This is a genomic window from Nonomuraea sp. NPDC001636, from assembly GCF_040298265.1.
In the GTDB taxonomy this organism is placed as follows: domain Bacteria; phylum Actinomycetota; class Actinomycetes; order Streptosporangiales; family Streptosporangiaceae; genus Nonomuraea.
Genome location: NZ_JBEOZT010000046.1, coordinates 1 through 50,845, shown reverse-complemented (window position 1 = coordinate 50,845; position 50,845 = coordinate 1). Strand labels below are relative to the sequence as shown.

At 63.7% G+C, this 50,845-nt stretch carries 47 protein-coding genes and 1 pseudogene; 31 read left to right on the top strand and 17 right to left on the bottom strand.

The genetic code is table 11. The features are described from left to right. Positions 1-288: 288 nt before the first annotated feature. The 5 genes and pseudogenes from ABT158_RS47475 to ABT158_RS47455 all read left to right on the top strand — a co-directional run. A pseudogene (locus ABT158_RS47475) lies at positions 289-633 on the top strand (phosphorothioated DNA-binding restriction endonuclease family protein); the annotation flags it as partial. A 328-nt stretch (positions 634-961) separates the two neighbouring features. Continuing rightward, complete coding sequence (locus ABT158_RS47470; protein ID WP_352365453.1) at positions 962-1,696, top strand: NUDIX hydrolase; 735 nt, start codon at positions 962-964, stop codon at positions 1,694-1,696. Beyond that, positions 1,693-2,811 (top strand): 5'-methylthioadenosine/S-adenosylhomocysteine nucleosidase, encoded by a 1,119-nt coding sequence (locus ABT158_RS47465; protein WP_352365451.1) that lies wholly within the window; start codon positions 1,693-1,695, stop codon positions 2,809-2,811. The genes ABT158_RS47470 and ABT158_RS47465 overlap by 4 nt, the downstream gene beginning before the upstream one ends. Positions 2,812-2,876: 65 nt before the next feature. Then, the gene (locus ABT158_RS47460; RefSeq protein ID WP_352365449.1) at positions 2,877-4,772 is read left to right on the top strand and encodes a hypothetical protein; all 1,896 of its coding nucleotides are present in this window, start codon (positions 2,877-2,879) and stop codon (positions 4,770-4,772) included. A 339-nt stretch (positions 4,773-5,111) separates the two neighbouring features. Beyond that, entirely contained in the window at positions 5,112-5,675 is a 564-nt protein-coding gene (locus ABT158_RS47455; RefSeq protein WP_352365447.1) for a hypothetical protein, read from the top strand. Between the two features lie 137 nt (positions 5,676-5,812). On the opposite strand, the gene ABT158_RS47450 is transcribed toward ABT158_RS47455, so the two are convergent. Then, complete coding sequence (locus tag ABT158_RS47450) at positions 5,813-6,835, bottom strand: TolB family protein (protein ID WP_352365445.1); 1,023 nt, start codon at positions 6,833-6,835, stop codon at positions 5,813-5,815. Here ABT158_RS47450 and ABT158_RS47445 point away from each other — a divergent pair. The 3 genes from ABT158_RS47445 to ABT158_RS47435 are packed head-to-tail and all read left to right on the top strand — an operon-like array spanning position 6,816 to position 9,221. After that, positions 6,816-7,859, top strand: coding sequence for an MFS transporter (locus tag ABT158_RS47445; RefSeq protein ID WP_352365443.1), 1,044 nt, complete (start codon positions 6,816-6,818; stop codon positions 7,857-7,859). The two genes, ABT158_RS47450 and ABT158_RS47445, sit on opposite strands and share 20 nt — an antisense overlap. Before the next feature lie 60 nt (positions 7,860-7,919). After that, entirely contained in the window at positions 7,920-8,294 is a 375-nt protein-coding gene (locus ABT158_RS47440; RefSeq protein WP_352365441.1) for a nuclear transport factor 2 family protein, read from the top strand. Positions 8,295-8,339: 45 nt separating this feature from the next. Further along, positions 8,340-9,221, top strand: coding sequence for an SDR family NAD(P)-dependent oxidoreductase (locus ABT158_RS47435; RefSeq protein WP_352365439.1), 882 nt, complete (start codon positions 8,340-8,342; stop codon positions 9,219-9,221). A gap of 1,301 nt (positions 9,222-10,522) precedes the next feature. Here the strand turns inward: ABT158_RS47435 and ABT158_RS47430 are convergent. After that, on the bottom strand, positions 10,523-11,530 hold the full coding sequence (locus tag ABT158_RS47430) for a S8/S53 family peptidase (protein WP_352365437.1): 1,008 nt from the start codon (positions 11,528-11,530) through the stop codon (positions 10,523-10,525). Between the two features lie 560 nt (positions 11,531-12,090). On the opposite strand from ABT158_RS47430, the gene ABT158_RS47425 reads away from it, so the two are divergent. After that, positions 12,091-12,543 (top strand): hypothetical protein, encoded by a 453-nt coding sequence (locus tag ABT158_RS47425; RefSeq protein WP_352365435.1) that lies wholly within the window; start codon positions 12,091-12,093, stop codon positions 12,541-12,543. On the opposite strand, the gene ABT158_RS47420 is transcribed toward ABT158_RS47425, so the two are convergent. Beyond that, positions 12,503-13,237 (bottom strand): hypothetical protein, encoded by a 735-nt coding sequence (locus tag ABT158_RS47420; RefSeq protein ID WP_352365433.1) that lies wholly within the window; start codon positions 13,235-13,237, stop codon positions 12,503-12,505. The two genes, ABT158_RS47425 and ABT158_RS47420, sit on opposite strands and share 41 nt — an antisense overlap. On the opposite strand from ABT158_RS47420, the gene ABT158_RS47415 reads away from it, so the two are divergent. The 4 genes from ABT158_RS47415 (at position 13,236) to ABT158_RS47400 (ending at position 20,627) form a co-directional block, all read left to right on the top strand. Next, on the top strand, positions 13,236-13,817 hold the full coding sequence (locus tag ABT158_RS47415) for a transposase (RefSeq protein WP_352365431.1): 582 nt from the start codon (positions 13,236-13,238) through the stop codon (positions 13,815-13,817). The genes ABT158_RS47420 and ABT158_RS47415 overlap by 2 nt on opposite strands. 808 nt (positions 13,818-14,625) lie before the next feature. Beyond that, on the top strand, positions 14,626-15,819 hold the full coding sequence (locus ABT158_RS47410) for a sigma-70 family RNA polymerase sigma factor (RefSeq protein ID WP_352365429.1): 1,194 nt from the start codon (positions 14,626-14,628) through the stop codon (positions 15,817-15,819). Continuing rightward, positions 15,806-18,844 (top strand): DEAD/DEAH box helicase, encoded by a 3,039-nt coding sequence (locus ABT158_RS47405; protein WP_352365427.1) that lies wholly within the window; start codon positions 15,806-15,808, stop codon positions 18,842-18,844. Before ABT158_RS47410 ends, ABT158_RS47405 begins: the two co-directional genes overlap by 14 nt. A 16-nt stretch (positions 18,845-18,860) precedes the next feature. Beyond that, a complete protein-coding gene (locus ABT158_RS47400; protein ID WP_352365425.1) occupies positions 18,861-20,627 on the top strand; it encodes a DUF8724 domain-containing protein in 1,767 nt (588 codons plus the stop codon). Positions 20,628-20,648: 21 nt separating this feature from the next. Here ABT158_RS47400 and ABT158_RS47395 read toward each other — a convergent pair whose 3' ends face one another. Next, positions 20,649-21,365, bottom strand: coding sequence for an Eco29kI family restriction endonuclease (locus ABT158_RS47395; RefSeq protein ID WP_352365423.1), 717 nt, complete (start codon positions 21,363-21,365; stop codon positions 20,649-20,651). Between the two features lie 102 nt (positions 21,366-21,467). Further along, entirely contained in the window at positions 21,468-22,082 is a 615-nt protein-coding gene (locus ABT158_RS47390; protein WP_352365421.1) for an Eco29kI family restriction endonuclease, read from the bottom strand. A gap of 130 nt (positions 22,083-22,212) precedes the next feature. Here ABT158_RS47390 and ABT158_RS47385 point away from each other — a divergent pair, with 130 nt between their 5' ends. Further along, entirely contained in the window at positions 22,213-23,496 is a 1,284-nt protein-coding gene (locus ABT158_RS47385; RefSeq protein ID WP_352365419.1) for a DNA cytosine methyltransferase, read from the top strand. Beyond that, a complete protein-coding gene (locus ABT158_RS47380; protein WP_352365417.1) occupies positions 23,493-24,293 on the top strand; it encodes a very short patch repair endonuclease in 801 nt (266 codons plus the stop codon). The genes ABT158_RS47385 and ABT158_RS47380 overlap by 4 nt, the downstream gene beginning before the upstream one ends. Before the next feature lie 31 nt (positions 24,294-24,324). On the opposite strand, the gene ABT158_RS47375 is transcribed toward ABT158_RS47380, so the two are convergent. The 7 genes from ABT158_RS47375 to ABT158_RS47345 all read right to left on the bottom strand — a co-directional run bounded on the left by ABT158_RS47375 (position 24,325) and on the right by ABT158_RS47345 (position 34,133). Continuing rightward, positions 24,325-24,933, bottom strand: a complete 609-nt coding sequence (locus ABT158_RS47375; RefSeq protein WP_352365415.1) for a hypothetical protein — start codon at positions 24,931-24,933, stop codon at positions 24,325-24,327. 2 nt (positions 24,934-24,935) lie between these two features. Further along, positions 24,936-26,609: a DEAD/DEAH box helicase family protein gene (locus ABT158_RS47370; RefSeq protein ID WP_352365413.1), complete on the bottom strand. Its 1,674-nt coding sequence runs from the start codon at positions 26,607-26,609 to the stop codon at positions 24,936-24,938. Then, the gene (locus tag ABT158_RS47365; RefSeq protein ID WP_352365411.1) at positions 26,606-29,032 is read right to left on the bottom strand and encodes an ATP-binding protein; all 2,427 of its coding nucleotides are present in this window, start codon (positions 29,030-29,032) and stop codon (positions 26,606-26,608) included. The genes ABT158_RS47370 and ABT158_RS47365 overlap by 4 nt, the downstream gene beginning before the upstream one ends. A gap of 337 nt (positions 29,033-29,369) precedes the next feature. Next, positions 29,370-30,353, bottom strand: a complete 984-nt coding sequence (locus ABT158_RS47360; RefSeq protein ID WP_352365409.1) for an HNH endonuclease — start codon at positions 30,351-30,353, stop codon at positions 29,370-29,372. A gap of 342 nt (positions 30,354-30,695) precedes the next feature. After that, positions 30,696-32,294, bottom strand: a complete 1,599-nt coding sequence (locus ABT158_RS47355) for an AAA family ATPase (protein ID WP_352365407.1) — start codon at positions 32,292-32,294, stop codon at positions 30,696-30,698. Continuing rightward, positions 32,291-32,977: a hypothetical protein gene (locus ABT158_RS47350; RefSeq protein ID WP_352365405.1), complete on the bottom strand. Its 687-nt coding sequence runs from the start codon at positions 32,975-32,977 to the stop codon at positions 32,291-32,293. The genes ABT158_RS47355 and ABT158_RS47350 overlap by 4 nt, the downstream gene beginning before the upstream one ends. A gap of 421 nt (positions 32,978-33,398) precedes the next feature. After that, entirely contained in the window at positions 33,399-34,133 is a 735-nt protein-coding gene (locus tag ABT158_RS47345; protein ID WP_352365403.1) for an XRE family transcriptional regulator, read from the bottom strand. A 142-nt stretch (positions 34,134-34,275) separates the two neighbouring features. On the opposite strand from ABT158_RS47345, the gene ABT158_RS47340 reads away from it, so the two are divergent. From ABT158_RS47340 to ABT158_RS47330, 3 genes are all read left to right on the top strand, one after another. Further along, positions 34,276-34,620, top strand: coding sequence for a hypothetical protein (locus ABT158_RS47340; RefSeq protein ID WP_352365401.1), 345 nt, complete (start codon positions 34,276-34,278; stop codon positions 34,618-34,620). A gap of 12 nt (positions 34,621-34,632) precedes the next feature. Next, complete coding sequence (locus ABT158_RS47335) at positions 34,633-35,085, top strand: GntR family transcriptional regulator (RefSeq protein ID WP_352365399.1); 453 nt, start codon at positions 34,633-34,635, stop codon at positions 35,083-35,085. 68 nt (positions 35,086-35,153) lie between these two features. After that, entirely contained in the window at positions 35,154-35,720 is a 567-nt protein-coding gene (locus ABT158_RS47330) for an HD domain-containing protein (RefSeq protein WP_352365397.1), read from the top strand. Here the strand turns inward: ABT158_RS47330 and ABT158_RS47325 are convergent. Both ABT158_RS47325 and ABT158_RS47320 read right to left on the bottom strand, forming a co-directional pair. Next, the gene (locus ABT158_RS47325) at positions 35,688-36,164 is read right to left on the bottom strand and encodes an NUDIX hydrolase (RefSeq protein WP_352365395.1); all 477 of its coding nucleotides are present in this window, start codon (positions 36,162-36,164) and stop codon (positions 35,688-35,690) included. The genes ABT158_RS47330 and ABT158_RS47325 overlap by 33 nt on opposite strands. A 3-nt stretch (positions 36,165-36,167) precedes the next feature. Further along, complete coding sequence (locus tag ABT158_RS47320) at positions 36,168-36,908, bottom strand: DUF5919 domain-containing protein (RefSeq protein WP_352365393.1); 741 nt, start codon at positions 36,906-36,908, stop codon at positions 36,168-36,170. Between the two features lie 142 nt (positions 36,909-37,050). Between ABT158_RS47320 and ABT158_RS47315 the strand changes: the two genes are divergently transcribed. Beyond that, on the top strand, positions 37,051-37,266 hold the full coding sequence (locus ABT158_RS47315) for a hypothetical protein (protein ID WP_502911627.1): 216 nt from the start codon (positions 37,051-37,053) through the stop codon (positions 37,264-37,266). 141 nt (positions 37,267-37,407) lie between these two features. On the opposite strand, the gene ABT158_RS47310 is transcribed toward ABT158_RS47315, so the two are convergent. Next, positions 37,408-37,776 (bottom strand): GntR family transcriptional regulator, encoded by a 369-nt coding sequence (locus ABT158_RS47310; protein ID WP_352365391.1) that lies wholly within the window; start codon positions 37,774-37,776, stop codon positions 37,408-37,410. 108 nt (positions 37,777-37,884) lie between these two features. Between ABT158_RS47310 and ABT158_RS47305 the strand changes: the two genes are divergently transcribed. From ABT158_RS47305 to ABT158_RS47270, 8 genes are all read left to right on the top strand, one after another. After that, on the top strand, positions 37,885-38,214 hold the full coding sequence (locus tag ABT158_RS47305; RefSeq protein ID WP_352365389.1) for an SCO3933 family regulatory protein: 330 nt from the start codon (positions 37,885-37,887) through the stop codon (positions 38,212-38,214). Further along, positions 38,207-39,526, top strand: a complete 1,320-nt coding sequence (locus tag ABT158_RS47300; protein ID WP_352365387.1) for an FtsK/SpoIIIE domain-containing protein — start codon at positions 38,207-38,209, stop codon at positions 39,524-39,526. The genes ABT158_RS47305 and ABT158_RS47300 overlap by 8 nt, the downstream gene beginning before the upstream one ends. Positions 39,527-39,548: 22 nt before the next feature. Continuing rightward, positions 39,549-40,181 carry a DUF2637 domain-containing protein gene (locus ABT158_RS47295; protein WP_352365385.1) on the top strand — a complete coding sequence of 211 codons (633 nt, stop codon included), beginning with the start codon at positions 39,549-39,551 and terminating at the stop codon, positions 40,179-40,181. An 18-nt stretch (positions 40,182-40,199) separates the two neighbouring features. After that, entirely contained in the window at positions 40,200-40,535 is a 336-nt protein-coding gene (locus ABT158_RS47290; protein WP_352365383.1) for a hypothetical protein, read from the top strand. Positions 40,536-40,552: 17 nt separating this feature from the next. After that, positions 40,553-40,714 (top strand): hypothetical protein, encoded by a 162-nt coding sequence (locus ABT158_RS47285; RefSeq protein WP_352365381.1) that lies wholly within the window; start codon positions 40,553-40,555, stop codon positions 40,712-40,714. A 216-nt stretch (positions 40,715-40,930) separates the two neighbouring features. Continuing rightward, positions 40,931-42,310, top strand: coding sequence for a replication initiator (locus tag ABT158_RS47280; RefSeq protein ID WP_352365379.1), 1,380 nt, complete (start codon positions 40,931-40,933; stop codon positions 42,308-42,310). Continuing rightward, a complete protein-coding gene (locus tag ABT158_RS47275; RefSeq protein ID WP_352365377.1) occupies positions 42,310-42,501 on the top strand; it encodes a helix-turn-helix transcriptional regulator in 192 nt (63 codons plus the stop codon). The genes ABT158_RS47280 and ABT158_RS47275 overlap by 1 nt, the downstream gene beginning before the upstream one ends. Continuing rightward, entirely contained in the window at positions 42,498-43,862 is a 1,365-nt protein-coding gene (locus ABT158_RS47270; RefSeq protein WP_352365375.1) for a tyrosine-type recombinase/integrase, read from the top strand. Before ABT158_RS47275 ends, ABT158_RS47270 begins: the two co-directional genes overlap by 4 nt. 153 nt (positions 43,863-44,015) lie before the next feature. On the opposite strand, the gene ABT158_RS47265 is transcribed toward ABT158_RS47270, so the two are convergent. After that, positions 44,016-45,653, bottom strand: coding sequence for a DNA/RNA helicase domain-containing protein (locus tag ABT158_RS47265; RefSeq protein ID WP_352365373.1), 1,638 nt, complete (start codon positions 45,651-45,653; stop codon positions 44,016-44,018). A gap of 592 nt (positions 45,654-46,245) precedes the next feature. Between ABT158_RS47265 and ABT158_RS47260 the strand changes: the two genes are divergently transcribed. The 3 genes from ABT158_RS47260 to ABT158_RS47250 all read left to right on the top strand — a co-directional run bounded on the left by ABT158_RS47260 (position 46,246) and on the right by ABT158_RS47250 (position 49,061). Further along, entirely contained in the window at positions 46,246-48,171 is a 1,926-nt protein-coding gene (locus ABT158_RS47260) for a hypothetical protein (RefSeq protein WP_352365371.1), read from the top strand. Between the two features lie 319 nt (positions 48,172-48,490). Further along, entirely contained in the window at positions 48,491-48,757 is a 267-nt protein-coding gene (locus tag ABT158_RS47255) for a hypothetical protein (protein WP_352365369.1), read from the top strand. 4 nt (positions 48,758-48,761) lie between these two features. Continuing rightward, entirely contained in the window at positions 48,762-49,061 is a 300-nt protein-coding gene (locus tag ABT158_RS47250) for a hypothetical protein (RefSeq protein ID WP_352365367.1), read from the top strand. Between the two features lie 122 nt (positions 49,062-49,183). Here ABT158_RS47250 and ABT158_RS47245 read toward each other — a convergent pair whose 3' ends face one another. Beyond that, complete coding sequence (locus ABT158_RS47245; protein ID WP_352365365.1) at positions 49,184-49,546, bottom strand: nucleoside triphosphate pyrophosphohydrolase; 363 nt, start codon at positions 49,544-49,546, stop codon at positions 49,184-49,186. A gap of 13 nt (positions 49,547-49,559) precedes the next feature. Between ABT158_RS47245 and ABT158_RS47240 the strand changes: the two genes are divergently transcribed. Continuing rightward, positions 49,560-50,576, top strand: a complete 1,017-nt coding sequence (locus ABT158_RS47240; protein ID WP_352365363.1) for an HNH endonuclease — start codon at positions 49,560-49,562, stop codon at positions 50,574-50,576. The last annotated feature ends 269 nt before the right edge of the window (positions 50,577-50,845 follow it).

Below are 50,845 nucleotides of genomic sequence, written 5' to 3'. Positions count from 1 at the left end.
AGCCCGTCCAAGGCCGGCCACCTGTGCAAGGCCATCGCCGTCCTGCAAAATCACCGAGTCGCGCAGGCGGCGCGAGGATGAAAAACGTTCACTGGGGGCGTACGGACGTGGTGCGTGCTCCTGCTAATAGTGAAACCTGCGGAAAACAAGATATGAGCGCATTCTCGCCATAGGCGATGCCGGGGAACGCCGGGCGACCAGGTGGCGATCGGACACCGCACGCAGCAGGCCATCCAGCTCACGACCGCACCGGAAAGATGGTTCTATACTGGCTGGCTGTGGACTGCCATCCCGTTCAGCGCCGCCGAGGCGGAACTTGAGAACTGCTCAAGGAGTACGGTCCGCCCGCGACACCAGCCCCGGTTGCCCCTTTCGCCACCTCACGAACGACGGCCTCTGGCTGGTCAACACCCACCACGGCCTTGGCAGCCCGGGCTCCGAACGAGGCCGCCTTCGTGAGAGCCCCTATACCTACTCGATTCCCACGTCGCCACGTCCCTGCCTTCGGACCTGTGCCTGCTGGCGGGCCTGGACCTGGAGACCTTCGAAACCGCCGCAGAGACCGAGAAGCTGCCTGCCGTACGCAGCGACCCGGGCTTCCGCCAACGTGTGCTCGTGGCGTACGAGTACTGCACATCGCTGTCTCGGCCAGGTTCGTCGGCCGCTCGCAGCACGGCCTGGAGGAAGTGCGACAGGACCACATCTGGGATCTGTGAGCACCGCCGGCCCGGCGCACTCCCAGGCCCTGCCAGCCGAACTCCGACACGGCTGACCCCGAAATTGTCGGAAGGGCGGCGTACTGTCACCGGCGTGCCGCTCCTGGGGCGCGGCACGCGCGGCGGGACGCAGACGAACTCCTGCGGCACGGGGGGAGATGTAACAGCCCCATCCTTCGCCAGGGATGGCTGAGCTAACCGCGACGCTACTTTTTGTCAGACTGACAAAAACATAAGGTCGGGCCATGAGCGACGATCAATGGGAGCCGCCCGCCATCTTGCTCGCCGTTGACTTGGTGATCCTCACATTGCGTGATTCGCGCCTGCATGTGCTGCTCATCGAGCGCGGTATCGAGCCGTACAGCGGCGCCCAGGCGTTACCGGGCGGCTTTCTGCAGCACCGCCAAGAAAGCCTCCTCGCCGCCGCCCATAGGGAACTGGCGGAGGAGGCCGACCTGGACGTCGAGACACTCCGGCTGGAACAGCTCGGCGTCTACGACGACCCAGGCCGCGACCCGCGAGGTCGCGTGGTGAGCGTCGCCTTCCTGGCCATCGCCCCAAGGCTGCCCGAACCGACCGCCGGCACCGACGCCGCCGACGCCGGCTGGCAGCCCACCGACCGGGTGCTCTCCGGCGATCTGCGGCTCGCCTTCGACCATCGCCGCATTGTCACGGACGGCGTCGAGCGCGCCCGATCCAAGCTTGAGCACTCCGCGCTCGCCACGGCCTTCTGCGGGCCGACGTTCACAATCACCGATCTTCAGGACGTGTACGAGGCGGTGTGGGGGATGCCGCTCGACCCGCGGAACTTCTACCGGAAGATCAAGAAAACGCATGGATTCATCGTTCCGGCCGGTTCGGCGCGCAAGGCCACGACCGGACGACCGGCCCGCCTGTTCAGAGCCGGCTCCCAAGAGGTCCTCCATCCCCCGATGATCCGTCCCGTCGACTCGCCGAACGGAAAGGAGCAGGTGCAGTGAGCCCAGTTGTGATCCTCACCGCCCTAGACCTGGAATACCAGGCGATCAGAGAGAAGCTGGCCGGCCTGCGCCTGCACCGGCACTCGCAGGGCACCCTCTTCGAGGTGGGCCGCCTGGCGGACGGGCGATGCGAGGTGGCGCTGGCGCAGGTCGGCAAGGGTAACCACTCCGCTGCGGTACTCGCTGAACGTGCCATTGCCGAATTCCAACCCGCAGCTCTCCTCTTCGTGGGCGTGGCCGGCGCGCTGCAGACGCACATCGCGCTCGGAGACGTTGTGGTGGCCACGCATATCTACGCCTTTCACGGCGGCACCAGTGAGGACGAGGGCTTCAAGAGCCGCCCTCGCGTCTGGCCGACCTCGCATGCTGCCGAGCAGATCGCCCAGCACCTGTACCGCAGCAGCTCCTGGGCCAAGGGTCTGGACCCTCGCCCGAACGTGCACTTCGGGGCGATCGCCGCCGGGGAGGTGGTCCTGAACTCCCGGCTTTCCGAGCACGCCCGCTGGATCCGTGACCACTACAACGACGCACGGGCGATCGAGATGGAAGGCGCCGGCGTGGCACAGGCCGGGCACCTGAACAGGGCGCTGCCCGTCGTCGTGATCCGCGGAATCAGTGACCGGGCCGACGGCACCAAGGAAGCCACGGACCGCGAACAGTGGCAGCCGCGGGCCGCCGCCAACGCGGCCGCGTTCGCCGCGGCTCTGGCCGAGGAGTTGTTTACCGACGAACCCACGACAAGGAGCTCAGCCATGCCCGAGTCGGTCACGAACATCGCCAAGGGGAATGCCCATGTGGGCGTGCAGGCAGGCATCGTGCACGGCGGCATCCGGATCACCCCGGAGAGGTCCCGGCCGGCGGACCTGCCCGAGGCGCTGGCCGGGTTCCGTACCCGGCTCTGGCAGGCATGGGCGGATGGGCGCCTGGACGAGTCGACGTACAAGGCCGCCGAGACGGAACTGGTCGCGGCCGACCAGGCGATGGAGACAAAGACGCCAGACCGCAAGAACACGCTGACCCTGGCACTCAAGAAGCTCCGCGGGCTCGTCGGGGACGTCGCCGACCTGGCCGCCGAGCTGGCCGTCATCATCGCCCTGGTGCAGTCCCTGTCATGACGGATCCAGGGCACCGCGTCGAGAACGCGGCCACAGATTCCCACGTCGGAGTGCAGGCAGGGACAGTGCACGGCGACGTCATCTACATGACGAGCCCGCAGGACCCGCCCGAGAAGAAGTTCCAGGACGGCGTCTCCTTTCTGAAAGGCCGTATGCCAGGACCTGCTCGGCAGCTCATCAACGAGGCCAGGGTCGACTACGCCACCAACGAGGTCTACTTCTACTGGTTGCTCGCCATGGTGAGCGGCCGGACGCGGCACGAGCTGACCAAGGAGGAGATCGCCCAACTGCGTGACCGGCGCGTCATCATGCGGCTCTCGGGCGATGACCCGTGGCGGGACGGCGTCCGCATCATCGACCGGCTCCTGGAGTCGGCGGGAAAGGCCGAGGAGGACATCCGGGTCGTCGTCAAAGACCTTGACGCGCTCCGCGAGCCGCAACGCAGCCTGATCCTGGATCACCTGGAGCTGTACCTCGACGGCCCGATCGAAGACCATCTGTGGCACCTCGCGCTGACGAAGGCCAAGTCGGAACAGACGGCCGACGACCGAAAGGACCGGATCTGGAAGTTCTTCCACCCGGCGCCGAAAGAGCCAGAGCGCCGGGTCCCGAAGCCCCCCGACATATCGTTCGCCACCCGGGCCCAGGCCCTGACCGCGATGGTCGTGCTCGTCATGGCCACGGCTCACCTGGGCTACCTGATCCTGCAGAGCGGCCGCATTCTTCCGATGGTCGCCTACCTGCTGGGCCTCGGGGGCACCTATGTCGGTGCGCCGAACGTCGCGGACTGGTGCTTTCGAGTCGTACGCCGTCGCGTCAAGGACAGGGAGTTCCTAGGGCTCACGAGCGAAACCGTGCTCGGCAGCTTCGCCAAGAAGGCAGAGAACCGCATCGACCACTACTTCGCCGTCTACCTACCGCCAGGTCTGGACCGTGACAACTGGATGGCCCGCACAACGGGAATCCGCCGTAGCCTGCGCGATGAGATCGTGTCGGTTTACGGAGGAATGCGGATCGGGGTCGAGCGCCTCGCCTGGCTCATCCGGCACCGGGCGAGCGAGGCCGGCGCTCGCCATCGACGAGGCACACTGTGGAGCTACCGACAGGAACTCGCCACGCCCGGACGAACTAAAACTCAGGCGATACTCGGACTTCTCGCCCTCGCAGGTGGAGGCGGCTGGGCAGCGGTCAGCGCCGTACCGATCGAGCCCTTGCGGGCAATCGGCACGATCTTCCTCCTGCTGATCTCCGGGTGGATCGGTTCCCGCGCGTGGCTCCACATCACCCTTGAGCGCCGCCGCCACGCCGCCGACGAGAGCGAGAGCGAGCAGGCGTACAAGTGCGACCTGGACGCCCTGGACCGGTGGCGCGCGAAGATGTCGGACAAGCCTCGCGACGAGGAGATGGCCGGCTGGCTGGACTGCGACCGGAAAGCGCTCCTCAATGAGGCGTTGCGGCACTACAGGCTGACCATGAGCCATGTCATCGCGCACGCCTTCATCGAGGCTCCCGCCCGATCGAGTGCACGCGCTCGCGTACGAGGTGGTCCATGGCGCTACAAGAAGTACCAGCTCCTGGTCTTCCTCATCACCCAGGAAGGCGTCCGCCAGCTCACCGTCACGCTCGACTTCATGAACGGCACCTTCCACGACCGGCAGCGGCTCAACTACCGCTTCGAGACGGTCGCCGCCGTACGGGTCAGCCAGTCGGACAACGACGAACGTGTCTTCCAGCTCTCACTCGTCAACGGCGAGGAGATCAGCGTCGAGGTGAGCTCGGGGATGGAGGAGCTGCAGCAGGGAGAGGTTCCCGGCGCGGTGTCCAAGGTGTCGCTGGACGCCGCAGGACTGCCCCACACCCTCCACGTTCTGGAAGGAATCGCCGCCGAGGGAAAGAGATGGGTCGAACAGCAGGAGCTACGCACGGGAAACCTCGCGGCCGCCCTCAATGACGCCGAATGAGAGCCCGCGGGGACAGTGCCCGGCGGAGGCGCCGGCATTTCCGCGCGCCATCAACGTCAGCAGTTCTCGGGATGGCGTGGCAGGTTCAGCCGAGTGTCTCGTGGGTCTGCCAGCCAGCGCTGTAGGTTGCGTCCGTGGGCGTGGTGTACGAGCTGGCCCTGCTACGGCATCACCCCGGGCGGCTGAGCCCGCGCCCTCCGTCAGGGAAGGAGCTGCGGTTGTGGCCGTTCGGTCGGGGGCCGTGGCTGGAGTGCAGTCGGCGTCGGGGATGTCTGCGGATCAAGAACATCTGCGGGAGTCGTCCTGGACCGAGTGCGGCGGCTCGGCCACCATCAGAACATGACCGGAAGCGGATCAGCGGGGGCGGGCTCGCGCCTGAACTGGACGGCAGTGAGCGCTCTGGCGGGTTCGATCGCAGCCGCGGTCGCGCTCTTCGCCTACCTGATGCCGCCCAAGATCCCGCCCGGCACAGTGGTTTCCAGTCCGTCCCCATCGGGTCAGGTCGTCACTCGGCGCTCACCATCGCCGGTGGGCTCATCGACTGAGTCCAGCACGTCCCAACCACCGAGCCGTACGCAAGCCGTCCAGGAATCCCCTCCACCGCTGGGGAAGATCCGGTCCGTCGGCTGCGACGAGACGGCGGCGGCCCTGACCGCCTACCGCAGGGATGCCGGAACCAGCCCGAGTGGCCAGGCGGCCGCGGCTCAGCAGACGTACAGCGACTTGATGGGCGCAGCCCTCAACGCGCAGGGCGCGGTGGGAGCGAAGATCAGGAGGCTGGCCGCGGAGTTCCAGGAACTGAGCTTCCGCCTGACGGGCATGACCGGCGGCGACCCCAACCAGGTGATCGCGGACATCAATGCGGACGTCGCGGAGTTCAACAGGTTGTGCGCCGCCGGCTGATCGCACGACAGGGGTCGCTCCACCGCAACGGCACACGGACATGGAGCGTTGGCACCTTGACGGAGGACATCAGGATCGCGTGATGGCCCGCGGCGGGATGCTTCGACGGTCGCAGGACGGCATCAGCGGAAGAGTGGTCAGTGAATGGCAGTGAGGTCGACGACCACGAACTTGTCGCCGCGGCCGAAGAGGGCGATGTTGCTGCCGGCCGGGGCGCGGTAGCGGGTCCGGGTGTCGATGCCGCGGATCTCGGCGGACACGCCTGACTGCACGTCATGGACGATCGCACGATCGGGCAGTTGGGCGGACAGGAACCGGTCCTGCTGGAGAGGCTGTGATGCGACTCCCGTCACGTCCATCTCGTGCCGTGGTCGCCCGTCCCGGCCCTGGATCTGCGCCGCCGCGGAACGGTCGGGGTGTGTGACGCAGAGGGTGATGCCGCAGGCCACCGGGCTGCCTGGCGGCAAGGCGGTCCGGGCGCGCTTCTCGCCGGTCTCGATGTTCATGACGGACTGGAAGGGGGCTTCGTTGCCGCCGAACGTCCCGGGTGATCCGACCCAGGGCCAGTTCAGGATGTGCTGTCCCTGTGTGCCGTCCACGCGCTGCGGTTGCCCGCCGTTGACATCGACGGTGAAGACGCCCTCGTTCCCGGCTGACCAGGCGAGGCGGTCAGGGGTGATGGCGATCCCGGTGACGAAGCCGGCCGATGAGGCGGGCGGCAGGGGAGCGGAGGTGACGAGCTGCGGCTTGCCGCCGGTCGTCGGGACGGTCCAGATGTCGGCGGTTCGCTTGTCGTCGGAGCCACGTGCGGTCCACCAGGCGATCCGGCCCTGGCCTGCGGTGAAGCCGTCGGGGAAGAGGATGGTGCCGACGGGGAGGGTGATGTCGGCGAGCTTGGCCACCTCGCCGCTGTTCACATCGTAGGTGTAGAGGCCGTTCGCCTTCTCGAAGCCGGCTTCGGCGGTCAGGAGCACTTTGGTGGCGTCCACCATCAGTCGCGGCCGGACTTTTCTGCCGTCGGGTAATTTGGCCGGCACTTCGTGCACTGCTGCGGGCCACAGTTTCTCGATGGGTTCAGGTGCCGAGGCTCGTGCTGAGCTGACGGAAGCGGTTCCGCTGCCGGCCGAGAAGGTTTCCGGCTTGGACAGAACAGAGCCCATCGCCGCGATCGCGCTGGGCCGCCTGGACCGCCGCACCGTGCTGCTGGTGGGCCTGGCGCTGATGACGCTGGGCGGAGCCGCCGCCGCGATAGCGCCCGACTTCACCGCCCTGGCCGCCGCGCGGGTGGCCGCCGGGCTGGGCGCGGCGATCTTCGGACCGGCCGCCTCGGCCACCGGCTCCATGATCGTGCCCGACGCGCAGCGGCCCCGTGCGCTGGCGGTGGTGTTCGGCGGGATGACCGCCGCCACCGTGCTGGGCGTGCCGCTGGCCTCGGCCGCGGGCACCGCGATCGGCTGGCGCGCCACCATGGCCGCCGTGGTCGCCCTGACCCTGGTGGCGGGCGCGCTGCTGGCGGTGCTGCTGCCACCGGTGGCGCCGGGCCCGGCCCCCACCGCCCGCGTCTTTGCCGCCGCGCTGCGAGCCCGGGGCGCCACGCTGATGATCGCCACCACACTGCTGGTGCTGACCGCCCAGTTCACCGTCTACGGCGTCGCCGGGGCCTACCTGACCACTCGTTTCGGTGCCGGACCGGGGCTGGTGTCGCTGACGCTGCTGGTGTTCGGCGCGCTGGGCCTGGTCGGCAACGCCGCCGCCTCCCGCGTCTACGCCCGCCTGGGCGGCGGCCGCACCATCGCCGTCGCGCTGGCCGGGCTGACCCTGGCCTTCCTGGCCCTGGCCGGCGCCCCCGCCGTACCGGCGGCCGGGGTCGCGGTGTTCGCCTTCTGGGCCGTCTTCAACACCTTGTTCATGGCCCCGCAACAGGCCCGGCTGGTGGAGCTGCTGCCCGAGCAGCGTGGGGTCCTGCTGGCTCTCAACGCCTCGGCCCTGTACTTGGGCATGAGCCTGGGCAGCCTGCTGGGCGCCGATCTGCTGCCCGCCCTGGGCGGCCACTGGCTCCCGGCGCTGGCGCTGCTGCCGCTGGCCGCGGCCGTCACCGCCCACGCCGCCTCCACCCGGCCGCGCCCGCCCCGCCCGGCAATCCCGGACATCCCGGTCTCCGCGTCCACTCCGGCTCACCGCTGACCTGCTCTTCCTTTCCGACCCTCCCTTCTGTTCGTCACCTCAGCCTCACAGGAGAACACCATGTCCCAGCCCGCCGCCCAGCTCGTGCGCGACTACTTCGAGCAGATCTGGAACCAGGGCCGCACCCAGCTGGCCGACCGGTTCCTGGCCGCGGACCTGATCCAGCACAACCCCAATCTGCCCGACGGCCGCCGGCCGCTGACCGAGTTCATCGACGGGATGCGCGCCCAGCTCCCCGACGCCCGCTTCGAGATCCGCCGCATGGCCGTCGACGGCGACCTGGTGTTCACCCACAGCCTGTTCACCGCCCAGCCCGGCCACTCCGGCATCGCGGTGGTGGACATCTTCCGCATCACCGACGGCCTGATCGCCGAACACTGGGACCTGCGCGAGGACGTCCCCGCCACCACCGTCAGCGGCCACCCGATCGTCTGACCCGACCAGCACCAGCACCCGCATCGAACGCCGAGGTCAACTCCCGTGACCACCCCCACCACCCGCCCACTGCGCGACCGGACCATCCTGATCACCGGCGCCACCGACGGCCTGGGCCGCGCCCTGGCCCACCGCCTGGCCGCCGACGGCGCCACCCTGATCCTGCACGGCCGCAACCCGGCCAAGGGCCGGCAACTGCTGACCGACCTACGCGACCGGACCGGCAACGACCGGCTCACCTTCGAACTGGCCGACTTCGCCCACCTGGACCAGATCCACGCCCTGGCCGACCGCCTGGCCACCCGCGACCGCCTGGACGTACTGGTCAACAACGCCGGCATCGGCGTGGAGACCGCCCCCCAGCGCAGCGCCGACGGCCTGGAGCTGACCTTCCAGGTCGACTACCTGGCCACCTACATGCTCAGCAGTCTGCTCACCCCGCTCCTGGCTCGCACCGCCGCCCGCTCAACCGCTGCCGGCGCCGGCCCGGCGCGGATCGTCAACGTCGCCTCCGCCGGACAGGCGCCCCTGGACTTCGACGACGTGCTCCTGGAACGCCACTGGGACGGGGTGCAGGCTTACTGCCAGGCCAAACTCGCCCAGATCATGCTCACCCTCGACCACGCCGAACTGCTACGCGACCACGGCGTCACCGTCAATGCCCTGCACCCGGCCTCTTACATGCCCACCAAGATCGTCACCCACCTATTCACCGTGCAGAGCACCCTGGACGAAGGCGTCACCCACACCGCCCGCCTGATCACCGACCCCGCCCTGGACAACGTCACCGGCACCTACGTCAACCGCTCCAGTCCCGCCCGCGCCCACCACCAGGCGTACGACACCGACGCCCGCGCCCGCCTACGGGGGATCAGCCAGGAACTCACCGGCGTGCCCTTCCCCACCGCACCTCTTCCAGCCGCCTGATCCACAGCATCAGTGCTGTCGGTGCCGCGCTCCCCGGGGGGAGTGCGGCACCGATCGCAACGCTCCGCGTTTCCCCAGGTCAGCCGCGACAGCGCCGACTGTAGCGGCTGAGCCACGCCTGCCCGTTGATCAACTCTGCTGGCTCCTGCAGCCGCCCCAGCTGGCATGATCACCAGCACACGCCTCGACGGGCCCCGGGGCGTAGACCATGGCGCTGATCCACGCACTGGTGTACCCGGTCTGGGTCAGCCCGTAGGGCTCGTTCACCCACTCGCCGCGCACGGACGAGCCGTCGCCTATGCGCCGGACATCTATCCAGGCTCGGCCCTCGTAGCCCGTGGAGACGATACGGGTCCAGTTGGTCTGGCAGCGGGGCGACCACCACAGCTGCACCTGAACTCCGGCAGGCGCCCCTCCTCCAGGAGGGGAATCGAAACTCCGGGTCGCTCAAGTCGCGGGCTCAGACGATCAAGGCGGCGGTTGGCCCCCACGGGCGGCCGACCATCGAAACATGTACAGGCGGACGGTGTCCTCGACGGACTCGCCCGTGGCGGGCGCCCCACGGGCGGCCGAGCGTCGAAACCACACGGTGCCCGCCCCGGTGTCGGACCTGCAGCGTGGCGGTCGCCCCTCGCGCGGCCCAGCATCGAAACCTGCCCAGCCGCTGCTGAACCTGCAGCTCACCGGCGGCAGCAGCCCTAGGACAGAACATCAAATCATGCAGGTTCTAGCAAAATCCACGCAGAACCGCGGTCATGCTCGCAGCGGCAAGTTCTGCCTGATCCACTTGTGATCCCACATTGGGCGGCGTGGGAAGGGATTGGGAGAAGTTAGCCGCAGACACTCGATCACAGTCGTACAGCGTCGGACGTGGGACGAGGCCCTTGACTGGCATTGTTGCCGGTCAAGGGCGCTTTGCTGCTGGTGGAGCCTGGTGCCCCCGGCAGGCTTCGAACCTGCGGCACCCGCTTTAGGAGAGCGGAGGCGACTTCGCCTGTTCTAGTGGTTTGACCTGCATAGATGGCCTATCCTGCGTGTCTGCCGCACAAGATCATCCCCGGTATGTCCCAGCTCAGAGAACAATACGCCATCCGTTTGTCAGGCCGCATAGGCCGACACCTACGGCTAACTGCAATCCATTCCGGCGCCCCCAGGGAGCAGAATGTCCAGCATCCAGGACACCGCGTACACATCTATCGAGAGTGATCTGAGGTTGCGTCCACGTTCCCTCAGGGCGATTACCTGCTCGCGTGCCTCAACATCCCCCTGCGATTCAGGGTCACTTACGGCGCTGCTGCAGCCTAGCGAACGAGCGCGGCTGCGATGAGCGCCGCAGCGTACGAGGTTCCATAGAGGATCTCTATGGCGCTATCCGCCTTGGCCATGGCACCTATTCCGTCCTGGGGCTCCCCGCCGTACGCATACACGATGCGAACCTGGTGACCCGATGCAGCCTTGCAGTTGTAGTCAGCCTTCTCTCCATCCCAGCAAAGAGCAGCGGCAACTAGCGATCCTGGGACGGTAGCCGGAAAGTCGATCTCGACTGGCCCGCCCTTCGTAACATTTCCAGCCGCGCACACTAGCAGGACTGGTTGTCTGCGTCTTTGGAGCATCCGTACAGTCACCGCCCTACCCCTCATATCTCTGGGGGGCAATATGGCACGGTAGGGGACAACGATAATGGAATAACCTGACTGCTCGGCGGTCAGCTCTGTGAGCGCGGCCAGCAGCAAGCTGCTGTCCACCTCGACCTCGTTAGCATCTAGGACACGGAAGCTGTCGACCTGGGCATGAGGCGCGACGAGCCGGATCAGGCTCCCGACGCTGGTGCCGTGGCCCGTATTGTCGAACGGCGTCTCGTAGTCGCTGTCGTACGCGTCGTAGCCCACCTGCATACTGGCGCCCTCGTCCCCGCTGTCCACCAGTGCGACAGGGCTATGGAAGGAGGGCGGCAGAGCTCCGATGGGTGGCTTTCGCAGGTCATCGCGGTGCGTTGACGTCCACGTGATCGCCCACCGGTTACCGACCACATCACGTTGGCTGGCTGGCCTGAGATAGAACCCCTCGTCGATCGAGAGGTCGCTAATGCCGAAGCGGCTCGCGTGCCTTTGGAGTACGGAGATCAGGATCGGTGCAACTCCTGGCGGGTGCTTGATCACGATCACGCGAAGTGGACGAAGGTTACGCTCACGCGCGAAGGCGGACAACGAAATCATGTGGGGAGCGCCGATGTCGGGGAGTCCGATGATCGCCGCGATTTCGTCCCAGCGCGCGAGCAGTAGATCCAAGTCCGCCTTTTCGCCGATCACGGTGGAGAAGCCTGCTCTCCTGGTGCCTGCGGAGACTGCGGTCCCACTCCTGGCTGGCGACCTCGTTCCCTGTTGCGCCACGACATCGTGCTTGAGTCGCGCCATTGTTACCTCCGAGAGACCTGGATAGCACACCGTAGATCTGCTACGGAGGGAGGGAAAGGTTCGCGCAAGTGCCACACGCCCACCATTCGGTCAGAATTCATAGCACCGGAGGACACATGGACACGCAGCCGACTACTACCTACGCTGACGAGTTTGTTCACGTAGAGGACGCCTACATCGCCTCATGGCACGTTCACACATCCCCGGAGCGGCGACTCCCGACCCTTGAGGGGAAATGCCCTAAATGTCATCATAACTGTGATTACCCAGTCCCTGAAGAGGTTCTTCAAGGCGCCACTGCCAGCGCAGCCAAGAACGAACGGCCGCCCCAACTGACCCGTCTCGTCATATGCAATTGCCGCAACGCTCACTCACGGCCAGCAGGGGTAAAGCTGGGATGTGGCCGTTACTGGCTCGCTCGACTAACTAAAGCAGGTGGCACCTATACCCTATCGGTGCAGCGCGATCTGGGCATGCTGCCTGCCGCATCCGCTCTCGCCGACAGCCTGGAGTCCCAGGACGCCCGAATGCAGAAGACGGCAGAGAAATGGCTCGGCGGAATCACTGCGCTCTTCGGTCTGTTCTCACTTACTGGGGTAGCTACAGGGAAGGATGCTGTGCTGGGACTTTCGCAAGGCCACCGATGGCTGGTCGCGACCTTCATGATCACTGCTGTGGTCGCGGCAGTCTACGCAATCGTGATGGGTTATCTAGCTGCGTACGACTGGGTACGGCTAATTCGTCTCGACCAGAATGACGAGCAGCTGACCCGGTTCGAGCAGTATAAGAGCGGATATGCCGCACGGACAGCAGGACGCCTGCAGCATGCCGTATACGCGGCGTTCGGCGCACTGAGCGCGATCACGGTCATGATGCTTCTGGTCTGGTTCCTGCCTCGCGTGGCATGACAACCCTGACCGTGATACGAGGATTCGTGACATCTCGCAGAGCGTAGGTTCTGGTCCCACCACCCGGTGGAAGAAGATACATGTCCTCAAGCCCCTGTGCGATCAGTCCAGCGTCTTCTTGAAGAAGACCGAAACGAAGCTGATCCCGTTTCGATGCCGCTCCCTGCAACTCGGAGACCAAGGGCAGGAGGAGATGGCCTTCGCCAAGAAGCACGAACGCTTCAGCCATCTGATCGGCCGCGTGATCGCACTCAATGCGCTCGACGAGGTCCTGATCTCTGCCCGGATCCTGATGCTGATCTTCCAATACACGCAGCTGACGTGCGACAACCTCTGCTCTAAACCCTGTTTCGCCACTTCCGTAGAACGGTGCGTCGTAGTGGTGTAGACGGTTGTGCATCTCGATCGCCGCCGCTATGTATTCACCACTTCTCCACGCTCGGCTTCCGGTCAGCACCTCGAACTCGATGTCATGGTGCATCTGCTGGATGTACCTAGTCGCTGTGGCAGCTCCCGGAAGTGTTGTGGCCCTGTCAACGTAGGACTTGATCACCTGTTGCATCGTGGCACGTAAGGGAAGCTCCTCACCGGGCCAGCGCCGGCCGTCATAGGCACGCTTCAGCTGTCGGAAGAAGCCGACGACCTCCAGGGCTTGGTGAACCTCTTCGGGCAGCCCAGCATCGTGAGAGTGCATGGTGCTCCGCAGAAAGTTAGGTTTGCAGTTTACGACTGGATCCCATGATTCCGAGGCCTGGTATGCCACAGGACCGCTCTACCAGGAACTCAGCGAACGCGGTTACCGCGGCGCTCCCACCACCGTGCGCCAATACCTGCAGTCCTGGCGCTCGGACGCCATCAAACGACCTCCGGTTCCGTCCGCGCCCACGGTGCGGCAAGCCACCGGTTGGCTGCTGCGCATCCCTGCCACCCTCACTGTTGACGAGCAGCGGCACCTGGACGCACTTGCCACCGCCTGCCCACCCCTGGCCAGGCTCTACGACCACGTCCGCGCCTTCGCCGACATGATGGTCAACCGGCACGGCCATCATCTTGAACGCTGGATGGTCGCAGCTGATGCCGACGAACTGCCCGACCTGCGCTCCTTCATCACGGGCCTGCGCCGCGATCTCGAGGCAGCCCGCGCGGGTCTGACCTTGCCCTACAGCTCTGGCCCGGTCGAGGGGCACGTCAACCGCATCAAGATGCTCAAGCGACAGATGTATGGACGCGCCAACCCCGACCTGCTGCGCAAACGCGTCCTACTCGCCGATTGAGCCCACCCCTTCACGGAATTCGTGCCAGACCCTGAATTCGGCCGTCGTTGACAGGATCTGGTGGGGCGCATTGGACATGTGGGGGACAGGGGACTACGTCGACTTGACGTGCCGCCAGCTTCGGCGAGCTGGATCTTGATTGGCGGAGTGTTGAGTACCTGAACCTGGGCGACGACTTACCCCCTCCACCGTGGCCCACTCCAGCCGCACTCCCCGCAGAGTGTCAGCCGTACCGCCGTAACCTGGCCCGGGTTCGGTCCGCCGCCACCGTGCGACCTTCAGGGGCTGGACACCGTGCGGCTAAGCGAGCGCTTACGAGGCTTCTTGGCGCGCTTGGGCCTGCCGGCGCGCTGCATACCCGGGGCGACAGCGTGCTAAGTCCAATAGCTGTGGCCCTTGGGCGGTCTCGTGCCCTAGCCACTGCGGGCACCGGACTCTGCTTCACACCGACAGTCCGAAGCGCCAGAGATCACGAATGAACATCCAGTAGTCGAGCGAGCGTGGTTACAAAGGGGCTAAGGCGTTCTCGACATCTAAGCCTTCCCGGGGGGCCGATACTGCCTGGTATGGCGGCCAGCTGGAATCTCCTTTGCTTGCGCTGGAGCCTAGCAACTGAATTTCGAGCCGTCAACGAAACGTACAAAGAGGATGTTGTTGTCCTCTTATTAGCATCAATATACTTTCCCGCGCATTCCTGGCTCTGGCTTGACTCCCCCTTTCCTCGCGAATAGCGTGCATGCCTATCAGGACAGGGGTGCATCGCTGCTCGGCTGGATCGAATGGCCGTGCGGGTTGAGAGGAGCCTCAGATGAAGGTCAACGAGCGGGTCGAGCGTGCTTGCCGTGCCTTGCTGGAGGATGTTGAACGCCTTGGCCCTCTATCGCGAGGTCATGTTGTTGAGGTGGCCAGCCGGCGAGACCTGAGCGCTGAGGAAACAGCCCTTCTTCTGGAGCTGTTGCTAAGCGCCGAGGCTCTCGATCGATCGACCCATCTCGTCGCTGAATTGTCCCCCGTTGCTTCTGAGGCTCCGCACGTGCTTGCAGGAGCACCCAATGCTGACGAGACATCGGATATTAAGATTCGGCATGAGATGCCGGGTAAGCTCGGTAAGCATCCGATCATGCGCGCCCACCAAGAAGTCGAGCTCGGACGGCGAATTCAGATGGGGCTCAAGGCTAAGGAGGCCGTCCAGCGTGGTGAGGATTCTGCCGAACTCAGGGCATTAGCTAAGGACGGTGATGTCGCCCGGCAGGTGATGATCGTTAACAACTGCAGGCTTGTATACGACGTGGCCAAGCGCTTTATATCCCAGTCTGGCGATCTGGAACTCGATGACCTTGTACAAGAGGGAATGCGCGGGTTGAATCGTGCGGCGGAGAAGTACGACCCAAGCCTAGGCTACAAGTTCTCCACCTACGCGACGTGGTGGATTAGGCAATCTATCTCACGCGCTATCGCTGACACGGGCACAACGGTACGGCTGCCCGTGCATGTCTGGGAGCAGTGGCGGCAGATCGTCCGCTACCGCGGGGACTTCGAAACCCGAAACGGCCGACTGCCGAGTCTGGTCGAGGTCTCGGAGGCGTTGGGAAAAGATCCGGGCACTGTTAAGGCGATCACCGACTTCGCGTCGCCTCTCGTGCACCTCGACGCAGTGGTGGCCGAAGATCCGGATGGTGCCACTCTCGGTTCGCTCCTTCTGCATCAGCTGGGGCCGTCGGTGGAGCATGAAGTCCTTGACGCAGTGGTATTACGAGCGATCGAAACCCGAGTCGAGGAGATCGCCGCGAACTACGATCGACGATTCATACGGATCCTCGAAGGACGCGCTGGTCTTCATGGTAATGAGCAGATGACTTTGGAGCAGCTCGGCGCGGAGTTCGAGATCACCAGAGAGCGCGTCCGTCAGCTCGAAAAGCGAGTGCTGACGATCATCCGGGAGGACCCCATTCTCACCACCCTCGTCCGTGATTATTTGGAGGACTGCCATGGAGCCGCATGAGGCTGCGGAACGATTCGTCGCCTGGTTGGACGGCCGGGTGACCGCCGAGGGCCGCGGTGATGAGAGGGGCGACCTCGACGCAAACCCAGTCGGCGTCTTCTGGCTTGGCCGCCTTGCTCCCGAAAGCGAAGCTGCCAAGTCAGTAAGGCGTGAGCGCCGAATGGACCCATGCGCGATCGGAATGCGCCTAAGGCCTGAGACAGACGGCATGTGGTCGTTTAGCGCCACTATCAAGGCGGTTGCGTGGAACCAGGTGGCGGAGGATAAGTGGCACAAGACCGATGCGATTCTAGTTAGGGTTCCCGTTCATGTGAGAGCCGGCGATGAGTCCCGAGCCTTCGGAGGCGATGCCATCGCGGATGCTTTCGCGAGTGTCGGGGCACCTGGTCTGGCCGCTCAGCTTCGGGTGACCGATGAGTCGTCATGGCGAGGGGCACCGGAACTTGTCATTGAACTCGTCAACGTCACACCGGAAGACGTACGCAAGCGAGGCGAGCGTCACCTCTTCGAGGTAGAACTAGAGATCACTGGCCTACGCACCATGCCATTCGTACTCGAGTCCCTGCCCGACAGCTTCCGGTACGACCGCGACATGCCAGCTATCGGTATCAACTGCGGTGTCGTCCGGCATCCGGACGGCAGACTCGTGACTACGGACACTGTCGTGGTCGATCGGAAACGCCCGGAGTACAACTTCGACGCCACAGATCCCGACGTTCTCGATCTCACTTTCAACGGCTTAGCGTCCGATCCAGTCAGCCGAATCGGCAAGCTGATCCGAGCGTACCGAGAATGGGGCGAAAGACATTGGTCTGAGGCGCAGCTCCTTGAGCGTGCCCGGAATGATCGATGGCAGCCAGAGATGATGGAGGAGGCGAAGCGAGCCGCAGTCGACTACCGTGAAGAATTAGATCGGCTTGACCGCGGGTTGGCCGCGCTCAAACGCGATCAGCGGCTTCAGCAGGCATTCTCGCTGATGAACATTGCTATGGCCATGGCCTCGCGGGGCAAGTACGACCGATGGCGACCGTTCCAGGTGGGCTTCGTGGTGTCGGTCTTGACTAGCTTCGCGACGGAGAACGGCGACTGGAACCACGTCGAGACTGTCTGGTTCACGACCGGTGGCGGCAAGACCGAGACATATTTGGCGCTGCTGGTCCTCGCCGCATTCTATGACCGCTTGCGTGGCAAGAGGACAGGTATCACCGCATGGAGCCGGTTCCCACTCCGGATGCTCTCGCTCCAGCAGACCCAGCGGTTCGCCGACGCGCTGGGAGCTGCTGAACTGGTTCGCCGTGATCACAAGATCCCTGGGGCGCCAATCTCGCTTGGTTACTTCGTAGGGGCGAACGCCACCCCAAACGAGATACCTCTGGTACCGACGGATATCAACCCCATCGACGTCGAGAAGGAGGACTGGTCGCGATACCTTGTGCTGACGTCGTGTCCGTTCTGTGGTTGGAAGGATGTCTACACCACGCTCTACCGCGGCAACTGGACTCTCCGGCACCTCTGTCAGAACGGTGATTGCCCCAGCAAGGGAGAACCGCTTCCGTTCTATGTCGTCGACCAGGAGATATACCGCTTCCTGCCGACGGTGGTCATTGGAACATTGGACAAGGCCTCCCTTATTGCCATGCAGGCCAACATGCGAGGGTTCTTCAACGGCCCTGCTGGAAAATGTAAGCAGCCGATGCACGGTTATACCTATGCACGACGCAGCACCCGCCCCAGCGGATGCCTAGTCCCTGGCTGCAAAGCGGAAGTAGAGCCGATCAGCGACGCTGATCGCATCCGCTTTGCTCCGTCGTTCCGACTTCAGGACGAATTGCACCTACTCCGTGACTCCTTGGGGGCGGTAGATTCCCATTATGAATCACTCATGGACTCGCTCCAGGAACAACTCGCCGGCACGCGGCCGAAGATCATCGCTTCCTCAGCGACGCTCACTGGGTATGACCGCCAAGTCGACGTCTTGTACCAGCGACCAGGACGAGTGTTCCCGGTACCAGGTCCGTCGGCACGCGAGTCGTTTTGGAGCCGGGAAACCGACCGACTGCTTCGCAGGTTCGTCGCCGTATGGCCCCGTGGGGTGACGCTTGAGTGGGTGAACGACCGTACTTTGACAATCCTTCAGCAATCCGTGCGGCGCCTGCGGACGCAGCCGGACCAGGTATGCGCCGAGGTTGGAGTCAGCCCGGGATTCAAGGATTTCCTGCTGGACCTTTACGGAACAAACGTGATCTACGGCAACACTGTGCGAGATGTCGAGGCCGCGCTGCGTTCAACTGGTACTCAGGTGCCAGTTACTCCGCTGAACGTGGTGTCGCTCACCGGGCAGACGAAGTTCGACGAGGTTCGGGAGGCACTCGAAAGGCTAGAGGATCCCGCAGTTGATTTCGATCAACGAATCCATGTGGTGACGGCGTCCTCGATGATGTCGCACGGCGTCGACGTCGATCGGCTGAACGTCATGACCGTCCTAGGCGTGCCGCTCACCACGGCCGAGTTCATCCAGGCGACAGCACGCGTCGGCCGTGCTCATCCCGGACTGATCTACGTCGTTCACAAGATTGGAAGGGAACGTGACGCCACCGTGTTCTCACATTTCGCGCCCTTCGTACGCCAAGGCGACCGCTTCGTTGAGCCGATCCCGGTCACCCGATCGAGTAGGCGAGTCCTGGAACTAACGACACCCGCAGCTATCGAATCGCGTCGTCTCTTCGTTCATGAGCCGAAATCGCCGGGAAAGCGGCTGACTACCATCGATCTGCTCCGTAAGTATTTCGCCATGGCAGACGTTGGAGCTGAGCAGGAAGCGCGGGCCTGTGCCGCAGCTCTCGGCATTGACGAATCCAAGCACCTGGCTTTTGAGGACATCAAGGACTACCTCGAGGCCTATTTCGATCGACTAGTAGATAGTGGATTCGGCGCGAAATTTCCCAATGAGCTTTTCGATCGCGATCGTAAGCCTATGCTCTCGCTCCGCGATGTCGAAGCTCAGATCCCCATCAGCGATGAGTAACGCGCAGAGGCATAGTATGAGAGACCAGCGTAGCGGAACACAGATCCTCTATGGGTTCTTGCCTGAGCAGACAGGTGACCTGCGTGGTGGTGTCTGGAAGTCAGTCGAGTGGAAGAACCCGATCACCATCGACATCGAGGACCGTCTCATCCGTCAGCGCCTCGTTGAGGAGATGGAAGGCTGGGTAGCTGGTGGGCTCGACCCGAGCGCGGTCAAATCACTACGCTCGGGGACACCTATCGAGGTCGTTAGTGTCAACCGATATCAAGGGGTCCGCGTCGAACGCTTCCCCGAAGTTTGGGTGTGCCGGGAGTGCCGACGTGTCCAGACCGGAAAGCCCAAGAGATGCAGTGCCGGCCACGACAACTGGCAGCAGTTGCACTTCGTGGGATACCACGAGTGCGGCCGTCTGGAGGCTCCGCACATACCGCGGTGCCCCAATCACCATGAGGTTCGGATGCGGCATCAGTCCAGCATCGAGGCTTCCCGCATCGTCTTCGATTGTCCTGAGTGTCAGCGGATTCTTCAGCGCGGGCTCGGTAATCGTCTGTGTCCCTGCGGCAGACAGTACTCGGATCGCCGCAGCGCTAAGCTCCTAACCTACAACGTGCACCGTGCCGCCAGCGTGTACGCTCCGCAAACCTTTGTCCTCATTAATCCTGCTAACAGGGAGCAGATGCGGAGGATAACTGCTGGTGGTGGGCAGCGACGGGCGCTCGCCTGGGTACTCGGTGGCTTTGAAGGAACGCCAGACGTCCAGCGCGCCACCGGCTCATCTTTTGTAGAGGAGATGCTGGCCAAGGGCTTCCCACGTGAACTCGCGGAAAAGCTGGCCGCTACGGCCAAAGAGGCTGGTCAACTCGCAGATGAGGACGACCTCGGGTACCTAGCTGACGCCGCTGGCCCAATGATCGACGCAGCTGAACGGGACGCAGTTGACATCGCTCTCGCGACGAGTGAGTCTCGGATCAGAATCCCGGAGCTCATCACTGAAAATATCACTAGCGAGGCGCGAACTGTCTACGAGAGAGATTATCCGGCCGCTGTGCTCCGCGCCGGATCCTCTAACGTTGATCTTGTCGACCGGTTTCCAGTACTTAAGGCGGTCTATGGATTCACTCGCGGCGGGCTGAACCCCGGTGACGCCAGGCTGAGCCGCTTCCATGGAAAGGGCAACAGCTATCGGGTCTACGCTGATCTACAACAGGCTGAAGCTCTGATGGTCCAGCTCGACCCTATGCGGATCTATGAGTGGTTGGTTCATAGAGGGCACCGTCTTCCCCTGGCTACAAACGAGCGAGACGCGCGTGCGGCCATCGCGGCTCGAGTGGACATCCCAAACCGGTTCACCGAGCCTGGGCAGAGCCAGGCCCTCGGTGAAGATCTCTTAACGCTCACTCACTCATACGCTCACCGGGCCATTCGCCAACTAGCAGTCTTCGCCGGCGTCGATCGCGAAGGGCTTGGCGAGTACCTTGTACCCCGGCACTGCACCTTCTTCATCTTCGCCGCTACCCGTGGTGACTTCGTACTTGGCGGACTCCAGGCCGTCTTTGAAAACGATTTAGATAAATTCCTTAACACGCTAGTCGCAGCCGAGTCTCGTTGTGCTCTCGACCCCGCTTGCGGCCGCAATGGGGGTGCCTGCCATGCGTGCTTGCACCTCGGAGAGCCAACATGCGGTTATTTCAATCGATATCTCGACAGGAGGCTCCTTTTTGGACCTCATGGCTACTTGGCTGCCATGCGACTCCCTGGAGCCTCGCCTCGGGATGACGTGTAGCCGCCTCTCTTGAGTTGGGTGTCAATCGATGGAGAACAGGGTGGTGGGCTCTTGGGGCCCATCGGTTAGGAGAGACTCGGGTACAGGTTGGTGCCTAGTGATCGCCGCGATGGCAAGGCGGACGCGGTCTTCGTGTACGTCCTGCGGCTGGGGGTGAGGCGCTAGCTTCTTGGCCCAGCTGCGGCCGGGATGGAGGGTATCCCAGGGAGAGCGGGCTTGGTCGTAGCGGCCCTTGCCAGGGTCATTGTTTCCAAATCCATCCAGCACCTTGTTCCAGACGGGCGTATATCGCTGAAGAAGCCCATACTCGCCGAGAGGGATCCATATGTCACGTACACGCAGATAGCGAACGCGAAAATCGCTGGCCTTGAGTGTGCTCTGAGCGGCTTCGATCGAACGCAGGTGCTTGCCGATTCTAAGGTGCAAGGTCTTGTCCTTGGCGCCCTGCACGTTGCCGTGACGACTCCCACTTGCTGCGGCCTTGCCGACGTAGATGGGTATGGCTCCTGGACCTACGTCCAAGCTGTCGGGTCCTGCTTGCCGCCGGCAGACTTCCGCGAGCGGCGCATAGAGATCGAAATCCCCCACGTAGTACAAGGCGTAGAGGCCGGGCCCGAAGAAGGTTGGAGGAGGCAGTCGATGGACAGGTTGACGCTCAAGCGCGTCCGCGACTCCTCGGGCGAGATTCTCCTCGTCAAGGGGGTTGTAGGGTTCGTTGCCTCTGTAAACGCTCGCCATGATCCAAGGCTATGTTGTTCGCGATCATGGCGGACATAACGATCTGGGTCATCATGTGGATCACGATCGGAGAGCTTGTCGAGTGCTCTCTATGCACTGCGTTCACCGCCAAGGAACATCCCCAAGCTGGGCGATCCGGGTGCTGATGTGCCTCCGCGCTTCTTCGATCAGCTTGTCGCGGTCGTGGGTGCTGTCGCCATAGGAGCGGTTGCGACCCTGATGCACGGTGTCCCATTTGCTTCGGGCGCTCTGCCGTGTCGACGATCCTTGTTCGTTACTGCCGAAGCCGCGCAGGATCGCGTTCCATACGGGCTGGTAGTTGACGCGCAGGCCATTCTCGCCAAGATCGGCGTGGACGTCGGGCATGCGCAGGAGGCGTACGGCGAACTCCGTTAGGCGGAGCCCCCCGCCCTCGATGGAGCGCGCATGCCCCCGGACTCGGGACCAGAGTGGGGTCCTGCCACTGATCGCGACACCCGTCGCGCTGTTGTGTGATAACGACTGCCCGACGTAGACCGGGATGTCGTGCGGGACGAGTGGTGCGTAAAGGGACTCGGCCTCACTTGCGTAGTAGATCGCGTAGAGGCCCGAGCCATCGAACCGCGGGGTCTCCGGCACCAAGGGGATCAACGGCTGAGCCTCGAGCTCTCGGCAGATGACAGAGGTGATGTTCCTGGTGTCTAGCGGATCGTAGAACTGGGGGGCGTAGTCCGGCACTCGTGACAGGCTACTGGCGAAATCGGGTCAGGTGGGCTGCTCTAGCGGTCGTTCTCCCATGGGTCTTCGAACAAGTCGAACAATCTTTCCGGAAAGAGCTTGAAGATCAATAACTCCGCGGTATGCTTTCATGGTGCTTGAACAGGGAGAAGGGCAAGTCCGGGATCGTTCCGCCGTAGAGCTGTTCGCCGGCGGGGGTGGACTGGCCATGGCGGTCCACCGTGCTGGCTTCCGGCCACTGCTGTTCAATGAGTTCGCCAAGCGAGCCTGTGAGACCTTGGCGTCTAATGGAGCTGAGCGGGTGCCGGAGGGAGGGGTGCCTTGGATCCCCGAGCCTGGCGAGGCGTGGCCACTGATCGAAGGTGACGTTCGCGGGGTTGATTTTGAGTACCTCGCCGGCAGGGTTGATGTGCTCGCGGGAGGTCCTCCCTGCCAGCCGTTCAGCTTGGGGGGAGTGGCCAAGGGGGATGAGGATGAGCGGAACATGTTCCCGCAGATGTTCCGCGCCATTCGTGAGATGAGGCCCCGGGCGGTTATCTGCGAGAACGTCCGTGGGCTTCTCCGCCCCTCCTTTAAGCCCTACTTCGAGTACATCCTTCGCGAGATGGAGCTCCCCTTCGAGGAGCGTCTTGAGAATGTGACCTGGCAGGAGCATGATGCTGTGCTTCGTGAGCGCATTATGGAGGCGGGAGACGCATCCCGGCGCTATCAGGTAATCGTGACTCCTGTAAACGCTGCCGACTACGGCGTGCCTCAGATCAGGCAACGTATCATCATTGTCGCCTTTCGTGCTGACCTTGGTGTTGATATCGAGAGATTCAAAAGGCTCACCGAGCCGACGTTCTCAGAGGCAGCACTAATTCGTTCCATGATGGAGGGCGATTATTGGGATCGTCACAACGTGCCTGAGCAGGTCAAGAAGCGCGTACTGGAGCGGCTGCCGAACGTGCTTCCGGTGGCTGATGGTAAACGTCCTTGGCGTACGCTTAGAGACGCGATTGCGGGTATCGAAGGTATTGAGGGTTGCGAGAAGCCGCTTCCGCCCGTTCCTGCCGAGTGGCTTGATAGGCAAGAGCACTATCTGGGGGGCTTCAGAGACCATATTGGCTGGCCCGACGCGCGGATCTATCCTGGACACACGCCTAACGAGCTGGATCGCCCCGCGAAGACGGTCAAGGCGGGCGTCCATGGGGTCCCCGGGGGTGAGTCGGTCATGATGCTCGATGATGGTACACATCGTTATATGACCGTCCGGGAGACTGCTCGGGTCATGACCTTTCCTGATGACTGGAAGCTTCAGGGGCCGCGCGGAGAGAAGATGCGGCAGCTCGGCAACGCTGTGCCGGTTTTGCTTGGGGAGGTCTTCGCTGAGGCGGTAGCCGACGCGTTGGACGAGGCTGAGCGCAGGTCATGACCGAAGAGGTCTCCAGTTCGGGTCGGTGGAAGAACAAACTGCCCCCCGAGCGGGCATGGAGAGGGCGCAAGGGCCGCAGCCGAGAGGCGGCCGCAGTGGAGCAGGATCGGGCTGCTGGCGGCCGGCATCGTCGAATGGTCGCCCTCGGCGACGGACGTTATGCGTGTGCATCCATCTACCTGAAGCTTCTTCCGAAGACTCGACGTATCCGCGCTTATCTCCGCTGGTCGGATCGGGGGCGTTCTCCAGCGCGGTATGTCGGCGAGGTTGACCACGAGACGCGAGAGGAGAATCTCGCCCAAGGGTGGCGGATGGCAATGGAACGGGGTCTTCTCGTTGAGACACCACCTCCTCCAGAAGAGCAGGCCCAGGAGCCCGCTTCATGGGCTTCCACCCCCGCTGTCCGCGCCGTAATGCGCGGGAACCGGAGTCGTGACACTCGTCCGGAACTCGCACTCCGCTCGGCAGTGCATGCTCTTGGCCTCAGGTATCGAGTTGGTATTCGCCCACTTCCCGTAGTAAGGAGGACTGCTGATCTTGTGTTCACACGAGACAAGGTCGCGGTATTCCTCGATGGCTGCTACTGGCACGGCTGTGATAAGCACTACCGGCCAGCACGCAAGAACTCGGAGTTTTGGACGGCCAAGATAGCGGCAAACCAGAGTAGAGACCGTGAGACCGATCGCCTTCTACAGGAAGCTGGCTGGGACAGCGTCCGCGTGTGGGAGCATGAGCGCCCTGACGTTGCCGCCGCTCAGATCGCCGAGCTGTTGGAGCGAAAGCGCCCTAGGACATGACAGAGAGAGGCTTTCATCTCGTTGCGCTGGATTAGGGCGAACCTGGCTGGACCCTCCACATTCTGAGGACGGTGTGCCGAACTTCGAGACTAGCCACGCGTCCGAGGAGAACGTGCCGCCGCTTCTCACCGGGGTCAAGTTCCTGCCCTTGGGGGCTGGCGATCACCAAGATCGGTTGGGGTTCCGTCCCATCGACGACGGCGTTGATGCCGGCCCACACTAGATCCCGAAGCGTCTTCGGCGGTCCCCATATCATGAGGCGTTTGTCCTGGCCGCTCAGGATATGGCAGCGAAGAGGCTTCTCACGGATTGAGTTCTCGACAGCCGACCATTCCGCGCCCATAACCTGCTTGGATATCTGGTCCGGGCTGGGAAGTCTGATGCTGACGAGATTGGAGAGGTTGCCGATGCCGCTACGGGCTCGGGCGTACTCCTTCATGGGTACGTCCTTCAGCCAATAACGGATCTTGTCGCGGTGCAGGTAGCGCGATAGCTCACCGCCGATCTTCGGTTCGTCCAGCCATCGGTTGTACTGGCTGGTGCGCTGCCGGTCAGTCATGCCGTCCCAGTCGAGCTCGGCGGCCTGCCGGTACACCTCGATGATGACGGAGCGGCGTAGGTCTTCGGGAAGCTGGCTCATGGTCAGTTGAACGCCTCAGGGTGGGGGAACTGGAGACGGGCTTCGTCGAGGGCGGTCTCCAAACTGGCCGCGTCCTTGATCCATTCTCGCATGAGGCTTTCGGCTCGTTGGTCGCTGAACTCGAATGTAGTGCCGTGTTCGGCCAGCCGGAGGGTTTCGATCTCGTCGGCGGCTATGCGCTGGCTCATGTTCAAGATCGCAGCAACGCGGCGGATGTCGCTGACGAAGTCGAGAACTTCGACGTATTTCTTGCCGGGCCGGAGACGGAGGCCACGACCAAGCTGCTGGACAAAGATTCGGCGACTGTGCGTGACGCGTGCGAAGCACAAGATGTTGACATCGGGGATGTCGACGCCCTCGTTGAGAATGTCCACAGCCGTGATAATCGGAACATCGCCGTTGCGGAAGCGCATGAGACGCAGCTGACGCTCGCGTCGGTCCAGGCGTGCGTGGACGGCTTCCGCGCCCTTCCACTGGGGAACGTGGTTCAGCATCTCGGCCAGGCGTTCAGCGTGCTCGATAGTCCGGCAGAAGACGACGGCTCGCGGGTCCGGTGTTTGGCCCCATACATTGATTAGGCGGTCGCGGATAGCCTCATCCCGCTCGGGCAGGAACAGCTTGGCATTGAGATCCTTGATCGTGTAGCTGTGCTCACTAGCATCCTCCACGAAGTCCCAGTCGATGTTGTCCGCGTAGAGCCGGTAGTGGACCTCGGCGAGGTAACCGAGGTTCATGCCGTCCTCGATGCCGAGGCAGAAGCTCGGCTCGCCGAACGCCTCGCGGATGTCAAACCGGTCGCCTCTCCAAGGGGTGGCAGTCACACCGAACTGTTGGCTTGCCGAGAGGATTTCAAGGAGTTCGGATAGCTGCCCGTCCTCTCCGACGTGGTGGGCTTCGTCGATCATGACGAGTTCGGGGCGGTATCCCTTCTTGGCGAAGTTGAGCGCACTCGCGACGGTCGCGCAGGTCACGCCGCGAAGATCGTCGGGTTTGGTGTCGCCGGTCAGGAGCTGCGTCCGGACGATCTTCGGCAACTGTGCCCACAGCGCACGTTCGAGTTGTTCGACGAGGTCCTTGGTGGGTGCGACCACGAGGATCTTGGCGTTCGGCGCGCGGTGCAGGTGCCTAGCGATGACCTCACCACCGACCACGGTCTTGCCGAGGCCCGTCGCGAGGATCAAGAGGGCTCGCCCAGAGCTGTCGAGGTCCTCAACGACGTTCTCGAAAGCCTTGATTTGGTACGGACGCAGTATCCGGGCTGGTAGTCGCGGGGTGCTGTATCGGTCGTCGCCGTAGAGATCGAGGAGTTCCTTGCCGGACCATAGCTCGACGCGGATGCCTACAGCCGCGAGTTCGTCCCGCCGCTTTCGCGTCTGCGGGCCGTAGTGGGCATTCGTCACGACGACCGCGTGGTCGGCTGCGTAGAAGGCTTTGGCGTTGATGACCTCGTCGATGGCGGAGGCCGGCACAGTGCCGCTGTCCTTCCACTTGGCCTGGAACACCCATCGTTGCCCGCCGCGAATGGCCAGCAGGTCGCCACCCTGGTCGTATGATCCATCGATGTTGATCACATCGATGAAGCCGAGGTGCCAGGCGAGCCTCTCCACCTGTCGGGTGAATCCAGCTGGGCCAAGCGCTCGGAGGAACGCCGGGTCCACGAAGGCGGCGTTCATCATTCCCCCATCCGAACGATGATGTCGTCGAGCGTGTCGATCGCGAGTCTCGTCATCGCGAGCTCTCGTCGGCTCTTGAAGCTGTGATCTGACAGAAATCCGCCGATCGTCTCCAGAAGGCGTGCTACGTGTCCGACTTGCCTATCGCGCGCTTCAGCGGCGGTCCAGCTGGCCCATGCCGAGGCGAACACTTTGCCGTCCATGAACGCCGCTGGAGCACTCCGGATCAGTGCTGCAATGCCTTCGTAGCTTAGGTACGCGCTGAACCGCCCGTCCTGAGTGGCGGCAAGCCAGTCGAGGCGGGGATCCACGCGCGCCGCCTCGCTCTCAGCCTGTAGCTTGCTCTCGTTCGGTAGCCGTCCCCACATGTCCGCAGCGGCCGGGCCGATCACTGGCCCTGCCAGATCACGGATTCTGCGCAGGCATGATTCGGCTCGGTCTCGGAGCGCAGAACTGGTGGTGCGTTGATCGGGGAACTGCCGAGTCACCTCGGCGGCTATGACGGTGAACTTGGTGTCTGTGTCACGGGCAAGGGCGCGAAGGACCTGCGCGACTTCCATGATCGCGTAGTCACGAGGGTCTCGTCCGAACTCGCGGAAGATTTCGTGGTCCCCGAAAACGTAAACTTCCAGGTTTACGCCCGAGGTGACCCGTGCGATAGCGGGCATTGGATCACCACTGGCGTCGGTCACTGGCACGGTGGTCTCGTAGACAGACACGTGGCGCTTGCCCATGCCGAGCGCGATGATCTCGCCATCGAGATCGTGTAGACGTCGGCCGTGCTGTCGGTACCGAGCGTAGCGTTCGTCCTCTGTCTCGGCTGGCGGGTCGGGCTCAGGCGAGACCGGAGGCTGCGTTTCCTCGCCATCGGTTGGTGGCTCAGCGGGAGGTAGCGGGTCCAGGCCAGTACGTCCTGAGAGGTCATCGTCACCAGACTGAGGAGGTGAATGTTCTCCACTGGTGGTCTCCCTGTTCTTCGCTTCTTCGTGCGCGAGGACGGCTTGATACCACTTGTCGTCTGGCTGATACTCGGGCAGGCCCCGGTGGAACTGATTACCCCAATCGTGAGCCAGTTTGTGGGTCGCGCTGTTCCCGTTGCCGGGGATCAGGCAGCGGACCCCGGGGTCGTTCTCCTGGAAGGCTTTGAAGAGGATCGCAAGAGGGGAGTCGTTCTCCTGGAATCCGCGCTCCTTGGCCTTCTTCGGGCGCATCGGACCTTCTCCGCGCAAGTAGCGGACCGTCTCATGCCAGTCGCGCGAGGAGCGGTCGAAGTCGGTCTTCTGATAGTTCACTGGCACGTGATCGACGTGAATCTCGCCGACCAGGCGGCCCTGGTTATTAGGGATCTCGATGGGATACTCGGTCAGGGTCTCGCCACTGTCGAGATCGACCCATGTGAACAGTGACTTGTCGCCGGAGAGGATCTTGCGGCCGTGGCGGAGGAAGTCGATGCCGTAGTCGGACTCGTCCAAGTAGCGCTGGACCCCGAGCCAGCCGTGCATTTTGCGCTGGCGGAGCTCAAGCCGATCACTTCCGCACTCAACGCACTTGGCGACGTCGAAGTGATGGTGCCAGTACCCGCAGTCCATACAGGCGTATGCGTCGGTTAGCTTGCGGTTGATCTCTCGAACCGCGCTGATGTCCGTGCCGTGGCGCTTGACCGAGCGGGAGGCGGACCAGACACAAGGGATGTGTGGTCGCACCCGCTTGCCGTTGATATACAGGCTGATCCCTAGGCCGGCTAGGGTGCCGTCGTCAGGAAGCTCGGGCACCGGGCTTCGATCACGCAACAAGTAGGAGTAGACGCGGCCCAGCTGCTGGTGAACTGTTGTGACAGTCTTCGGTCTCTTGAGGGCCTCGAACATGTTCGACTTGAGCTCGCTGACGGTGATCATGGTTCCGTGGAGACCGGGATCGTCCTTCGCCTCTCGGCGCAGGGGCACATGGAAGGACTCCCTATGCTGCAGGCTTCTGAGGTCGATCTCTACGGCAAGCCAGAACATGTCACCGGCGCGGGTCGTCCGGACGGTGGTTTTATTCCCAAGCCGGGCTGTGGCGATGTTGAAGCCCATCCCGAAGAGCCCGAGGCTTCCGTAGCGCGAATTCCCCGAGAAGCCCGCGCGCAACGCGTTCTCCAGCGTCGATTTGCTCATGCCGCGGCCGTTATCGAAGACGCACACCTGAGCGTCCTCTGGCGCACTGGTGGCCTTCGGCAAGGTGATATGTATTGTCGGCGGCTCGGCAGGATCCCTGTCGGGGTCGGAGTGGAACTCGTCGAAGGAGTTGTCGACCAACTCGGCGAGGCACTGCCACGGCTGATAGGGGATGTCACCCAAGACCTCGAGCAGACGCGGTGACGGGGTTAGATCTAGCTCGTCGGATCGGTCCTCGACTTCGGGCCCCTCGTCGTGCTGACCGATGGTCAAGATATCCTCCAGGTGCTCGCTGGTGTGCTCACGGCGTCCGTGTGTCAAGTGAACACCAACGGACTGACATCTCGGGCGTTCATTCGACGCCGCGATCCACCGGCGGTCCGAAATGCCCGCCTGACGTTTCGCCTTTGGAGAGCGGTATTCGTCGCGGGGGACTTCGCCGCTCTGCTGCAGGTGGCCCGTCGCCCAGCTCGACGGCCCCATCTCGCTCGCATGCCAGCACGCCCGAACACGCTAGTGCCCACACGCAGGAGTGGATCAGAGCTCATGCCGATTGACCCTGCTGCGCTACCCGTTGATCGTTTCCGGTCACGGCACTGGTGAGAATTTGTCAGGCCACCGCGTGCGGGGATGTAGTCAAGGTGCCGGTGCCATGCCCCAGGACGACGCTCATAGCGCCACGATGCATCGCCCAGTGCGCAGTGATCCACTTCTGGTGAGCCTTGGTGAGGGGAGCGGTAAGCGGCCGGCCGTGCAGCTTGTCGTAGTCGGGGTAGGTACGCGTGCTGGGCGCGATGTCCAGAGTCATCGTGTTCGGGTCGATGGCGATCAGTCCGAGGTCGAATAAGCGGTGGACATCGCGGCGCAGCAGCAGCCCGCCGTGGGTGTGGTGCTTGCCGTTTTCGGCGTAGCTGTACAGGTGTGCCGCTTCCAGGGCTGCTGCGGGCACGGGGCCGAGGAAGGCGCATACCTCGCCGAACTGCTCCAGCAAGCTGGCGCGGAAGGCGGCCTGGCCGTTGCGGACGCGGACCGTCCTGGTCTTGTGCCCGCCAGCGATGACCTTGCGCGTGTTGTCCGCGACGTCCAGGGGGGTGGCGTTCTTCCCGGTCTCCACCCGGGTGCGGAAAGCGTCCCAGCGCAGACGCCGCAAAGCATTCTGCGACCTGGGTTCCTCGCACAGGGCGCGTAGCTCCGGCGCGGAGACGTGACCGCAGAGATCGATCCAGCCGGCTTCATAGCGGGCGCGGTAGGTTGTCACCCGCACCGTCTCAACGTGCGGGGTGTCGAATTCCGCCTTGCACTGATCGGTCCAGCACCGGTACTTCGGTGTCTTCCTCTTGCGTTCGGCGATGTCCGCCTTTCGGCATGTGGGGCACGAGCTGAGGTCTTTGGTGCTGGTGCCAGTCGCGATGTCCTCGATTACGGACAGGCCTAGCAGGGTGTCCCCGTCCCATAGCACGATCGTGTCCCCGACCTGAACGTGGGACGCGTTGGGAACCCTGCTGTCCCAGCTGTAGTGGGTGGAGGGGTTGTCGTCATATCCCTCGCCCACGCGCTTGGCTTCCGCGCCCAGGTACATCAACCACGCAGTCACGTGACTCCTCCATTGCCCGCTATCCGTCCCACATCCGCCGGCCGCACACACTCCGTAGCCTCGGGAAGGGCTCACCTGATTACGTGGCGGCGGGCGCTGTATGCTCGATGGCAAGTGGACCCGTACCGCAGGGCCGCCAGGCCCGAGGAACGGAAGCCACGCGGCAGTATTCTCGACACCTGCGCCGCTGGTCCGGGCACAGAGCTGCTAGGACCGATCATCGGAAGCACGTGGGAACCTTGTCTTCTCTGCCTGAGTAATGATCCTGCTCGTTCTTTCTAGTTCGTAGGCAGGTCCGACGAGGGCGTTTTGACCTCAACACTGAACCTAACAGAGCTTTTGTCAGCCAGACAAGTATTCCATTACCGCTGCGGTCGCAACGTTCATCATTTGTCGAGACCTTACTGGGCCTATCCATTTTGCTTGCTGAAAATCACTTTCCGATGCGGCAAGGATCTTTCCAACGGTGTCAAATCCAAGCTGCTCCAGTCGGCTCTTTGCGAACGCGGTCAAGTCAAGCATGTCTACCGATCGACCGAGCTGTGACTTGATGAACTCACGCCTTTCTTCGTCCATCTTGTCGATATCAAGCCGGGCAATACCTTCGTAGAGTTCGTGGTTGGCCCCAAACTCCACCATACGTTTAATTGAGATAGCGCGTCGCAACCATGTTGTTGCGGACACGGGATCGGCCTCCGGTCCCGTCCTCGCGCCAATATTGAGCATGTACCGCGTGCCGATTAGCCCGCGAGTAGCCACGAGCCCACTGCCAGCTTCATGCAAGATACCGCTATAGCACAACAGGCGGAGAGCCTCCTTTACGGGAGCTGGCGCGTCTCGATGAATCCAAATGAATACGCGCTTGTCTGGATCCCCGTTGTCGCCGACTCTCTTCCGTAGCATCGGGATAACGTGCCTTTGTAGGAACTGCTGCCCCCAGTCGATCACAGCGCGATGACCTACGTAACGGTCTCCAAGGGCCGAATGCTCGCCCCAGATAGTGTCCCGATAATACTCTCTCAGTGTTCGCTGTGCATTACTGGCATTGAGGGGAGACGCCGACGAAACGGTCTTTAGTAGAGTGCGGGGATTGCCGCTAGCTGCGAAGGCCAGAGCGTCGAAGATTTCTCCATGGCGAGAAATTTGGGATTCGAGAGTGGAATCTTGGCGCAATACGATTTCACGCATCGCCTCAAGGTAGCCCCTATCTAGGATGTCTCGATTGACATTGATAAGCTCGGCGTCATGGCTGATCTGAAATGACTCGCCGAAATAGGTTACCCCTGGGTAAACTGCGGCCTTTACTGAGAGATAAGGGCTTCGCAGATCGCGCATAATTGTGAAGAACTGGCGCTGCTGCTCCGGAATAAATACATGAGCAGCTTCATCCACTAGAAGCACTACCCGCCGCACTTGAGTCTGCGCACAGAGATCCTCAATCGCATCCTTGATGACCTCAGGGTCTATTCCGGAGTCAACATTGGACGACAACGACTCGTTCTTCCAAGCGTCCTCCAGGCGACTCCGGAGTTCATGAAGGCGAAGCTCTGTTCTCTTGTCGTTAACGTCGCTCGACAGCGTGGCGAAGATGGTGCTGTTATCCCGAAGCATACCCTTCTTGCGTGCTTCCCGAATTATCCGTTCGCAAATTTTGGCAAGCATCCAATGCTTAAATCGCTCCGGGTCGGCAGTCTGAAGGAGCCCGGCCTTGTTGAATGTTGTATATACAGCTAGCGTCTTAGATGCTCCAAAATCCTCATCTAGTTCCTTTTGGGCAACCTTTAGAAGGAAGGACTTGCCCACGCCTCTTGCACCCTGCAAGACTACAGTTTTCTTGCTTTTTAGCGCATTAATTGTGCGTCGATCGAATTCAGTTTCTACGAAATAGTCGCCGACTTCGTCGAGCGTGAGATCCTCTGTCCGAAAATTCAGTTCGCTCATGATTCAGCAGCGCCTTCCTCTAGAGGCAATCCCAGTAGCCTTCGAATCGAAACACGGTTCGAAAAGTGATCCTCAAGTGAGGCTTCGATAGCTTGGCGTTGAATACTGCTCAAATCCTTAAAATAGCGAACCATAAAACAGTAAATTACGGACTCAAGCGCTGTCGCCGCTACGGAAAGCCATTCTTGTACAGTCTGCTCCCTAAGGGAGATGGTCGTGGGAAGCATCTGAGCTGTCGAGACGCTGCCATGAATATATTCCGAGCATCGGCGGTATGCTCCTTTGAGTGAACCAATCATGTCGCTTTGATCGGCGATAGCCTCCACGCAGAACTCTCTAAGGAATGGGGTGGAATAAATCCCATCATCCAGCGATGTTATTGACGACCAGCTAATATCTAGTCGACCACTAACCCATTGTCGGCGCTTAAATTCCAATGCGCTAAGATATGCCGTGCCAACTGTTACTTCGAGAAATGACCTCAAGCCTGAGAATGCTTGGCGGTATAGCCCACTCATGGCGGCATAAAAAGCGAGCCCGAAGTCCTGGTGAGCAGATCGTAATTGCTGTGATTCCGGATAAGCTTCGAGAACCTTTAGCCAGGAATTTAGATCGGCCTCTAGGTGCAGAACTCTATTTATCTCTAATTCTGCTTCATTAGTGGCCTGCCTGATGTGTGCCATGCATGCTTTATGCAGCCCTAGCAGCATTTCTTCTACGCCATGCGCACTCGCGACCGGTCGGCCTCTCACGCCTGCAAAGTTAGCACATTCGGGCTTCTTGTCTCCATGCTTTGGAACGTTCCGAACTTGACTGCCATTTTGGGCGTAATGCCCCTAATGGTGCCTCGTGAGTCAATTGTGCGACCAGCAAGCATGTTTGGCTGAAGCCATCATGAACATGGCCGGCGCTCTCACGGTGTCAGTTCGTAGCGAATGCACATAGCGTGGGCGGCGCTGGCCGCGACCGGCCGAAGAGCCGCAGCGCGGCCAGCGGCCGCCCGACACGCGGCAGGCCGCCACAGGCGGACTGCCCTTGATCACGTGTAGATAAGTTGCTTTCTGATCTTGCTGTCTGTCTGTCGCTGGTCGTCTGGCGAGCTGCTCAGCTCGCTTGTGAGTAGACCTCGGCGTTGCCCCAGACACGCTCGAAGCTGGCCAGGTAGGTTGCCGCCGCTGCTTCTTGCTCCATGGCACGGAGATGCATGACAGGAGCTTGAGCTGCGGGTGTGCCGTAGGCGTGGCAGTTGACCAGTAGGTCGGTGTCGGCTCGGTAGATCGAGTTGTAGAGGACCGTTCGGTGGAGGCGAATTTCCGCGTTCTCGATGTCAGCTAGTGGCCGGTAGAGGGTCAGTGCGTTCTGTACGCGAGAGGCCATGACGTCGGCGCCGATGGTCTCGTCGATCCCGCGTGCAGCTACGGAGGGGGCGTCAGGATCGCCGACCAGGACGCGCACCCTTACGCCTGTCCGTGCCTTTTGGGCCAGGAGGCGGATGAGGCCGGCGTCCTCGGCGAGGAAGAGACCGCTGTAGGTGAGGATGCCGATCTCCCCGGTGGCTGACTGGAATAGGTGGCGCCATGTGGCTCGGGGGACTGCCCAGCGGTGTGGGTAGATGGCCAGGACTTCGTCGTTCAGGGGGCGTTGCTGCTGAGCGATGTCGGGCCAGAGTTCGGCTTCTTCGACCTGGAGGAGATCGGCGATGCCCCAGCGGTGGCGCGGGTAGGGGATGCGGCCCTTGAGCCACCTGTGCACGGTCTTCGGGTCTACGGCGAGGTGTGCGGCGACGTCCGCGGGCTGGAGGCGGGCGGTGTTGAGGGCGTGGCGAAGGTTGTCGTTCATGCGCACCTCTCGCGTGACCAGGGGCTATGCCTGGACGCTAACACGAGACGTCCCTAGACGTCCCTGAGTTGCGGTGTAGAGGTTCCGCTGTGCGGGCGAATCTCGACATACACAGTCCGTAACAGTGAAGGGACGGCTCGTTATGGCGAGCATGAAGGAACGACAGCACGCATACGCGCAGCGCGTGCTCACCGCACTGAGGGACGAGCTTGCGGAGCGGGACGTTCCCGCGGTGCTCGTCGTGGCCGAGGACGGCCGGCCAGGGCTGGACGTGACCGACAGCCGATTCCGGGTCCGGCGCGTCTTCGTCCACCTCGCGTTCTGCTGGTTCTACTGGGGTGACCAAGGGGACGAGCGGGTGACCTGCTTGCGCATGGCCGCGGCCGTCGAGCGAATCACGGAGGCCGCGCAGGAGGGCTGGCACGAGGGGGAGCAGGGCGAACTCGGAATCGACCTGCAGCGGATCGTCGAGGCCTATGGGGCCTGAAGTACGTCGACGGTGAACAAGTGGCTCACTGGTTGGCGGATCTTCACGCAGATCGCTGACCGGTTTCGAGAACGGATCGCGATGAGCATGTACCCAGCGGGTTCGATGATGCCGTCTGAGGCGGCGCTGTGCGCGGAGTTCGGCGTCGCACGCAACACGGTGCGCCGGGCGCTGGCGATGCTGGAGGACGAAGGGCTGATCCTCACCATCCCAGCGAAAGGCCGGCTGGTCCTCGGCGGAGACAAGCCGAAGGAGGAGCCGTACCTGTATCAGGTGATCGCGCGGAAGCTGCGAGGTCAGATCGAGCGCGGGGAGCTGGCGCCCGGTAGCGCCCTGCCGAGCGAGTCGCACTTGCGGCGGGAACACAAGGTGTCGCGGAGCACCGTCCGGCAGGCGCTTGCGGTGCTGGAGCAGGAAGGGCTGATCGTGTCGGAGCATGGGCGAGGGCGGTTCGTGCGCAAGTGAGGACGTCCTGGGACGTCCCGGCGAGTGGTCTGGAGTGTTTCCGGCATCCCGTGCCTATCGTGAACAACGTGGGACAAGCTGAATGGGCTCATGACCTCGCCAAGGACCTGCTGGAGACGACGTTGCCGCGGCGCTGGGCGCACACCCAGGGAGTAGCCGCCCGCGCCGTGTCTCTGGCGCCGATCCTCGGCGACGAGGCCGACACCCTGACCGCCGCCGCCTACCTGCACGACATCGGATACGCCCCTGATCTCGTCTCGACCGGCTTCCACCCCCTTGATGGGGCGCGCTACCTGCGCGACGTCCACCAGGCAGACGACACGCTCTGCCGCCTGGTCGCGCACCACTCCTGCGCCGTCAACGAGGCACGCGAACGGTCTCTCTTCACCGAGCTGACCCAGGAGTTCGATGAGGAGCGGCCGGAGCTGGTCCAGGCGCTGACCTACTGCGACATGACCACAGGGCCGTCCGGACAGCATCTCGACGTCACGGAACGTCTGGCCGAGATCCATTCCCGGTACGGCCCCGAACACCTGGTCAGCCGGTCGATCACCACTTCCACGCCGTGCATCCTGTCCGCGGTGCGGGCGGTGCAGGCGGCGCTAGCCGATGTGGGGGAGGGCGGTGCCGGCTAGGTAGTGCTCGATGCGCATCCGCATCGACCGGTCCATCGACAGTTCGGTGATCTGATCGCGGGGCACCCAGCGGACCTCGCGGGACTCGTCGCTCGGTGTCGGCTCGCCGCTGATCGCCCGGCCCGTCAGGACAAGGGAGAACTCCTGGCGGGCCTCGCCGTTGGAGGTGTAGAGGATCACGTGCCGGGGATCGCTGTAGGTTCCGACCAGGCCGGTGATCTCGCAGGTGATCCCGGTTTCTTCGAGGGTCTCCCGGACTGCGGCCTGCGGGATGGACTCGCCCAGGTCGATGGCGCCCCCCGGAACGGCCCAGTTGCCGTTGTCGCTGCGGCGGATCATCAGGATCTCGTCCGCGACGTTGGTGACGATGACGTTCACGGACGGGACCAGGCTGTTGGGGGTCGGCGCGTCGGGGTCGTCGTAGTAGTCGATCCGCTTGGCCACGGCTCAGGACCCTACCGGCCGGGCGCCGTCCCAGACGCGCTCGAAGCTCTCGGCGTACGTGGCGACCATGTCTCCGCCGACGACCTTGCGGAGGTGCAGGACCGGCGCGTTGCCGGCGGGGACGCCGTACACATGGGTGTTGACGAGGAACTGATCGTCAGCTCGATAGATCGAGTTGTACAGCACGGTCGCGTGCAAGCGGAACTCCACGTTCTCTCGTCCCTGAAGGGATCGGTACAGGACCAGTACGTTGCGGATCTTGGCGGCCATGCCGTCGTCGATGCCCTCGTCCCTGCCGCGCTGGGCTACCTCGGCGCAGTCGGGATCGCCGAGCAGGATGCGCACCCGTACGCCGGCGTCGGCCTTCTCGCCGAACATGCGCACTATGCCTGTGTCGTCGGCAAGGAACAAGCCGCTGTAGACGAGCACGCCGATCTCCTCGGACGCGCTTGAGAAGAGCCGTCCCCAAACGTCCCTGGGGACGGCCCAGCGGTGCGGGTAGACGGTGACGATCTCTGACTCCGACGCGGCGGCGACCTGGTCGCGGGTCAGGGCCTCCGGCCAGAGGTAGGTCTCCTCGGCATCGAGGTAGGAAGCCACCGCAAATCGATGTTTTCGGTACGGCGCGCGCCCCTTGGTGATCCACCGTTCGACCGTCTTGGGGTCGACCTGGATGGCATTGGCCAGGTCGGTGATGCTCACGCCCTTCTGCAGAAGGGCGGCACGTAGCCGTTCGTTCGCCATATCACCTGCTCCGGGGACGTCCGGGGACCTGCACATCGTAGGCCGGACGTCTTGAACATGTCCCGTCGTGTAGTGATCTCGTCCTCACTCTCCGTCGCAATCTTGGTGTCACAAGGCAACGCCAGACCGACCGAAAGGAGACGTGATCACCATGAACCACGACATCTACCCGGACCCCACCTGCCATTGCGGGGCACTCATCGCCAGGGGGCAGGAGAGCTGCCGCAAGTGCCGGGCCCGTGAGCGCTGGCTCAAGAAGCAGGCCGCCAAGAACCGGGGCGGCAGGCGGAGCGGCGAGGTCCGGCGTCCCCCGCGCGCTCCTCGCGGCCTGGCCGCCATGGGGGTGAGCTGGACGTGATCCCGCTGATCCTCGCCGGAGTTCTCGGCATCGCACTGCTCGTCGGATACGTCATGGTCCTCGTCGGCATCCGCCGAGAGGACAAGGCCCTGAGCCTGCGGCAGCACCCGAACGGAGCGTCCGCGTCGCTGGCGCGGAAGGTTACCGGCTGCTACGCCCGGAGCGGCGTGCAGTGGACGTAGCCAGCTGCTCCTCGACCCTCGCGAGGCGCTCCGACAGATCCCGGACCGTACTGCGCAGCTCGTTCACTTCGCTCGCCAAGTCGCCGGCCGCAGGGACTTCGCCGGCCTCCCGTACGAACACGCCCTTGCCCTGCTGGCCGATCACCAGGCCCTCGTTGCGCAGGATGCCAACCGCCATCTTCACCACGGACAGCGAGGCGTCGTACTGCTCGGCGAGCTGGGCGGTGGAAGGCAAAGGCGTTCCGGGCGCGAGAGAGCCGCCGCTGATCTTCGCTCGGAGATCGTCGGCGATCTGGAGGTAGCCGGGGCGCCCGGTGTTCTTGACCATCGCAGTCCATCACACCACGAAACGACAACCAAGCCAACCGAGAGGACGTTGACAACCGAGGCAACTAGGTTAACTATGTTGACTACGACGAATAGGAGGTCACTGCCCATGCGTTCCGTTCCGATCCCCGTGGATGTCAGCAAGCTCGCCATCACCTGCGTCAAGGCCGCGCGTCCGCGCGTCCTCAACCGCGACACCGGCGAGATCAAGACCGACAAGAACGGCAACACCGTCTTCGAGGTCACCGTCTCCGTGGAGGACGAGTTCGGCCGGATCGAACTCGTCAAGATCGCCACCACCGGAGAGCCGCCCATCAACGTCGGCGACCAGGTCAACCCGGTCGGACTCCTCGGCTACGTCTGGGAGATCGCCGGCCGGTGGGGCATCAGCTACCGCGCCTCGGCCCTGCTCCCGATCCGGGAGACCGCCGATGCGTGACACGCTCGTCCTGCTCGCAGCCCTGGCCGCTCTCGCGGCCGGGCTGTGGGCCTGGCGCCGCTGGCATCCGGCGTCTTTCTGGGTGGTGCTCGGCTACCCGATCACCGCTCTGTCCGTACGCGCGTCCTGGCGACGCGTCGCCCTCGGCTGCGGGCTGACCAAGAAGCGGCAGCGCTTCTGGTTCACCACCGTCCCTGGCCTGGTCGCCTCCAGCGGCACGGTCAGGGTCAAGCGCCGCTTCCAACGCGTCGCCGTCGACACCAAGCCGTTCATGTGGCTGCCGCTGCCCACCCGGCACGGCTGGCGCGTCACCCTTCACACCCTGGAAGGCCAGACACCCGGCGACTACGCCGACGCCGCCGAACGCCTGGCGCACTCCTGGGGTGTGCATGCCATCCGCGCTTCCTCGCCCCGGCCCGGTCGAGTGGTGCTCATGGCCACCATGCGGGATCCGCTGGTCAAGGTCGATACCTTGCCCGCCTCGACGGAGCTGCTCAAGGTGACGGTCGGTCGGCTGGAGAACGGCAAGCCGTGGACTATCGACTTCCGGACCGTTCCGCACTGGCTCAACGCGGGAGCCACCCAGTCCGGCAAGTCGAACCTCGCCAACGCTTTGATCGTCGGCCTGGCTCCACAACCCGTGGCACTGGTCGGCTTTGACCTGAAAGGCGGGGTCGAGTTCACTCCCTACAGTCCGCGACTGTCCGCGCTGGCCACGTCGCGCGCCGAGTCGGTCACGCTGCTGGATGACCTTGTCGGCCTGATGGTCGATCGGATGGGGCTGTGCCGTCAGGCCGGTGCTCGGAACATCTGGCAGCTCCCGCCCGGCATCCGCCCGATCCCGATCGTGGTCTTGGTCGACGAGCTGGCGGAGCTGTATTTGATGGCCGACAAGTCCGAGAAGGACGAGATCGCCAAGACAGCGACGGCGCTGCTTCGGGTGGCTCAGCTCGGTAGGGCGTTCGGCATCTACCTGTTCTGCTGCGGTCAGAGGATCGGCTCCGACCTCGGGCCTGGCGTCACCGCTCTACGCGCCCAGTGCTCGGGACGGATCTGCCACCGCGTCAACGATCCCGAAACCGCCACCATGACCCTCGGCGACCTCGACCCGGCCGCCCTGGTGTCCGCCCGTGCCATTCCCGCCGAGACACCTGGCGTGGCCATCGTCGCCGGCCAGGACGGTCAGTGGTATCGCGCCCGATCCTTCTACGTCACCGAGCAGGCCGCCGAACACGCCGCTCGTGCTCACGCCGATCTCACTCCGTCCTGGACCGAGATCACCACCCACCTGCCCGAAGCTGTCAACGCCTGATCAGATCGAAGGGAGGGCAACGATGCGACGCCTGGCCCGTTGGCTGCTCGATTCCGGTCCCGTGCTCGTCCTGGCTGTCATCGCCGGTGCCGGATCGTTCACCCACATCCGCGACACCGCGGCCGAGCACGGTCAGACCGGCTGGATGTCCTGGGCCGTCGCCGTCTGCATCGATCTGACCTGCGTCATGGCCGCCCGTGAACGCCAGCACGACAAGAAGACAGGCAGAGCGCGTCGCGGCCTCGCCTCGTGGCCCGTCTTGGTCCTGGTCGGCGGCATCGCGTTGTCCCTGGCGGCCAACCTCGCCCAGGCCGCTCCAACCGTCTGGGGCTGGATCACCGCCGCCGCTCCGGCCGGCGCCTTCCTGCTCGCCGTCTCGATGCTCGAACGCCGCGCCTCGCACACCGCTCCTGAGCCGCACGAGGCAACGACCTCACTCGCCGTGACACCGTCCGCCGTTCCGGAACCTCCACGTACCGACGAAGAGAACCGCCAGGACGGACCCGCACCGGCCCTACTCGACTACGCCCGCCGCATCGCAGACGAGCATCAGGCCCGCCATGGCAAACCCATCACCAGCGATGCCCTACGCACCCATCTCGGTGTGTCTGGCCAACTCGCCTCGGACCTGCTCAACACCCTACGAACCACCTGACCGAAGGGAGATCACCTGATGACCCGCAACCATCGCGCTGACCTTATCGACGGCCTGCTCAACCTGGCCGCCTTCCTGGAGGCTCACCCAGAGGTGCCCGTCTCCTCGAACGTCGTCGTCCATCACTTCCCCGAGCACGACAACGACGCCGACATGTGCGACGAGATCGACCACATCGCCGCCCGCATCGGCTCCCGCATTGAGTTCGACGACTCCCCGTACGGCCACTATGCCACCTCGGTCTGCTTTGGGCCTGTGGAGTACCGGGCCGTGGCGGTTCTGGCTGCCGCGCGAGCCCGCCACGACGCCGAAAGAAGCTACTTCGGCTGCATCAAGCCCGACTCGGCAACCTGACCACAGGAGACGCGATCATGCGCATCCGCATCGACGGCACCCGCGCCGAAGTCATCGACGCTCTGTTCCGCTTACGCCTGCACTTCACCGTCATCGCCGCCTCACGGCTCTACCCCGACCGAGCCAGGCCCGCCCACTGGCGCATCTACCTCACCGCCGCACCACGGCGAGGGAGGTGAACAGACCTTGATCGAACTCATCCACCACCGCTGCTGCACCTGCACCGGAACCGGTCTGGACGACGACCGCAACCGCTGCCGCGACTGCGACGGCACCGGCATCGACAACCACGGCGCGTAACGCGCAGCGCCCCCGGCCTGGCCGCACATCCGCCAAGACGAGTGCCAGGTCGGGGGCCATCCCCTCACCCGAATGAGTGAAAGGAGGCTTCCATCTTGCCTGCACGCACCACCAACCCGCACGCCCTTGCGGGCGTGATCGCCCGACTGAACGCCGAGGACTACGACCGCTGGGCTGCTCAGGTCCGCTCCACAGGCGGCTGCCGACAGCCCATCCACCTGCGGGGCAAGGTCGACCACTACGACCGCGCGACCGGCCGGCTCCTGCACCGCTACACCACCCGAACCGAACCCGACGGCATTCTCCGCCTGCCCTGCAAGACCCGCCGGGCCTCCCGCTGTTCAGCCTGCGCGGAGGTCTACCGCGCCGACACCTACCACCTCATCCGCGCGGGCCTGATCGGCGGCAAGGGCGTCCCGGAAACCGTCACCGCTCACCCCATCCTGTTCGTCACCCTGACCGCACCCACCTTCGGAGCGGTCCACACCCGCCGCGACAAGCACGGCAAGGCCCTGCCCTGCCACGCCCGCCGCAACGGGCGAACCTGTCCGCACGGGCGCGTCCTGTCCTGCATGACCAAGCACAGCCCCGAGGATCCCCACCTCGGCGAACCCCTGTGCCCGGACTGCTACGACTACACCGGCTCCGTCCTGTTCAACGCCCTGGCACCGCTGCTGTGGAAGCGCTTCGCCGACTCCCTGCGCCGCCGCCTGGCGAAACTCGGCGGTCTGACCCTCAAAGAGCTCCGCGAACACCTCACCGTCTCCTTCGCCAAGGTCGCCGAGTACCAACGCCGCGGCGTCGTCCACTTCCACGCCGTCATCCGCCTCGACGGCGCGAGCGGTCCTGCCACCTCACCACCGGCCTGGGCCACGACCGACGTCCTGTCACAGGCGGTACAACATTCCGCCCACGCTGTCAGCGCCGAGACCCCTGCCATCGACAACCAGCCCGCCCGCCTCCTCAAGTGGGGCACTCAAGTCGACACCCGTCCCATCACTCTGGAGGGCGATCTCACCGAGCAAGCCGTCGCCGGCTACATCGCCAAGTACGCCACCAAAGCCGCCGAATGCGTCGGCACTCTCGACCGCCGCATCAACCCCCTCGACAACCTCGACGCCTACAACCTCCGCGACCACCCCAAGCGCCTCATCACCGAATGCCTCCGCCTCGGCAGCATCGACGACCTGGCCGAACTGCGCCTCGCCAACTGGGCCCACATGCTGGGCTTCCGCGGCCACTTTTCCACCCGATCCCGCCGCTACTCCACCACACTCGGCGAACTCCGCGCCGCCCGCGAACACCACGCCCGCGACCACGAGATCACCACCGGCCGCCTGCCCCTGTTCGAAGAGGACACCGTCCTCGTGGTCAGCGAATGGACCTACGCAGGCAAGGGCTACAGCCTCGCCGACCAACTGGTCGCCGCAGCGATATCGGGAACGCCCGTCCCAGACCTCCCGGGCGGTGCCTGATGAGCCGCCGCGACGAACTGCTCACCGTCCCCGAGGTTCTCGCCGAGCTGGGCGGGGTGTCCCGGCGCACCTTCTACCGCTGGCGAGAGCTCGGCCGGGCACCCGTCTGCGTCCAGCTTCCCAACCTCGAACTCCGCGTCTGGCGGAGCGACCTCATGGCCTGGCTCGACTCACGACGGGAGGCTGCATGAACACCACCTACGACGTGAAGTTCAGCCAAGTCCAGCAGCGCTCCAACCGTGGCACCCCGGCGTACGTCGCTCGCTGGCGGGTCGCCGGCAAGGAGAGGTCCAAGAGCTTCCGGACCAAGGGACTCGCCAACGCCTTCATGTCCGACCTCCGGCAAGCGGCGAAGGCGGGGGAGGAATTCGACGTTGCCACCGGTCTGCCGGTCTCGATGCTGGCTCCCGAGTCCTCGGGACCGACGTTCCTGGAGTTCGCCCAGGCGTACGTGCTTCGCCGCTGGAGCACGTCCGCGGCACGAACCAGGGAGACGGACGCGTACGCGCTCCTGTCGCTGGTCCCGGCCTTGGTAGCTGACGCGCCACGCCGTCCCTCGGCAGAAGAGCTACGGGAGGTCCTCCGAGTTCATGCGCTGCTGCCAGAGAAGCGTCGGGCCTCTCTGACCTCGGCGCAAACCGTGACCCTGAACTGGCTGCAAGGAGCCTCACTCCCGATATCGGCTCTCGCGGAGGCACACGTTCTCCGTGCCGCTCTCGACTCCATCTCGGTCACCTTCGCCGGCACCCCGGCGGGCGCGAACACCGTGCGACGCAAGCGGGCCGTACTGCATCACATGCTGGAGCATGCGGTGGAACAGAAGATCTTTAGCAGCAACCCGCTGGACGGAATCAAATGGACCATGCCCAAGGCGGTGACAGCCGTTGACCCACGAACGGTGGTCAACCCGGCCCAAGCGAAGCAGCTCCTCGACGCTGTTTCCAAGGTTGGGCGTAAGCGTGGTCCCCGGCTCAAGGCATTGTTCGCCTGCATCTACTACGCCGCGCTGCGCCCGGAAGAGGCAGCCGACCTCCGGCAGAGGAACTGCACCCTGCCGGAGTCCGGCTGGGGGCTGATCGTCCTGGAGAAGGCGCGCCCCCAGGGAACGAAGCGCTGGACCAATTCGGGCGAGACCCATGAGTCGCGCAGCCTGAAGCACCGCGCGGACAAGGAGACACGAGAGATCCCCATCCCGCCAGCCCTGGTCGCCATGCTCCGTGAGCACATCGCCGCGTACGGCACCGCCGAAGACGGCAGGATCTTCGCCACGGGCACTGGGGGCACCTACTCCAGCTCGGCGCACTCCTACGTCTGGCAGGAAGCCCGCAAGCTTGCCCTGACCCCGGAACAGGCCGCCTCTTCGCTCGCTGCTCGCCCCTACGATCTCCGCCACGCGGCGGTCTCGCTCTGGTTGAACGCCGGCGTCCCGGCCGTCGAGGTCGCCAAGCGGGCCGGCCACAGCGTGGACGTGCTGTTGCGGGTCTACGCGAAATGCATGGACGGCCAACAAGAGCAGATCAACAGCAAAATCAACGATGCCTTGAGCGATTAGCTCGCCCGATCCAACCCCGGCCCCGGTCTTCCGGGGCCGTTTCACGTTGCGTTGCTGGACATGCAGAGCCCTCAACCACGGGTGTCACCGCCTGTCCAGGGGCAGGCATCATGAACTGGGGCTTTTACGAGCCATCTCGGCCCGAGGCCACCCTTATGTTGTCGCCGTTCGCATGAGACCGGCGAGGTGATTCCGCAGTTCGGGGTCGACCGCGTAGATCACCGTGCCTCGCATCCCTCTGGTGAGCAGGACCTTGTACACGTTCCGTACGAGTTGGTCGAAGTCGCTGTCGGGAACGGACTTACGGCTCCTGAAGGCAGGGTCCTTGTTCTCCTCGCGCACAGTGACAAGCCGCCCATCCCGGACGGTGAGGTCGGGTCCGAGGATGACGCCGTTCCAGTCGTACTCGAACCCCTGGGCGGTGTAGACGCAGCCGACCTGCCCGAACCCGTTCGGCTCGCTGGCCCACAACATGCTCGGCGGATAGTCGCCGACAGCGCGGTCCTTCTTGACGTTCCACGGTCGTGCCCAGTCTCCGATGACGACATCGTTGACGAGGGTGTCATCGGGACGGGGGTCGCTCCAAGGCCAGCAGTAGCCTGCGGTCATGCGGGCGGTGCCCGTTTGGGCGCTGAGGAAGGCTTCGAGCTCCTGCGGCGAGTCAGCGAGCAGTACGTCGAAGTCCTGGTCTCCGTCCCACTCCAAGGGACCGCCGTCGGCCAGACCCAGCAGCCGGAGCACCCACTGCTCGTACTTGCGGCTGCCTCCACAGCGGAACTGCTCATCGAGGGAGACGAACCGCACGTCGTAGCCCTTGGCGCGGGCGTAGCTCTCGATGCTGTCCACGGTGCCGAGCTCGCCGGGCCTCACCACCTGGTGCTGGTCGAGGAGGAAGACCGGCACGCGGGCCGCGGACAGCAGCTCGTCGAGCTGGCTGCGCCCCGTCCGCCTTGCGGCCGGCGTAAAACGATTGGTGGACGTCTCGCGGATGCGATGGGCTTCGTCGCAGATCAGCACGTCCATGCCGTTCTGTTCGGCGTCGGTGAAGCTGTTGAAGTACTTGAACAGGTTCTTGATCCGGGTGCTGCCGCGGCCGGGATAGCGGCGCATGGTCTGCGTGAACGACTGCGAGCCGGTGGCGTGCAGGGCCGAGCGTCCTTGCCTGTACAACTCGCCCAGCAGGGACAGCGCGATGACGCTCTTCCCGCTGCCCGGACCGCCGGTGACGATGACGACCTGCTTGGAGTCCGCCCGCCGTGCTCGGTCCACGGCGCCCATGACCAGCTCGTACGCGACTTGCTGCTCGTCGAGCAGCGTGAACTGCTCACGTTCGCGAATCTCCTTGGACGCGTACGTCATGAGCTGCTTGCTCGGGGCGACCGCGCTCTTGAGGAGCCGGTCGGCGGCGTCGGCGCCCGGCTTGTCGGACAGGCGCTCGCTGAGGTACCGGAGGAACTCGCCGCGCCGCTGCTTGGTGAACATGCGGCTGCGCTCGTCCCGGACCTGCTCCGACAGCCCGTCGACGTCCAGGTCCATGGCGTTGTGCAGGTACGCGGCCCCGTGCACGGCGTTCGGCTTGCCGTTGAGCGCTCCAAGGAAGTCGCACATGTACTCGCAGTACCGGCGTACCTGCTCGGCCGGGTGCAGCGTCTCGCCGCCCGGCATGCCTTCCACGATGACCAGGTGCTCGCCCGACTCGGAGGGCTCAGCACGGCTCCACTGCTTGAGCTCGACGACGACGTACGAGTCCTCGCCGGTACGCGGATGCACGCCGGCAAGAACCACATCCACACGTTGGCTGGTCAGGGGGAGCTTGTACTCCACGAGCATCTCGACCCTGTGCAGACCGGCGTCGGCAAGGTCTCGAGCGAGGACCGGCAAGCTGCGCTGCCAGGACTTGAACTCGGAGGGGGAGGGACGGCGTCCTGTGGTCGCCCGCACGTGTTCAGCGATCGCTTCCGCCAGAACGGCCTCGTTCGGGGAGGTGAGCAGGTTGTCGACAGACAGCCGCAGAGCCGTCACGGATTGTCCCCCAGGCAGCACGAATGAACTCGTGCGGGTGGGGGCCTATCCGCTCCGACCGGAGTCGTACGAGTGCGGAAGCCCGTCGGGCCGCATCACATGGTCACCGAAAGCGTAGCGGGGAGGTCGCGCTGGCGGAATCAAAGATGGACCTTTACCTGCTCACAGCCAGGTACGAGGGACTTAGCGTCCGCCCGCACTCGCGGCCCAGTGGTTGAACCGGAAGCGGGCCGACTTGCGTACTCCTGGTCGAAAACGCCAATCGCCATATCGGTACTGCAGGATTCCTTAGACAAATGTCAGGCTGAGGTTAGGCTGATTGGCGGTCCGGACGTGTTCCCCCGAGATGTCGGAAACGCTCATGACCCAGCCGACCGATCTGCCACCGAAGCTGTTCGACGACAAGTACTCCGGTATCAATTCATCATGGATGGATCAGTTCCAGAAGGCGCTCAGCCGTGCCGGAGAGTTGCTCCGTAGGAACGAGCCGCTGGTCAGGCGTGTCATGGAGAAGCTTGAGCTGGACGTCTCGGGGCTGGGCGCCATGCGGGAGGCGGAAGGCTGGATCCACGCCAAAACTCCTGAGCTCCGGCGTCGGAACGACGCGATCCAGGCGGTGGATGAAACCTGGGGACCAAAGGGGGCCGGCGGGCTGCTCGGGTTCGACGAGGAACTACACAAGAAGGTCTCTTACGACCCGGATGCTTATGCGGCGGCGGCCTACCTCAACCTGGCCGCGGATGGTGAGGAAGTCGACGACAAGACGCTTGCCCAGCTGGAGAAGCATGCGGGAGACACGGGATTCGCGCTCAAACTGATGAACGCCATGGGGCCCGAGCGAGTGCGACGACTCCTCGCCAAGACCGACCGACAGGACAAGAAGTCCCAACGCTTGCAAGCGGCTCTGGGCAAGGCGCTGGGGAGTGCCAGCGCACAGCTGAGCACGCAGTGGCGTAACGACCTGATGGCCAATCTCTCGCGCACCACTCAGGCAGGGATCGCCGCGGCGTTGAAACACGGGACCTTCAACAGCTCCTTCCTGCTGGAGGCAGCGAAGAAGCTAGATGACGTCGAGCGAAAGCAGGCGATGCACCACGGCGTCGGACGGCATCCGATGGCGGACGTGATGGAGGCGTTGAGCAAGAACCCGGAGGCGGCTCAAGGCTTCTTCGCCGACGGCGACAGGCTGAAGTACTACACGACCACACTTCCCTTGGGAGATGGTGGCGTGGCAGTGGGCAAGGCGTTGGAAGCAGCCACGATGTCCTTGCGCGATCGCGCGGGATCGGCCGCGCAACCGTCGTCCGGTTACCGATCGGCCGATCTGGCTTCAACCCTCATGCATCTCGAATTCGAGCAGATCAAAGCCGGCAGACCGCAGGAGTCATTCGTCGCTCCCGCCTCCATCGGGCGGATCCTGGCGGCCTACATTCCTGATGTCGACCGCGCCGCGACGGGGCAGTTCGCCAAGCCTGGCGTATATCAGGAAGACCACCCCGGCATGCCCGGGAAGGAGCCATGGGGAGCGAAGTTCGACCGCGAAGAACTGAGCGCGGTGATGAAGGACGTCTTCACCAAGGACGACAAGGCGTTCGGAGTCGTCATGGCCGCCCAGGCGGCCTGGAGCGGTGCCCTGTTCGATCACGGCGCCGCCCGCATCGCGGAGACTGGCAACAAGGGTGCCTTGATCACTGCGGCGACTGAGGCGGGAACGGCTTTCGGGATGCTCGTGCACGCCGCTGGAATCGGGAAAATCGAGGAAGGGCGCGAACTGGATGACACCCAGAAGCGCAACATGAAGATCCTCATGGCGGTCGTCAACACGGGACTGTCCTTCCCGCAGACGGGAACATGGCCGATCACGGCGGGTGTCGTTGGCGCGTGGGGAGGGCTGATCGAGGACAGTGCCCAAGGCACAGCGGAGAAGCAGGCCGTGTCGTCCGCCAACTTCACGTCTCGACAGACTCGTGAACTGGTTCGTCAGCTTGGGGTACAGGCCATGTTCAACCATGGCATGTTCGGCTCTTCGGATCCGCCCGCGAAATCGCACCCCTGGGCCTCATTGACCGATTTAGCGCCCGGGGCGGATCCTCGCAAGGCGTCGAACAATTTCCTCGAGGACGACGGCAAGACACTGAAGACGCTGGGAGAGATGATGAAGTCGGATCAGCGGCCATACAATGCCTATAACGCATGGTTGCGACGCCCGGAGAACAACCCATGGGTAGACGTTGAAGTAGGGCAGAGTCTCGACCAGGCTTTCGACAACGGTTTCCCGGACTTCTAGTCGCATGAGGAAATCTGTCGGGCGAGCGGCTGCCCTGCTGATGTGTGCGCTGACCTTCATAGCGGGGTGCCAGAAAGCTCCTTCTGCAATCGACACGGCTCCACTGCCGTCGGTCGCGTCCTCTCCTTACCTGTGTGGGCATATTCCAGCGACTGCCGCCAAGCTGATGACCGGCGTGAGTGACCCGATCGTGAACGGCTCGCTCAGACCTTGGCAGGGAGGTGAGGGCTGGGGAAACTGCGCGCTATACAGGTCCGGCGGAGAGAGTCGACAGCAAGTACTGCATGTCATCCTCGACTCCGGTGGAGCTCATGGCCAGGTGGATGAATACCTCAAGGACGGAGGGAAGCTGCTTCCTGAGATCGTTCCGGGTGGCTACGGCGCCTACATGGTGGACTCAGATAAGACGAGTCGCGTGGGGGCGATATTGGTCAAGGGGCAAGGCCGCCTGCTGGTCGAGCTCGTGCAGGGGATTCAAGGGCGGGACAACGCCGCCGACATGGTGGCTTTCATGAGGCTGATAGCACCGAGGCTCCTCGTTGGCGACTCGCCGTCCCCCCGTCCGTCTCAGAAAGAGAAGGGATGAAGCGATGCCCGAGATGGTGCCTAATCCCTTACGTGAGGCGCTGCAGAACGCGCTGAAGACGATAGAGCCGTTAATTCACGATATGCAGGTCGCGCTCAACACTCCTGCCAAGAACTTCCACACCGGCAGGATCTGGACAGGGCCGGTCGCCAAGATCTTCGATGGAGAGCTCGATCGGCACAACGGACGGGTCCAGCACGCGGGTGAAACCATCCTGAACGATCTACGCTGGCAGATCACTCGTACCGCGGTTGAGGTCACCGAGCAGCAGGCGCTGGAGATAAGCCGCCGGTACGACCTGTAACTGGCCCGGCGGTGATGCCGGCCTCGGCCTTCTCGCCAGGAACATCTTGGGGCGGCCTCGTCGAGGATCGATGGTGCTGGTCTGGGAGGGCTGCGAGCCGGCTGATCACCATCAACCTCTCATTACCGTTCGGCTGATCTCACCTCGTCCAGCCAGAGCCGGCGTCTGAAGCCGCCTCGCTCGGTGCGCTTGTGCCGTGCGGCCTCCTTGACCTCCTCGTCGGAGTATCCAAGCGCTTCGGTCAACGCCGTCAGAACCTCATAGAGATCGGCGAGCTCTTCCAGGCGATCATGCGGTTCGGCACGGCGCAGCTCCTCGGCCTCCTCAGCGAGCTTGGCCGTCAAGGCGGGCAGCACTTCACACTCGTCAAGCACACGCACCATGGCCTTCCCACCATCGGCCTCGATGACCTGCGGGATCTGATCGCGCACCAGCTTGCCGTAGATGATCCTCTGTTCCTCGCCCAAAATTGTCGCCTCCTTCACCGATACTGCTCACATGGACTTCCGCCGCGGTGTGGTCACCGGTGAAAGCGTATGGCGAGCCATCGTGTTGTACGGCGCCAACTCGGCCACCTACAAGTTCGCCTTCGGCGCGACGCTGCTGGAGATCGCTGCCACCGGCCGTGACCGCGTCACGCTCGAGGAACTGGCACCGCGGTACGCGGAACTCCTGTGTGAAGCTCTTGAGCGTCAGCCCCGACAGGGAACCTCGGCTCGAAGTAAGTTCCTGGACGCCTGTCGCGCCTTCAACGCCGGCGAGCTCGACCGCGACGCGCTTCATCGGCGAACCGTCCAGCTCGGCTTCAACAATGTCATCGACGCGTTCCCCAAGTTGGGTGGCGACCAGGCGCCGGTCAGCTATTACGAGGATCAGCGCAAGAACTCCTCCGCTCCCGGCCTCCTGCTGCGCGACGAATTACTCGAACTCGCTCGATCGGTGCACGCCCAGGACCTGGACGCGGAAACCGCTGCCCGTTGGCGGCTGGTGGAGACGGCGTGGGCCACTGGCATATCCGACGGAGTCCTGGGCCCCTCTCTTGTTTACGACCCTGACAAGCAGGCCCTGGTCCTCCAGTCCAAGCAGCGTCGACGAAGCGTGACCGGGGTGGTCGCCGCTCTCAACGGCTATCAGGATGGCCGCTGCGCCTACTGCAACGAGCTCATGACGCAGAACGTAGGCTCTGGCCCCATTGTCGAGCACGTTCTGCCCTGGAAGCTGCTCACTCGTCTTTGGCGTGGCCCCGACGTCGATGCCATCTGGAATCTCGTCCTGGCCTGCTGGTCCTGCAACAGCGCCAAAGGTGGCCGTGCTCCGCACGAGACGTGGATGCCGTGGCTCGAACAGCGAAACAACGACCTCATCGAATCACGTCATCCGCTTCGCGAAGTGCTCATGGCCCAGACCGGCACAACCGTGGCCGAGCGGCATGACACTCTCAAGCATGCGTACCGAAGGGCGACAGAGCTCCTACCTGCAGTCTGGACGCCGCCTGTGGCTGGCCACCTCGCATAAGCATGGCTGAGGCACACGTCGCAATTCGCTCCTCAACCCTCCGATCCCTCGGCAACTCCAAGCAGCCGGTACTTGTACTCGATGGTTGAGAGCAAAATTTGATCTAGGGACCAGGGGAGGAAGATCGAAGCATTCCCTCCACTCGTAGCGATTTCACCCTGTTCGTCTGACTTGCAGTGAGCCGTTTTCATCCCCGTGCGGTGAGTTGCTGATCACAGCATCATCGCGAGGTTGACGTTCGCCTGATGACATGGCGAAACCCCTGGTAG

Bases quoted from the DNA above. Each gene is read 5' to 3' on its own strand.
- ABT158_RS47385 (WP_352365419.1), top strand. From the start codon at position 22,213: ATGGTGCTTGAACAGGGAGAAGGGCAAGTCCGGGATCGTTCCGCCGTA.
- ABT158_RS47240 (WP_352365363.1), top strand. From the start codon at position 49,560: ATGGACTTCCGCCGCGGTGTGGTCACCGGTGAAAGCGTATGGCGAGCC.
- ABT158_RS47375 (WP_352365415.1), bottom strand. From the start codon at position 24,933: ATGAGCCAGCTTCCCGAAGACCTACGCCGCTCCGTCATCATCGAGGTG.
- ABT158_RS47420 (WP_352365433.1), bottom strand. From the start codon at position 13,237: ATGCACTCTCACGATGCTGGGCTGCCCGAAGAGGTTCACCAAGCCCTG.
- ABT158_RS47350 (WP_352365405.1), bottom strand. From the start codon at position 32,977: ATGGCACACATCAGGCAGGCCACTAATGAAGCAGAATTAGAGATAAAT.
- ABT158_RS47345 (WP_352365403.1), bottom strand. From the start codon at position 34,133: ATGAACGACAACCTTCGCCACGCCCTCAACACCGCCCGCCTCCAGCCC.
- ABT158_RS47295 (WP_352365385.1), top strand. From the start codon at position 39,549: ATGCGACGCCTGGCCCGTTGGCTGCTCGATTCCGGTCCCGTGCTCGTC.
- ABT158_RS47470 (WP_352365453.1), top strand. From the start codon at position 962: ATGAGCGACGATCAATGGGAGCCGCCCGCCATCTTGCTCGCCGTTGAC.
- ABT158_RS47305 (WP_352365389.1), top strand. From the start codon at position 37,885: ATGCGTTCCGTTCCGATCCCCGTGGATGTCAGCAAGCTCGCCATCACC.
- ABT158_RS47400 (WP_352365425.1), top strand. From the start codon at position 18,861: ATGAGAGACCAGCGTAGCGGAACACAGATCCTCTATGGGTTCTTGCCT.
- ABT158_RS47380 (WP_352365417.1), top strand. From the start codon at position 23,493: ATGACCGAAGAGGTCTCCAGTTCGGGTCGGTGGAAGAACAAACTGCCC.
- ABT158_RS47370 (WP_352365413.1), bottom strand. From the start codon at position 26,609: ATGATGAACGCCGCCTTCGTGGACCCGGCGTTCCTCCGAGCGCTTGGC.
- ABT158_RS47410 (WP_352365429.1), top strand. From the start codon at position 14,626: ATGAAGGTCAACGAGCGGGTCGAGCGTGCTTGCCGTGCCTTGCTGGAG.
- ABT158_RS47290 (WP_352365383.1), top strand. From the start codon at position 40,200: ATGACCCGCAACCATCGCGCTGACCTTATCGACGGCCTGCTCAACCTG.
- ABT158_RS47300 (WP_352365387.1), top strand. From the start codon at position 38,207: ATGCGTGACACGCTCGTCCTGCTCGCAGCCCTGGCCGCTCTCGCGGCC.
- ABT158_RS47320 (WP_352365393.1), bottom strand. From the start codon at position 36,908: ATGGCGAACGAACGGCTACGTGCCGCCCTTCTGCAGAAGGGCGTGAGC.
- ABT158_RS47270 (WP_352365375.1), top strand. From the start codon at position 42,498: ATGAACACCACCTACGACGTGAAGTTCAGCCAAGTCCAGCAGCGCTCC.
- ABT158_RS47455 (WP_352365447.1), top strand. From the start codon at position 5,112: ATGACCGGAAGCGGATCAGCGGGGGCGGGCTCGCGCCTGAACTGGACG.
- ABT158_RS47395 (WP_352365423.1), bottom strand. From the start codon at position 21,365: ATGGCGAGCGTTTACAGAGGCAACGAACCCTACAACCCCCTTGACGAG.
- ABT158_RS47310 (WP_352365391.1), bottom strand. From the start codon at position 37,776: ATGGTCAAGAACACCGGGCGCCCCGGCTACCTCCAGATCGCCGACGAT.
- ABT158_RS47340 (WP_352365401.1), top strand. From the start codon at position 34,276: ATGGCGAGCATGAAGGAACGACAGCACGCATACGCGCAGCGCGTGCTC.
- ABT158_RS47285 (WP_352365381.1), top strand. From the start codon at position 40,553: ATGCGCATCCGCATCGACGGCACCCGCGCCGAAGTCATCGACGCTCTG.
- ABT158_RS47415 (WP_352365431.1), top strand. From the start codon at position 13,236: ATGGTGCTCCGCAGAAAGTTAGGTTTGCAGTTTACGACTGGATCCCAT.
- ABT158_RS47275 (WP_352365377.1), top strand. From the start codon at position 42,310: ATGAGCCGCCGCGACGAACTGCTCACCGTCCCCGAGGTTCTCGCCGAG.
- ABT158_RS47260 (WP_352365371.1), top strand. From the start codon at position 46,246: ATGACCCAGCCGACCGATCTGCCACCGAAGCTGTTCGACGACAAGTAC.
- ABT158_RS47405 (WP_352365427.1), top strand. From the start codon at position 15,806: ATGGAGCCGCATGAGGCTGCGGAACGATTCGTCGCCTGGTTGGACGGC.
- ABT158_RS47355 (WP_352365407.1), bottom strand. From the start codon at position 32,294: ATGAGCGAACTGAATTTTCGGACAGAGGATCTCACGCTCGACGAAGTC.
- ABT158_RS47450 (WP_352365445.1), bottom strand. From the start codon at position 6,835: ATGGGCTCTGTTCTGTCCAAGCCGGAAACCTTCTCGGCCGGCAGCGGA.
- ABT158_RS47250 (WP_352365367.1), top strand. From the start codon at position 48,762: ATGCCCGAGATGGTGCCTAATCCCTTACGTGAGGCGCTGCAGAACGCG.
- ABT158_RS47440 (WP_352365441.1), top strand. From the start codon at position 7,920: ATGTCCCAGCCCGCCGCCCAGCTCGTGCGCGACTACTTCGAGCAGATC.